General features: G+C 65.6%; 49 protein-coding genes and 1 riboswitch (1 of these 50 cut by a window edge). Of the genes, 29 read left to right on the top strand and 20 right to left on the bottom strand.

The window, feature by feature from the left end:
• The 17 genes from GTP77_RS05815 to GTP77_RS05735 all read left to right on the top strand — a co-directional run.
• Nucleotides 1-471 carry the final stretch of an ABC transporter substrate-binding protein gene (locus GTP77_RS05815; RefSeq protein WP_228892825.1) on the top strand. Its footprint begins 489 nt before the window's first position, so the window shows 471 of its 960 coding nt (coding positions 490-960); its start codon lies beyond the left edge, outside the window; its stop codon occupies nt 469-471.
• Between the two features lie 180 nt (nt 472-651).
• Nucleotides 652-1,806, top strand: coding sequence for an ABC transporter substrate-binding protein (locus tag GTP77_RS05810; RefSeq protein ID WP_161071235.1), 1,155 nt, complete (start codon nt 652-654; stop codon nt 1,804-1,806).
• A 27-nt stretch (nt 1,807-1,833) separates the two neighbouring features.
• The gene (locus tag GTP77_RS05805) at nt 1,834-6,312 is read left to right on the top strand and encodes an EAL domain-containing protein (protein ID WP_161071234.1); all 4,479 of its coding nucleotides are present in this window, start codon (nt 1,834-1,836) and stop codon (nt 6,310-6,312) included.
• 126 nt (nt 6,313-6,438) lie between these two features.
• Nucleotides 6,439-8,550: a TonB-dependent receptor plug domain-containing protein gene (locus GTP77_RS05800; protein WP_161071233.1), complete on the top strand. Its 2,112-nt coding sequence runs from the start codon at nt 6,439-6,441 to the stop codon at nt 8,548-8,550.
• Between the two features lie 215 nt (nt 8,551-8,765).
• Nucleotides 8,766-10,622 (top strand): thiamine pyrophosphate-binding protein, encoded by a 1,857-nt coding sequence (locus GTP77_RS05795; RefSeq protein WP_228892833.1) that lies wholly within the window; start codon nt 8,766-8,768, stop codon nt 10,620-10,622.
• Between the two features lie 10 nt (nt 10,623-10,632).
• Nucleotides 10,633-11,382, top strand: coding sequence for an SDR family oxidoreductase (locus tag GTP77_RS05790; RefSeq protein ID WP_161071232.1), 750 nt, complete (start codon nt 10,633-10,635; stop codon nt 11,380-11,382).
• Nucleotides 11,383-11,391: 9 nt separating this feature from the next.
• Entirely contained in the window at nt 11,392-12,249 is an 858-nt protein-coding gene (locus GTP77_RS05785; protein ID WP_161071231.1) for a citrate synthase family protein, read from the top strand.
• Nucleotides 12,246-13,085 (top strand): citrate synthase family protein, encoded by an 840-nt coding sequence (locus GTP77_RS05780; RefSeq protein WP_161071230.1) that lies wholly within the window; start codon nt 12,246-12,248, stop codon nt 13,083-13,085. The genes GTP77_RS05785 and GTP77_RS05780 overlap by 4 nt, the downstream gene beginning before the upstream one ends.
• Nucleotides 13,086-13,188: 103 nt before the next feature.
• A complete protein-coding gene (locus tag GTP77_RS05775; protein WP_229202094.1) occupies nt 13,189-15,315 on the top strand; it encodes a TonB-dependent receptor plug domain-containing protein in 2,127 nt (708 codons plus the stop codon).
• A gap of 138 nt (nt 15,316-15,453) precedes the next feature.
• Nucleotides 15,454-16,317 (top strand): STAS domain-containing protein, encoded by an 864-nt coding sequence (locus GTP77_RS05770; RefSeq protein WP_161071229.1) that lies wholly within the window; start codon nt 15,454-15,456, stop codon nt 16,315-16,317.
• Between the two features lie 7 nt (nt 16,318-16,324).
• Nucleotides 16,325-16,681, top strand: coding sequence for an STAS domain-containing protein (locus GTP77_RS05765; RefSeq protein ID WP_161071228.1), 357 nt, complete (start codon nt 16,325-16,327; stop codon nt 16,679-16,681).
• Nucleotides 16,678-17,094 carry an ATP-binding protein gene (locus tag GTP77_RS05760; RefSeq protein WP_161071227.1) on the top strand — a complete coding sequence of 139 codons (417 nt, stop codon included), beginning with the start codon at nt 16,678-16,680 and terminating at the stop codon, nt 17,092-17,094. Before GTP77_RS05765 ends, GTP77_RS05760 begins: the two co-directional genes overlap by 4 nt.
• Nucleotides 17,079-18,119, top strand: a complete 1,041-nt coding sequence (locus tag GTP77_RS05755; RefSeq protein ID WP_161071226.1) for an ATP-binding SpoIIE family protein phosphatase — start codon at nt 17,079-17,081, stop codon at nt 18,117-18,119. Before GTP77_RS05760 ends, GTP77_RS05755 begins: the two co-directional genes overlap by 16 nt.
• Nucleotides 18,116-19,921, top strand: a complete 1,806-nt coding sequence (locus tag GTP77_RS05750) for an ATP-binding protein (RefSeq protein WP_161071225.1) — start codon at nt 18,116-18,118, stop codon at nt 19,919-19,921. Before GTP77_RS05755 ends, GTP77_RS05750 begins: the two co-directional genes overlap by 4 nt.
• On the top strand, nt 19,918-21,432 hold the full coding sequence (locus tag GTP77_RS05745; protein WP_161071224.1) for an ATP-binding response regulator: 1,515 nt from the start codon (nt 19,918-19,920) through the stop codon (nt 21,430-21,432). Before GTP77_RS05750 ends, GTP77_RS05745 begins: the two co-directional genes overlap by 4 nt.
• 107 nt (nt 21,433-21,539) lie before the next feature.
• Nucleotides 21,540-21,893 (top strand): hypothetical protein, encoded by a 354-nt coding sequence (locus tag GTP77_RS05740; protein WP_161071223.1) that lies wholly within the window; start codon nt 21,540-21,542, stop codon nt 21,891-21,893.
• Nucleotides 21,894-21,913: 20 nt separating this feature from the next.
• Nucleotides 21,914-22,702: a trypsin-like serine peptidase gene (locus GTP77_RS05735; RefSeq protein ID WP_161071222.1), complete on the top strand. Its 789-nt coding sequence runs from the start codon at nt 21,914-21,916 to the stop codon at nt 22,700-22,702.
• A 163-nt stretch (nt 22,703-22,865) separates the two neighbouring features.
• On the opposite strand, the gene GTP77_RS05730 is transcribed toward GTP77_RS05735, so the two are convergent.
• From GTP77_RS05730 to cyoA, 8 genes are read right to left on the bottom strand one after another with little or no spacing between them, the layout of a single operon-like run.
• Nucleotides 22,866-24,179, bottom strand: a complete 1,314-nt coding sequence (locus tag GTP77_RS05730) for a TonB family protein (protein ID WP_161071221.1) — start codon at nt 24,177-24,179, stop codon at nt 22,866-22,868.
• A gap of 56 nt (nt 24,180-24,235) precedes the next feature.
• On the bottom strand, nt 24,236-24,778 hold the full coding sequence (locus GTP77_RS05725) for a response regulator transcription factor (RefSeq protein ID WP_161071220.1): 543 nt from the start codon (nt 24,776-24,778) through the stop codon (nt 24,236-24,238).
• Between the two features lie 4 nt (nt 24,779-24,782).
• The gene (locus GTP77_RS05720; RefSeq protein ID WP_161071219.1) at nt 24,783-26,102 is read right to left on the bottom strand and encodes an ATP-binding protein; all 1,320 of its coding nucleotides are present in this window, start codon (nt 26,100-26,102) and stop codon (nt 24,783-24,785) included.
• Between the two features lie 48 nt (nt 26,103-26,150).
• Nucleotides 26,151-26,981, bottom strand: a complete 831-nt coding sequence (locus tag GTP77_RS05715; RefSeq protein ID WP_161071218.1) for an SURF1 family protein — start codon at nt 26,979-26,981, stop codon at nt 26,151-26,153.
• A complete protein-coding gene (cyoD, locus tag GTP77_RS05710) occupies nt 26,978-27,382 on the bottom strand; it encodes a cytochrome o ubiquinol oxidase subunit IV (protein ID WP_056390311.1) in 405 nt (134 codons plus the stop codon). Before cyoD ends, GTP77_RS05715 begins: the two co-directional genes overlap by 4 nt.
• On the bottom strand, nt 27,379-27,990 hold the full coding sequence (gene cyoC, locus GTP77_RS05705) for a cytochrome o ubiquinol oxidase subunit III (protein WP_056390314.1): 612 nt from the start codon (nt 27,988-27,990) through the stop codon (nt 27,379-27,381). Before cyoC ends, cyoD begins: the two co-directional genes overlap by 4 nt.
• Entirely contained in the window at nt 27,983-29,977 is a 1,995-nt protein-coding gene (cyoB, locus tag GTP77_RS05700) for a cytochrome o ubiquinol oxidase subunit I (protein ID WP_161071217.1), read from the bottom strand. The genes cyoC and cyoB overlap by 8 nt, the downstream gene beginning before the upstream one ends.
• Nucleotides 29,961-30,962, bottom strand: coding sequence for a ubiquinol oxidase subunit II (cyoA, locus tag GTP77_RS05695; RefSeq protein ID WP_161071216.1), 1,002 nt, complete (start codon nt 30,960-30,962; stop codon nt 29,961-29,963). Before cyoA ends, cyoB begins: the two co-directional genes overlap by 17 nt.
• Nucleotides 30,963-31,090: 128 nt before the next feature.
• On the opposite strand from cyoA, the gene GTP77_RS05690 reads away from it, so the two are divergent.
• Entirely contained in the window at nt 31,091-32,440 is a 1,350-nt protein-coding gene (locus tag GTP77_RS05690; RefSeq protein ID WP_161071215.1) for an MFS transporter, read from the top strand.
• A gap of 187 nt (nt 32,441-32,627) precedes the next feature.
• On the opposite strand, the gene GTP77_RS05685 is transcribed toward GTP77_RS05690, so the two are convergent.
• The gene (locus GTP77_RS05685) at nt 32,628-32,816 is read right to left on the bottom strand and encodes a hypothetical protein (RefSeq protein ID WP_161071214.1); all 189 of its coding nucleotides are present in this window, start codon (nt 32,814-32,816) and stop codon (nt 32,628-32,630) included.
• Nucleotides 32,817-32,943: 127 nt separating this feature from the next.
• On the bottom strand, nt 32,944-33,804 hold the full coding sequence (locus GTP77_RS05680) for a type 1 glutamine amidotransferase domain-containing protein (RefSeq protein WP_161071213.1): 861 nt from the start codon (nt 33,802-33,804) through the stop codon (nt 32,944-32,946).
• Between the two features lie 103 nt (nt 33,805-33,907).
• Here GTP77_RS05680 and GTP77_RS05675 point away from each other — a divergent pair, with 103 nt between their 5' ends.
• The 4 genes from GTP77_RS05675 (at nt 33,908) to GTP77_RS05660 (ending at nt 37,546) form a co-directional block, all read left to right on the top strand.
• Nucleotides 33,908-34,843 carry a LysR family transcriptional regulator gene (locus GTP77_RS05675; protein WP_161071212.1) on the top strand — a complete coding sequence of 312 codons (936 nt, stop codon included), beginning with the start codon at nt 33,908-33,910 and terminating at the stop codon, nt 34,841-34,843.
• A gap of 72 nt (nt 34,844-34,915) precedes the next feature.
• A complete protein-coding gene (locus tag GTP77_RS05670; RefSeq protein WP_161071211.1) occupies nt 34,916-36,280 on the top strand; it encodes an amino acid permease in 1,365 nt (454 codons plus the stop codon).
• 73 nt (nt 36,281-36,353) lie between these two features.
• On the top strand, nt 36,354-36,578 hold the full coding sequence (locus GTP77_RS05665) for a hypothetical protein (protein WP_161071210.1): 225 nt from the start codon (nt 36,354-36,356) through the stop codon (nt 36,576-36,578).
• A gap of 194 nt (nt 36,579-36,772) precedes the next feature.
• Entirely contained in the window at nt 36,773-37,546 is a 774-nt protein-coding gene (locus GTP77_RS05660; protein ID WP_161071209.1) for a ferredoxin--NADP reductase, read from the top strand.
• Nucleotides 37,547-37,921: 375 nt separating this feature from the next.
• On the opposite strand, the gene GTP77_RS05655 is transcribed toward GTP77_RS05660, so the two are convergent.
• A complete protein-coding gene (locus GTP77_RS05655) occupies nt 37,922-38,701 on the bottom strand; it encodes a Crp/Fnr family transcriptional regulator (RefSeq protein ID WP_161071208.1) in 780 nt (259 codons plus the stop codon).
• Nucleotides 38,702-38,924: 223 nt separating this feature from the next.
• On the opposite strand from GTP77_RS05655, the gene GTP77_RS05650 reads away from it, so the two are divergent.
• From GTP77_RS05650 to GTP77_RS05640, 3 genes are all read left to right on the top strand, one after another.
• Nucleotides 38,925-39,137 carry a hypothetical protein gene (locus GTP77_RS05650; RefSeq protein ID WP_228892867.1) on the top strand — a complete coding sequence of 71 codons (213 nt, stop codon included), beginning with the start codon at nt 38,925-38,927 and terminating at the stop codon, nt 39,135-39,137.
• A 152-nt stretch (nt 39,138-39,289) separates the two neighbouring features.
• The gene (bcaP, locus tag GTP77_RS05645; protein ID WP_321170261.1) at nt 39,290-40,708 is read left to right on the top strand and encodes a branched-chain amino acid transporter BcaP; all 1,419 of its coding nucleotides are present in this window, start codon (nt 39,290-39,292) and stop codon (nt 40,706-40,708) included.
• 66 nt (nt 40,709-40,774) lie between these two features.
• Nucleotides 40,775-41,182: a hypothetical protein gene (locus tag GTP77_RS05640; protein ID WP_161071206.1), complete on the top strand. Its 408-nt coding sequence runs from the start codon at nt 40,775-40,777 to the stop codon at nt 41,180-41,182.
• Between the two features lie 8 nt (nt 41,183-41,190).
• On the opposite strand, the gene GTP77_RS05635 is transcribed toward GTP77_RS05640, so the two are convergent.
• The 7 genes from GTP77_RS05635 to GTP77_RS05605 all read right to left on the bottom strand — a co-directional run bounded on the left by GTP77_RS05635 (nt 41,191) and on the right by GTP77_RS05605 (nt 49,322).
• A complete protein-coding gene (locus GTP77_RS05635; protein ID WP_161071205.1) occupies nt 41,191-43,347 on the bottom strand; it encodes a xanthine dehydrogenase family protein molybdopterin-binding subunit in 2,157 nt (718 codons plus the stop codon).
• 5 nt (nt 43,348-43,352) lie between these two features.
• Nucleotides 43,353-43,814, bottom strand: a complete 462-nt coding sequence (locus GTP77_RS05630) for a (2Fe-2S)-binding protein (RefSeq protein ID WP_223149310.1) — start codon at nt 43,812-43,814, stop codon at nt 43,353-43,355.
• Between the two features lie 115 nt (nt 43,815-43,929).
• The gene (locus tag GTP77_RS05625) at nt 43,930-44,487 is read right to left on the bottom strand and encodes a DUF1003 domain-containing protein (protein ID WP_161071203.1); all 558 of its coding nucleotides are present in this window, start codon (nt 44,485-44,487) and stop codon (nt 43,930-43,932) included.
• A gap of 72 nt (nt 44,488-44,559) precedes the next feature.
• Nucleotides 44,560-45,159 carry a LysE family translocator gene (locus GTP77_RS05620; RefSeq protein ID WP_187358618.1) on the bottom strand — a complete coding sequence of 200 codons (600 nt, stop codon included), beginning with the start codon at nt 45,157-45,159 and terminating at the stop codon, nt 44,560-44,562.
• A gap of 76 nt (nt 45,160-45,235) precedes the next feature.
• Entirely contained in the window at nt 45,236-45,415 is a 180-nt protein-coding gene (locus GTP77_RS05615) for a hypothetical protein (protein WP_161071202.1), read from the bottom strand.
• Between the two features lie 658 nt (nt 45,416-46,073).
• Entirely contained in the window at nt 46,074-48,071 is a 1,998-nt protein-coding gene (locus tag GTP77_RS05610) for a TonB-dependent receptor (protein WP_161071201.1), read from the bottom strand.
• A 76-nt stretch (nt 48,072-48,147) separates the two neighbouring features.
• Nucleotides 48,148-48,365, bottom strand: a riboswitch (cobalamin riboswitch).
• Nucleotides 48,360-49,322, bottom strand: coding sequence for a hypothetical protein (locus GTP77_RS05605; RefSeq protein ID WP_161071200.1), 963 nt, complete (start codon nt 49,320-49,322; stop codon nt 48,360-48,362). (Overlaps the previous riboswitch by 6 nt.)
• An 882-nt stretch (nt 49,323-50,204) precedes the next feature.
• On the opposite strand from GTP77_RS05605, the gene GTP77_RS05600 reads away from it, so the two are divergent.
• The 3 genes from GTP77_RS05600 to GTP77_RS05590 all read left to right on the top strand — a co-directional run bounded on the left by GTP77_RS05600 (nt 50,205) and on the right by GTP77_RS05590 (nt 53,112).
• Nucleotides 50,205-50,366: a hypothetical protein gene (locus tag GTP77_RS05600; protein WP_161071199.1), complete on the top strand. Its 162-nt coding sequence runs from the start codon at nt 50,205-50,207 to the stop codon at nt 50,364-50,366.
• Between the two features lie 194 nt (nt 50,367-50,560).
• Nucleotides 50,561-52,048, top strand: coding sequence for an MFS transporter (locus GTP77_RS05595; protein ID WP_229202093.1), 1,488 nt, complete (start codon nt 50,561-50,563; stop codon nt 52,046-52,048).
• A gap of 41 nt (nt 52,049-52,089) precedes the next feature.
• Complete coding sequence (locus GTP77_RS05590; RefSeq protein ID WP_161071198.1) at nt 52,090-53,112, top strand: glycoside hydrolase family 43 protein; 1,023 nt, start codon at nt 52,090-52,092, stop codon at nt 53,110-53,112.
• Between the two features lie 137 nt (nt 53,113-53,249).
• Here GTP77_RS05590 and GTP77_RS05585 read toward each other — a convergent pair whose 3' ends face one another.
• The gene (locus tag GTP77_RS05585) at nt 53,250-54,065 is read right to left on the bottom strand and encodes a transposase (RefSeq protein ID WP_228896694.1); all 816 of its coding nucleotides are present in this window, start codon (nt 54,063-54,065) and stop codon (nt 53,250-53,252) included.
• On the opposite strand from GTP77_RS05585, the gene GTP77_RS30545 reads away from it, so the two are divergent.
• A complete protein-coding gene (locus GTP77_RS30545) occupies nt 53,946-54,269 on the top strand; it encodes a hypothetical protein (protein ID WP_229202106.1) in 324 nt (107 codons plus the stop codon). The two genes, GTP77_RS05585 and GTP77_RS30545, sit on opposite strands and share 120 nt — an antisense overlap.
• Before the next feature lie 7 nt (nt 54,270-54,276).
• On the opposite strand, the gene GTP77_RS05580 is transcribed toward GTP77_RS30545, so the two are convergent.
• On the bottom strand, nt 54,277-57,462 hold the full coding sequence (locus tag GTP77_RS05580; RefSeq protein ID WP_161071196.1) for a TonB-dependent receptor: 3,186 nt from the start codon (nt 57,460-57,462) through the stop codon (nt 54,277-54,279).
• Nucleotides 57,463-57,671 lie beyond the last annotated feature (209 nt).

Here is a 57,671-nt window from a genome sequence, read left to right as displayed (position 1 = left end):
GCCATGATCAAGCTGGCGCGCGAGGCGGCGCGCAGCCACGGCCTGGAGCTGCTGGCGCTGGAAGCGGGCGACCTGGCCATCGCCGCGCGCCGCTATGAAAGCGCCTTCGCCTCGGCCGACAGCCGCACCGACGCGGTCTGGCTGCCGTCCGACCCGGTGACGGTGGACGAATCGACCATCGTGCCGCTGGTGCTGAAGGAATCATGGAACCGCAGCGTGCCGATCTTCTCGAGCAGCATCCTGCACGTGAAAAAGGGCGCGCTGTTCGCGCTCTACCCGAACAACTTCGAGCTGGGGCGCGACCTGGCCACCCTGGCGATCGGCGTCCTGAACGGCGAGAATCCCCGCCCCGGCGTCACCCCGCTGCGCGCCGTGCGCACCGCTTTCAACTGGCGTTCGGCCAGCCACTTCGGCCTCTCCGTTGCCCTCGGACAACAGCGCACTTTTGACTCGATTTTCCCCGAGCCTTGATCCACCGGGCCTGCCAGGCAGAAATATTTTGTATTTGTTAATTATTCTTCTTGGCAATTGAATTTCTTTCCAATCCACCAAGAAATCCATGTGCTAAGTGGAATATACTACCGGCAGTAATTTGGCCGTTGCATGGCGCTAGCTGTATGAGACCGCGCCGAGGCCGCACCGGATAGAATAATGATTAAAACGACAATTAACGCCAGCCGCCGTCTGCGCGCCTGCGCCGCGCTGCTGCTGACGCTGGGGATGGGCATCGCGCCGCAGGCCGCCTATGCTGTGCTGGACGAAGGCGACGGCGCCATCGAGCTGCCCGGCCCGGGCGCCGACGCGCGCTCCACGGTGAGCGAGGTAATGGCCCGCATCCAGTCCGGCAGCGTGCCGGCGGCCGACCAGCGGCCGTTCATGCGCCCCATCACCCTGGCCCAGCTGGAAGACCAGCTGCGCCGCCCCGAAGTGCAGGCCTCCATCGGCAAAGGCACCATCGCCGTGCTCTACCCCAACGTGGAGCCGCAATTCCGGCCCGCTTTCACCAGCATCATCCAGGGCATAGAGGAACGCACCAAGCTGCGCGTGCGCAGCTACCCGGTCGACCCCAAGATGGATATCGCCGAGCTGAACGCCACGCTCAAGCAAAACGGCACCAAGGTGGTGATCGCGCTGGGCCGCCAGGGCCTGAACGCCACCGCCGGCCTGGACCGTGAAATCACCGTGCTGGTGGGCGGCGTGCTGCTGCTGTCGGATGCGGAGAACGTGGCCGGCATCAGCCTCACGCCAGACCCGGCGGTGCTGTTCGCCCGCTTGCGCGCACTGCTGCCGGACCTGCGCCGCGTGGTGGTGGTGTACGACCCGGCCAAGAGCGATTGGCTGATACGCCTGGCGCGCGACGCCGCCCGCGCCCAGGGCCTGGAACTGGTGGCCCACGTGGCCAACGACCTGGCCCGGGCCGCCCAGCTCTATCCGCAAGTGATCGGTTCGGCCGACAACCGGCGCGACGCGCTCTGGCTGCCGCACGACAGCACCACGGTGGAGGAAAGCACCATCCTGCCGCTGGTGCTGAAGGAATCGTGGAACAGCGGGGTGCCGGTGTTCTCGTCGAATATGCTGCATGTGAAGAAGGGCGCGCTGTTCGCCATGGCGCCCAACAATGTGGAGCTGGGCCGCACGCTGGCCAGCTCCGCGCTGGGCGTGATCGCCGGCGACGGCAAGCGCCGCAGCCTGACGCCGCTGCGCGAACTGCAGACGGCCATCAATCTGCGCACCGCCAGCCACATGGGCCTGAACCTGGGCCACCAGCAGCAGCGCAATTTTGATTTCGTGTTTCCGCAGCCCTGATTTATTGAAGATTTCTTCCGGTGGACTATGTTTCATAATTATTTGCGCCGTACAGGATTCCGCCGCCAGCTGACCGTCATCGTTTCGGCCGCCATTCTTGGCCTGGCCCTGTTCTCCTCGCTGATGAACTCCTGGGAAGCGCGCGGCCGCATGCGCGACCACTTCACCGAGCAAGGCCAGCGCATTGCCGACAACCTGGCCCGCCAGAGCACCCTGGCGCTGCTGTTCCATTCCGCTGAAAACGCGCGCGACGTGGTCAGCACCACGCTGGCCTTCCCCGACGTGGTGGGCGTGCAGATCGCCGACGCCAAGCACAAGCCGCTGCTGTCGCAAGGCCCGCTGAGCGCCAAGCTGGCCGCCATGAACGCGGCCCAGGCCAGCCCGGCCAGCGCCAGCATGGTGGGCGAAAACTCGGACGCCTGGCTGTTCGGCGCGCCGGTCTACGGCGGCCAGAGCGAAGCCTCGCCCTTCGACATGCAGGAGCAAAAACCGCAGCTGCTGGGCTACGTCCACGTCCAGGTGGGCAAGGACACGCTGAACCGCCTGACCTGGTCTCTGCTGGTGGGCAATATGGCGCTGACGCTGTCGTTTGCCGCCATCCTGCTGGCGCTGGTGCGCCTGCTCACGCGCCACATGATCAACCCGCTCAACGCCCTGTCCAACCTGATGCGCCGCGCCGAGGCGGGCGAGTCCGGCATGCGCGCCGCGCCGGCCGGCCCGCGCGACCTGATCGACATGGCGCAGGCCTTCAACGAAATGATGAACGTGCTGGAACAGCGCGAGGCCGAACTGAAGGAATCGCGCGACGCCGCCGTCAACATGGCGGAAATGAAGGCGCAGTTCGCCGCCACCGTCAGCCATGAAGTACGGACGCCGCTCAACGGCGTGGTCGGCATGCTGGACATGCTCAAGGAAATGCGGCTCACGCAGCGCCAGCAGGAATGCGTGGACGTGGCGTGGAACTCCTCGCGCACGCTGATAGACCTGATCAACAACGTGCTGGACTTCTCCAAGATGGACGCCGGCAAGCTGGCCCTGGAGGAAACCGACTTCGAGCTGCGCAAGCTGCTGGAAGAAGTGATTGAACTGGTGGCCCGTCCGGCGCAGCAGAAAGGCCTGGAGCTGGCTTACTTCATCGCGCCGGGCGTCCCGGAACGCATCAACGGCGACGCGCTGCGCCTGCGCCAGATCCTTATCAACCTGCTGGGCAACGCCGTCAAGTTCACCGAAAAAGGCGAAGTCACGCTGCGCGTGGCGCTGGCGCCCGCCACCGAAGCCGGCGTGCAAGCGCCCTTCGGCCTGCAGTTCGAGGTGCGCGACACCGGCATCGGCATGACGCAGGAAGTGCAGGACCACCTGTTCGAGTCCTACGTCCAGCCCGACCCGTCCACCACGCGCCGCTACGGCGGCACCGGGCTGGGCCTGGCCATCTGCCGCCAACTGGTCGGCCTGATGGGCGGCGACATCAGCGTGCAAAGCGCGCCGGGATCCGGCACCACCTTCACAGTCAGCGTGCGATGCCAGCCCGCGCAGACCCAGTTCAGCTTCGAGTCCGACCCCGCGCTGGCGAATGTGCGCGTGCTGGCGCTGGACGAAAGCAGCACCGTGCTGGACTTCCTCAAGCTGGCCCTCACGCGCCAGGGCATGACCTGCTACCTGAGCGGCTGCGGGCGCGAAGCCATGGTGGAACTGAAGGAAGCGGCCGAAGCGGGCCAGCCTTACCACGTGGTCATCATGAACGTCGGCGCGGCCGACGACCAGGGCAGCGACCTGGCCGGCCGCATTGCCGCCGCCGGCCTGGCGCCGCACCTGCTGCTGATGGACCGCCACGGCGGCACCGGCACGCCGCCCGGCGCGCAGGCCAGCAGCCACGCCGTGCTGCCCAAGCCTCTGCGCCAGGCGCGCCTGCTGGACGCGCTGCACGAACTGCTGGCCGGACGCAGCCGCGCCGAGCCGCAGCACACGCAAGCGCCCGGCGCCATGCCGGTGCGCCAGTTCCGCGTGCTGGTGGCCGAAGACAACCGCACCAACCAGATGGTGGCGGCCGGCATGCTGGCCATGAACAACTGCGTGTGCGAATTCGCCGCCAACGGCCGCGAAGCCGTGGAAGCGGCCAAGCGCAGCCGCTTCGACCTGATACTGATGGACTGCAGCATGCCGGAGATGGACGGCTACGAAGCCACCGCCCACATCCGCGTGGCGGAGGAAGCCGCCGGGCTGCGCACGCCGCTGCTGGCCATGACGGCCAACACCCAGCGCGGCGACGCCGAGAAATGCATGGCGGCCGGCATGGACGACTACCTGGCCAAGCCCATCACGCTGGTCGAACTGCGCCACAAGCTGCAGAAATGGCTGCCGCACGGCGCCGACGGCACCGCGCCCGGCGCCTCCGCAAGCGATGCGCAGGGCGAGGCCCTGTCCGGCGGCTTGCTCAGCGCGCCGCCTTCCGCGCCCATCGACATGGACGTCTTCGACAAGCTGCGCGAAATCCTCGGCTCGGCCCTGCCGCACGCCGTATCGCCCTTCCTGGAAGACTCTCCGGCCTACCTGAACGAACTGGAACAAGCCGTCCACGACGGCGACAGCGACACCGCGCGCGCCCGCGCCCACGCGCTGAAAGGCTCGTCCGGCAACCTGGGCGCCAACGCGCTGGCCCAGCTGGCGCAGCAGATCGAAGCGCTGGCCATCGAGCGCAAGCTGGCGCAGATCGGCCCGCTGCTGCCCGCGCTGCGCGCCCAATATGCCGCCGTGGCCAGCTTCCTGAGCGCCGAAATGAGCGCCGACAACCAGGACTCGCCCACGCCGCAGGAAGAGCTGGCCTCCGTGCTGGTGGTCGACGACGACCGCAGCACCCGCAGCACGCTGCGCTATACCTTGCAGCGCGACGGCTTCCAGGTGGAAGAAGCGGCCGACGGCGTGCAGGCGCTGGCCATGCTGAAGCGCTTCCATCCCGACGTGATCCTGATGGACGCCGTCATGCCGGTGATGGACGGCTTCACCGCCTGCGCGCGCCTGCAGGAGCTGCCGGGCGGCAGTTCCATCCCGGTGCTGATGATCACCGCGCTGCAGGACAACTCCTCGGTGGAGCGCGCCTTCGCCGCCGGCGCCAGCGACTACATACCGAAACCCATCCACTACGCCGTGCTGTCGCAGCGCGTGCGCCGCATTATCGAAGCCAACCGCGCCGAGAAGCGCATCCGCCACCTGGCCTATAACGACCTGCTGACCGGCCTGCCCAACCGCACCCTGTTCTTCGAGCTGCTGGCGCAAGGCATCACCCAGGCCAGCAACGACGGCAAGCTGCTCGGCGTGCTGTTCATGGACCTGGACCGCTTCAAATACGTCAACGACAACCTGGGCCACGACGTGGGCGACCGCCTGCTGGTGGCCGTGGCCCAGCGCGTGCGCCACAGCGTGCGCAACGTGGACACCGTGGCCCGCCTCGGCGGAGACGAATTCACCGTGGTGCTGAGCGACCTCGATGGCCCGGCCGCCGCCGCCACCGCCGCGCACAACATCTGCCGCGTGCTGGCCGCGCCCTTCCAGATCGACGGGCACGACATCTTCGTCACCAGCAGCGTCGGCATCGCCATGTACCCGCACGACGGGGCGGACGTCGCCACCCTGGTCAAGCACGCCGACAGCGCCATGTACCGCGCCAAGAAGACCAACACCGGCTTCCAGTTCTACGAAGCGTCCATGGAGCAGTCCATCTCCGAGCACGTACGCCTGGAAAGCGACCTGCGGCGCGCACTGGAGCAGGAGCAGCTGGAAGTGTATTACCAGCCGCAGGCCAGCCTTGAAGACGGCCAGATCATGGGCATGGAAGCGCTGGTGCGCTGGCGCCACCCCACGCGCGGCATGGTGCCGCCCAACGAGTTCATCCCGCTGGCCGAGGAAACCGGCTTGATCAATCCACTCGGCGACTGGGTGCTGCGCACCGCCTGCGCCCAGCTGCGCGCGTGGATGGAGCAAGGCCTGCCGCCGCTGCGCGTGGCGGTCAACCTGTCGGTGCGCCAGCTGCTGCAAAAGGAATTCGCCGCGACCGTGGAGGCCGTGCTGGCCGACACCGGCCTGCCGCCGCACCTGCTGGAACTGGAGATCACCGAAAGCACGCTGATGGAAAACGCGCAGGACACGCTGAAGGCGCTGCACCGCCTGCGCAGCCTGGGCGTGCGCCTGTCCATCGACGACTTCGGCACCGGCTATTCCTCGCTGTCCTACCTGAAGCGCTTCCCGGTCGACATCATCAAGATCGACCGCTCCTTCGTGCGCGACGTGCCGATGGATGCGGACGACGTGGCCATCGTCACCGCCATCATCGCGCTGGCGCACAGCCTGCGGCTGGAAGTGGTGGCCGAAGGCGTGGAGACCGAGGCTCAGCTGAACTTCCTGAAAGGCCGCAACTGCGACCTGATGCAAGGCTACCACCTGAGCCCCGCCATCCCCGCCGAGCAGTTCGCCGCGCTGATCCAGCAGCGCGAGTCCATGCCGCTCAAACACTGAACATGCACTGAAGCACATTGCAAATGCGCCAGGGATTGTAGTATTTTGACATCAAGTCCTTGGCGCAACATGGGCACTATGCGAAAATCGCAGGGGACCAATCCGGTTTCCTTACTGCTTCCTGCCATGCGGTTTCTGCCCAGCGTTTCTGCGCTCCTGCTTGCGGCGCTGCCCTTCCCTCCCGCCTTGGCCGCTGGCCCTGGAGACCTGAGCGAGGAAGAAGAACTCTCCCTGGTGTACGGCGACAAATCCTCGGTCAGCATCGCCACCGGCGCGGCCCAGGCCCTTCGCCGCGCGCCCGCCGTGGCCACCGTCATCACGGCGGAAGACATCGCCGCCATCGGCGCGAACGACCTGGACCAGGTGCTGGAGACCGTGCCCGGCCTGCATGTGGCGCGCTCGGCCATCAACTACGAACCGCTGTATATCGCGCGCGGCATCTTCAGCGTGAACAATCCGCAAATGCTGATGCTGCAAAACGGTGTACCCATGACCACGCTGCTCACCGGCAGCCGCGGCACCTTGTGGGCCGGCTATCCGGTGGAGCACATCGCCCGCATCGAAATCATCCGCGGCCCCGGTTCGGCCCTGTACGGCGCGGACGCCTACAGCGGCGTAATCAACATCATCACCAAGAGCGCGGCGGACACGCCGGGCACGCACTTCGCGGCCGGCGGCGGCTCCTTCGGCACGCGCGACGCCTGGGTGCAGCACGGCGGCAGCCTGGGACCGGTGGCGGTGGCGGCCTATCTGCGCGTGGGCGGCACCGACGGCTTCCGCTCCCTGGTGACGGCCGATGCGCAGAGCGCGCGCGACAAGACCTTCGGCACTCACGCCTCGCTGGCGCCCGGCCCGGTCAACACCGGCAGCGACGCCGTCGACGCCAACCTGGACCTGGCGCTGGAGCAGTGGCGCCTGCGCGCCGGCTACAAGCTGCGCTCCCATATCGGCACCGGCGCGGGCACGGCCTCGGCGCTGGACCCGGTGGGCCAGGGGCACAGCGAGCGCCTCCACGCCGACCTGAGCTGGGCCGCGCCCGACTTCAGCGCCAACTGGAGCCTGGGCGCCACCGCCAGCGTGCTGGAGTTCAAGCAGCGCATCACCACCGACCTGCGCCTGTCGCCGCCCGGCACCCGCTTCCCGACCGGCCTGTTCCCGGACGGCTTTATCGGCCACCCGGACACCTCCGAGCGGCAGATCCGGCTGTCGGCCTTCGCGCAATACCACGGCTTCAGCGGCCACAAGCTGCGCTTCGGCGCCGGCCACGACGACCTGGACATGTACCACACGGCCACCTTCAAGAACTACATCTTCAACCCGGCCGGCGTGCCCGTGCCCACCGGCCCGGTGATCGACTACTCGCGGATCCAGCCCTTCCTGCTGCCGCAGCGGCGCCAGGTCAGCTACTTCAACGTGCAGGACGAATGGCAGTTCGCGCGCGACTGGGCGCTGACCGCCGGCGTGCGCCGCGACCGCTACTCGGACTTCGGCGCCACCACCAATCCGCGCGTGGCCGTGGTGTGGGACGCGGCGCTGGACCTGACCGCCAAGCTGCTCTACGGCCGCGCCTTCCGCGCGCCCTCCTTCAACGAGCAGTACGGCATCAACAATCCCGTCCAGCGCGGCAACCCGGACTTGCAGCCGGAACGCATCGCCACGCTGGAAGCGGCGCTGGGCTGGCAGGCCAGCCAGCATCTGCAGCTGAACCTGAATCTGTTCCGCAATGAGTTGCAGGACATTATCCGGGGCGTGCCCAATCCGCAGGCGGGCACCGGCGCCACCTTCCACAACACCGGCAACCAGCGCAGCAAGGGGCTGGAGCTGGAGGCCGTGTGGCAGGCGTCGCGCTCGCTGCAGCTGGCGGGCAACTACGCCTACCAGCGCTCCATCGACTCCGCCACCGGCCTGGACGCGGGCTATGCGCCGCGCCACCACCTCAACGGCCGGCTGGACCTGCAGGTCCCGGGCATGGGCGTGTTCAGCCCGCAGCTCAACCGCGTGGCGGACCGCCACCGCGCGCCGGGCGACACGCGGCCGCCGATACCGAACTACACCACCCTGGACCTGGCCTTCAGCAGCGGCCGCCTGCTGCGCAACTGGGAGATCTCGGTCGCGCTGCGCAACCTCTTCAACGCCGACGTGCGCGAGCCCAGCCTGGCTCCCGGCGTCATCCCCAACGACTTGCCGATGGCGCCGCGTTCGATCTACGTGCGCGCCGTGTTCTTGAACCGGCAATAAACATGGATGGCCGTCCCGGCCATCCACTCGAAGCCACGTTCTTAAATCGGCAATAGAATTTTTTAACTAATTCTCTCCAAATCTCACACATTGCCTGAAATTTAAGCTATTATCTCGCGCTGCAACATTTATTGCATTTAGGAATACATTGTTGCTTTAACGCTAGTAAATATCGGCTTATCGGAAAGCCGATTCGCCCATATTGAGGAGCTTATATGTTTGACAATGTCGAATTCAATCGACAGGAGAAGTCACGTCCTGCCGCCGCCCAACGCACCATGGACATGGCCGACCTGCTGGTCGCCTACCTGGAACAAATGGGCGTGGATTACGTGTTCGGCGTGCCCGGCGGCGCCATCGAGCCGCTGTACGACGCCATCGCCCGCAACCTGCGCAAAGGCGGCAATCTGAGCCATATCGTGGCCCGCCACGAGGCTGGCGCGGCCTTCATGGCCGACGGCTACGCCCGCGAAACCGGCAAGATCGGCGTCTGCGTGGCCACCTCCGGCCCCGGCGCCACCAATATGCTCACCGCCGTCGCCACCGCCTACGGCAACGGCGTGCCCATGCTGGTCATTTCCGGCCAGCCGGCCCTGCCTTCCTTCGGCAAACACACGCTGCAAGAGTCCTCCTGCACCGGCATCGACGTGCTGGGCATGTTCCGCCACTGCACGCGCTACAACTCGCTGATTTCACATCCTATGCAGCTGGAATGGAAGCTGATTACTGCATTGCAGCATGCAACCCGCTCGCCCGCCGGACCGGTGCACCTGAGCGTGCCGGTGGACGTGTTCCGCGCGCCGAGCAATGTGCGCGCCCCCAGCTACGACATGAACAGCCTGCTCCAGCCCGCCGCGCTGATCGACGACGCCGGCATCGAGCGCCTGCGCGCCCTGCTGGCCCGCGCCCGCAACGTGGTGGTGCTGGTCGGCTCCGGCTGCGGCGAGTCCATCCATTCCATCTTGCAGTTCGCCACGCTGAAAGGCGCCACCTTCGTCACCACGCCGGACGCCAAGGGCCTGGTCAGCCCGCAGCATCCGCTGTACCGGGGCGTATTCGGCTTCGGCGGCCATGCCACGGCCGAGGCGGCGCTGCGCGATCCGTCCGTGGACCTGATCGTTGCGGCCGGCACCAGCATGGGCGAATGGAACACCGGCGGCTGGTGCGACAGCCTGCTCAACAACCGCCTCGTGCATATCGATGAATCCGAAGAGCACCTGGCGCGCACGCCGATGGCGCGCTTGCACCTGCGCGGCAGCCTGGGCCTGGTGTTCGACCGCCTGGTGAGCCATATCCAGCGCGAAAACCCGCAGGACGACCAGGCTACCGCGCACCGCCGCGCCATGCGCGAACTGTCCTTCAAGGCCTGGCGCACCTCGGACATGCTGGAAGCGCCGCACGCCTATTTCAGCGACGCCGCCCCCATCAAGCCGCAGCGCCTGATGAAGGAACTGGGCGACCTGTTCCCGCCCACCACCCGCTTCCTGGCAGACGCAGGCAACAGCATCGCCTGGGCCGCGCACTACCTGCAGCCGCAGGACCGCCGCATGGGCGAGCGCCGCAACGCCGACGGCGAGCGCGCGCGCGACCTGGGCAAGCGCCGCAGCACCGGCGGCTGGCTGCGCCTGACCAGCCACTTCGCGCCGATGGGCTGGGCCATCGGCGCGGCCATCGGCACGGCGGCGGGCAACCCGGACGTGCCCGTGGTCTGCATCACCGGCGACGGCAGCATGCTGATGAGCGGCCAGGAACTGTCGGTGGCCGTGGCCGAGCAGCAGTGCGTGATTTTCGTCATCCTGAACGACCGCGCGCTGGGCATGGTCAAGCACGGCCAACGCCTGGGCGGCGCCGAGCAGATCGGCTACGAACTGCCCGCCACCGACTTCGCCGCCCTGTCGCGCGCGCTCGGCGGCCGCGGCCACACCATCCGCTCGGCCAAGGACATGCAGGCGCTGGACATCAAGGGCATCTGCAACTACCCGGGTCCTACCCTGCTGGACGTCTACATCGATCCGGAGGAAGTGCCGCCCATGGGCAGCCGCCTGCGCGTGCTGATGGACGACGGACAATAAGAGGACGGCCATGCTCAAACTACAGGACAAGGTTGTACTCATTACCGGCGGCAGCAGCGGCATCGGCCTGGCCAGCGCGCAGCTGTTCCAGGCGCAGGGCGCGCAGCTCGCCATCACCGGCCGCGATCCGCACAAGCTGGAACAGGCCGGCGCCGCGCTGGGCGGCAAGGCGCTGCTGATACGCAGCGACGCGGGCGGCCTGGCCGCCATCGACAGCGTGATGGCGCAGGTGCGCGAGCGCTACGGGCGCCTGGACGTGCTGTTCATCAATGCCGGCGTGGCCAAACCTGCGCCCATCGAGCAGACCACCGAGGCGGCGTTCGACGAGCAGCTGAACGTCAACCTCAAGGGCGTGTTCTTCACCGTGCAGAAAGCCTTGCCGCTGTTTGGCGCGGGCGGCAGCATTATCGTCACCACCTCCATCGCCAACCAGATGGGCTCGCCAATGTTCAGCGTGTACGGCGCCGCCAAGGCGGGCCTGCGCTCGCTGGTCAAGTCGCTGGGACTGGAACTGGTAGGGCGCGGCATCCGCGTCAACGCCATCAGCCCCGGCCCCATCGCCACGCCCATGTTCGACCGCCTGGGCCTGCCTGCCGAGGTGGCCAGCGCCAAGAAGCTGGCCATTGCCGAGAAATCGCCCAGCCGCCGCTTCGGCTCGCCCGACGAAGTCGCGAAGGCCGCGCTCTTCCTCGCCTGCGACGACTCGTCCTATATGGTGGGCGACGAAATCGTGGTCGATGGCGGCATGAGCCTGCTGTAAGGAGAAAACATGAAGAACAACGCAACCCCCTCATCCAAAGACCTGATCCACACCGCCATCTGGCAGGAAACGCCGGAAGCGGACAATCCCTTCGCCACGCGCGCCGCCTACTGCCGTGGCTACGACGTGTACGGCGCCATGGCCGGCAATGCGCGCTGGATGGAAATGCTCTGGCTGCTGCTGCGCGCCGAGCTGCCCGCCGGCCCCGAGCTGGACATCCTGGAAGCGCTGGCCGTGGCGCTGGCCAATCCCGGCCCGCGCGACGCGTCCGTGCACGCCGCCATGTGCGGCGGCGTGGGCGGTTCGACCGCCGCCTCCTCGCTGATGGCCGCGCTGGCCGTGGGCGCCGGCCGCTCCGGCGGCGCGCGCGAAGTGCACGACGCCATGACCATGTGGAAGCGCTGCGGCGCGGACCTGGCCGCCTGGCGCGCCTTCCACGCCGCCAGCGCACACGACCCGGTCGACGTCTGGCCCGAACAAAGCCACTTGCCGGGCTTCGATCCGCACGGCGCCGCCACCCCGCTGCCGGTGCGCCAGCTGCTCGCCACGCTGGACCGCATGGGCGCCGGCCCCGGCACGGCCTGGCTGCACGCCGGCCTGGAAGATGCGCGCGCCGCCGCCGGCTTGCCGCTCGCCATGTGCGGCGTGGCCGCCTGCGTGCTGCACGACCTGGGCTTCAGCCCGGACGAAGGCGAAATGCTGTACCTGCTGCTGCGCCTGCCCGGCGCCGCCGCCCACGCGCTGGAACAGAAGGCCGTCGGCTTCAAGCGCTTCCCCTTCTACAAGCTGGAGCTCGACCCGGCCGCCACGCCGCCGGTGCCCGTATCGGTTCCGGCATCGGCCGCCATTGAAAAGGAAGCAGCATGAGCGCTCACCTGAAAGAAGTCCTGCAAGGCCCGGCCTTGCTGCAGCACCACGCAGGCCGCCTGCACACCAAGGTGGGCGCCGCCTTCCCGGGCAGCCACGCCGTATTCCGCGGCCACGACCTGCATCGCGACCTGTGCAGCCTGGAATGGGTGCAGCTCTACGCCTACGGCATCACCGGCCGCCACCTGAGCGCCGAACAGGCCGAGCTGGTGCAAGCCATGTGGACCCATACCTCCTATCCGGACGCCCGCCTGTGGAACAACCGCGTGGCGGCGCTGGCCGGCAATGCGCGCAGCAGCGCCTCGCTGGCCATGGTGGCCGGCATGGCCGTGTCGGAAGCGACCACCTACGGCGGCCAAGCCACCATGCTGTGCATGACTTTTTTGCAGACCGCGCTGCGCCGCGTGCAGGCCGGCGAGGCGCTGGCCGACGTGGTGTGGGAGGAAACCGCGCGCAGCAAGATCTACGGTTTTGGCCGCCCCATCAACTCGCACGACGAGCGCATTCCCTTCATTATGGAACTGGCCGAGCGCCTGGGCCTGCATAACGGCCCGCACCTGGCGCTGGCCTGGCAGGTCGAGCAGGTGCTGCTGAGCCGCTACGCCCAGCTGCAAATGAACTACTCGGGCCTGCATGCGGCCATCATTGCCGACATGGGCATGTCGGTGCGCGAACTGCAGCTGCTGCGCATGCCTATCTTTATAGCAGGCATGGCTCCCTGCGTGGTGGAGGCAGCGGAAAAGCCCGAGCGCGTGCTGTTCGCCACGCCCTGCAGCGCCGTCGAGTACAGCGGTCCCGCGCCAAGGGAATGGCGAACGGCTGCCTCGCCTAATTAAGTAACTTGCAAGCTGCACGCTAGCAACAGTGCGTGCTTTTTTGTCCCATGAGCAAATCGTGCCACGCTACAATGGGAAAAATATCACACTCTGGAGATAGCTCTTGAAGTCTTCCCGCGCATCACGTATCTGGCTGGCAGTGGCTTTCGCCCTGCCTGCCCTGATCGCACAAACCCAGGCCCAGGCTCAAACGCAAGGCGGCCCCAGCAGCGAAGAAGACGAACTGACCATGGTCTATGGCGACGCCGACAGCGTCAGCATCGCCACCGGCAATCTGCAGACGCTGCGCCGCGCGCCGGCCGTGGCCTCCGTGGTGACGGCGGCCGACATCGCCGCCATGGGCGCCACCGACCTCGACCATGTGCTGGAAACCGTGGCCGGTCTGCATATTTCCCGCAGCCCCAACAGCTACACGCCGCTGTACATCATGCGCGGCGTGTTCAGCCAGTATGCGCCGCAGGTGCTGGTGCTGCAGAACGGCGTGCCCGTCACCACGCTCTACATCGGCAACAAAGGCAATGTCTGGGGTACTTTCCCGGTTGAGCAGATTTCGCGCATCGAGGTGATACGCGGCCCCGGCTCGGCGCTGTACGGCTCGGACGCCTTCTCCGGCGTAATCAACATCATCACCAAGGGTCCGGCCGAAGCGGCGGGAACCGAAGTCGGCCTGCGCCTCGGCTCCTTCCAGGCGCGCGACGCCTGGGTGCAGCACGGCGGCAAGCTCGGCCCCATCGAGATCGCCGCCTACCTGCGCACCGGCACCACCGACGGCCAGCACCGCACGCTGGAAGCGGACGCGCAGACCCGCAACGACACCCTGCTCGGCACCCACGCCAGCCTGGCCCCGGGCGGCGTGAACACCGGCGGCGACGCGGTGGACCTGAACCTGGAAGCCGGCTATGGCCAGTGGCGCGCGCGCTTCGGCTACAAGCTGCGCGACCGCCAGGGCAGCGGCGCCGGCATCGCCTCCGCGCTGGACCCGGTGGGCGTGGGCCGCAGCGAACGCATCAACACCAGCCTGGGCTGGGCGGACGCGCAGTTCAGCCGCAACTGGGGCCTGGGGGCCAGCATCAGCACCCAGTCCTACGCGCAGGAGCTGGACGGCTACATCCTGCTGCCGCCGGGCACCCGCTTCCCGACCGGGCTGTTCCCGAACGGCATGATAGGCATCCCGGAAACCTGGGAGCGCTCGACCCGGCTCACCGCCTATGCCGACTACAGCGGCTTCGCGGACCACCACGTGCGCGTGGGCATAGGCCACGACGACCTGGACCTGTACCGCACGCGCGAGCGCCGCAATTTCACCTACACGGCCAACGGCACCCCCGTGCCGCTGCCGGGCCTGGCGGACTTCAGCGACAGCAATCCCTTTATGCGGCCGCACAAGCGCCGCATCGACTACCTGTACGCGCAGGACGAATGGCGCCTGGCCACCGACTGGACCCTGACCGCCGGCGTGCGCCACGACCGCTATTCCGACTTTGGCGGCACCACCAACCCGCGCTTCGCGCTGGTGTGGGACGCCACCTTCGACCTGACCGCCAAGCTGCTGTACGGCCGCGCCTTCCGCGCGCCGTCCTTCAACGAGGCCTACAGCCTGGCCAACCCTGTGGCGCGCGGCAACGCCAACCTGAAGCCGGAAACCGACCGCACGCTGGAAGCGGCCTTCTCCTGGCAAGCCCAGGCGGACGCGCAAATCAACCTGACGCTGTACCGCTACGAGATGAGCAACATCATCCGCCTGGTGCCGAACATGATGGCCGGCACCGGCTCCACCTTTGCCAACCAGGGCGACCAGACCGGCCACGGCATGGAGCTGGAAGGCAACTGGAACGTCAACCGCGAGCTGCGCCTGGTGGGCAATTACGCTTGGCAGCGCTCGGTGGACGAGGCCACGCAGAAGGACGCCGGCTACGCGCCGCGCCACCATCTGTTCGGCCGCGCCGACTGGCAGTTCGGCGGCAACTACACGCTGTCGCCGCAGCTGAACTGGGTGGCCGGCCGCCAGCGCGCCACCGGCGACCTGCGCAAGCCCATCGCCGACTACCGCACCTTCGACCTGACGCTGTCGACCCGGCGCGGCAAGAACCAGTGGAACTTCTCGGCCGCCGTGCGCAACATCTTCGACGCCGACGCGCGCGAGCCGACGCTGGCGCCGGGCCTGGCGCTGCCCTTCGACCTGCCCCTGGCCGGGCGCTCGTTCTCGGTCCAGGCCAGCTACAAGCTGTAATTCCCCCCTCCCTTCCCCCTCCCTGTCCCGCCTGCCCGGCCGCTGTATGCGGCTGGACAGGCTACATTTCAATTTAACCAAGCTTTTAAATTTTTCCTGTTAGACTGTTTTTTCTTAATCCATTTTTGTGGGGTACGCATGAGCAAGCAGAGCACCGGAAATCTCGCCAACATCCTGAGCAAAAACCAGGAAGCACTGCTGGAGGGCTGGCTGAGCGGCATGCTGTCGCGCACGGTGCGCCGCGACAAGGGGGCCGAGGCCGAAATGCGGCAACAGGCCATGCGCCTGCTGCCGCTGCTGGTCAAGGCCACCGAAGCCGGCGCCAGCTATGAAATCGACGGCCCGGCCTGGGGCGAGGTGCGCCAGCTGCTCAGTGATATTTCCGCCAACCGCGTGCGTCAAGGCTACACCCCGACCGAGACGGCCACCTTCGTGTTCTCGCTCAAGGAGCCGCTGTTCGCCGGCCTGCGTGCCGAACTGGCGCACGACAGCGCCGCGCTGGGCGAGGAACTCGCCGAGACCGGCAACCTGTTCGACCGCCTCGGCCTGTACACCGTCGAGGAATACCAGCGCAACCGCGAAGGCGTGATCCTGCGCCAGCAGCAGGAGCTGCTGGAACTGTCCACCCCGGTGGTGCAGCTGTGGCGCGACGTACTGGCCCTGCCCCTGATCGGCACCCTCGACAGCGCGCGCACCCAGGTGGTGATGGAGAACCTGCTGCAGAAGATTATCGACACCAGCGCCTCCATCGCCATTATCGACATCACCGGCGTGCCCACCGTGGACACGCTGGTGGCCCAGCATTTGCTCAAGACCGTGGCCGCCGCGCGCCTGATGGGCGCCGACTGCATCATCAGCGGCATCCGCCCGCAGATCGCGCAAACCATCGTCCACCTGGGCGTGAACCTGGAGGACGTGACCACCAAGGCCACGCTGGCGGACGCCTTCCAGACCGCCATGAAACGGCTGGGCGCCTCGGTCACCTACCACCAGGCAGTGTGAGGCCCGCATGGAACGCATCCCGATACTCAAGATGGGCCAGCTGCTGCTGGTGACCATACAGGTCGACATGCACGACAGGCTGGCGATGACCCTGCAGGACGACCTGACCGCGCGCATCGTGCAGGACCGCGCGCGCGGCGTGCTGATCGACATTTCCACGCTGGACATCGTGGACTCCTTTATCGGCCGCATGATCAGCAACACCGCCGCCATGGCGCGCGTGCTGGACGCGCACACCGTGCTGGTGGGCATGCAGCCGGCCGTGGCCATCACGCTGGTGGAGCTGGGCCTCAAGCTGGAAGGCGTACAGACGGCGCTGAACGTCGAAAAAGGCGTACAGCTGCTTCAGCGCCAGATCGCATGAACGCGCCTCCTCCCGGCGCCGTGGTGCTGCCGCTGCGGCTCGACGAGGACGTGGTGCGGCTGCGCCAGCAGGTGCGCGAGCAGCTGGTGGCGCAGCGCTTCAGCCTGGTCGACCAGACCAAGATGGTGACGGCGGCCAGCGAGCTGGCGCGCAACACGCTGCGCTACGGCGGCGGCGGCGAGGCGCACCTGCTCCACGTCAACAACGGCATGCGGCGCGGGCTGCAGCTGGTGTTCACCGACGATGGTCCCGGCATCGACGATATTCCCCGCGCCCTCACCGATGGCTACACCAGCGGCGGCGGCATGGGCCTGGGACTGTCCGGCGCCAAGCGGCTGGCGGACGAGTTCGACATTATTTCGGCGCCCGGCGCCGGCACCACCGTCAGCATCACCAAATGGAAACCTTTCTAAATCCGCCGCAGCAGTGCTGCCCGGTATCCGACGCCACCCACGTGGCCGCCGCGCGCCGCGCCGCCGCCGAACTGGGCGCGCAAGCCGGGCTGGACCCGGTGCGCGCCGGCGAGCTGGCCATCGTGGTGACCGAAGCGGCAAGCAACATCCTGAAACACGCCGGCCACGGCGAGATCCTGCTGCGCGCGCTGCACGCCGGCGGCCGGGCCGGTGTGGAAGTGCTGGCGCTGGACAACGGTCCCGGCATGGCCAGCCTGGCCACCAGCCTGCAGGACGGGCGCACCACGGCGGGCAGCTACGGCGTGGGCCTGGGCGCGATGCAGCGCCTGTCGAGCAGTTTCGACGCCTACAGCGCGCCCGGCCAGGGCACGGTGGTCTGGCTGACGCTATGGCCGCAGCCGAACCAGGCCGACGCGGCCGCGCCGCCGCTGGCGCTGGACGTGGGCGTGGTCTGCCTGCCCATGCACGGCGAAACCGCCTGCGGCGACGGCTGGGCGCTGGCCTGCGGCCCCACCAGCGCCACGGTGCTGGTGGCCGACGGCCTGGGCCACGGCCCGCTGGCGGCCGACGCCTCGCGCCTGGCCGCGCAAACCGTGCTGGCCAATCCGGCCCAGCCCGCTTCCGTGCTGCTGCAGGACGTGCACGATGCGCTGCGCGCCACGCGCGGCGCGGCGGCCGCCGTGGTGCGCATCGACATGCTGGCAGGGCAGCTGCAACTGGCCGGGGTGGGCAATATTGCCTGCCACGCCTGGAGCGACGGCGCGCGGCGCCAGCTGGTGTCGCACAACGGCATCGTCGGCAGCAATATGCGCAAGGTGCAGGAATTCCCCGCGCCCTGGGACCATGACGGCATGCTGATACTGCATAGCGACGGCCTGGGCTCGCGCTGGAACCTGGACGACTACCCCGGCCTGGCCCGGCGCCATCCGGCCGTGATCGCCGCCGTGCTGTACCGCGATTTCTCGCGCCGCCGCGACGACGTCAGCGTGCTGGTGCTGCGCGACCACCAGGGAGGCCAGCCATGAGCCTGCGCATCCTCAGCATGGCCATCGTGGCCGAGGTGGACGTGGTGGCCTCGCGCCAGCGCGCGCGCCAGATCGCCGCGCTGTGCGGCTTCGGCGGCCAGGACCAGACCCGCATTGCCACCGCCGTGTCCGAACTGGCGCGCAACGTCTACAACTACGCCAGCAGCGGCCGCATCGAGTTCAGCGTGGAAGGCGGCACCGCGCCGCAGCTGCTGGTGATACGCATCGAGGACCAGGGGCCGGGCATCGCCAACCTCCAGCTGGTGCTGTCGGGGCGCTACCAGTCCCCCACCGGCATGGGCATGGGCCTGCTGGGCGCGCGCCGCCTGATGGACCAGTGCGACATCAATACCGAGCCCGGCAAGGGCACCTTGATCCTGCTGAAGAAGCTGCTGCCGGCCGAGGCGCCGCTGCTGACGGCGGCGGCGGTGGGCGCGCTCGGCGCCCAGCTGCACGCCCTGCCGCCGGACGCTGCGCTGTCGGAAATGCAGCAGCAGAACAAGGAACTGCTGGCCACGCTGGCCGAACTGAACGCGCGCCAGGAAGAGCTGCTGCAGCTCACGCGCGAGCTGGAGGACACCAACCGCGGCGTGGTGGCGCTGTACGCCGAGCTGGACCAGCAAGCCGAGCATCTGCGCGGCGCCGACGAGATGAAGACGCGCTTCCTGTCGAATATGAGCCACGAGTTCCGCACCCCGCTCAATTCCATACGCGCGCTGTCCAAGCTGCTGCTGGACCGCATTGACGGCGACCTGGGCAGCGAGCAGGAAAAACAGGTCGGCTACATCCTGAAAAGCGCCGAGTCGCTGGCCGAGCTGGTGGACGACCTGCTGGACCTGGCCAAGATCGAAGCGGGCAAGATCGACATCCACAGCGCCGACTTCGACGTCGGCGAGATGTTCAGCGCGCTGCGCGGCATGCTGCGCCCGCTGCTGGTGAGCGCCAAGGTGGACCTGGTGTTCGACATGCCGGAGCCGGAGCTGCATATGTTCAGCGACGAGGCCAAGCTGTCGCAGATCCTGCGCAACTTCATTTCGAACGCCCTCAAGTTCACCGAGGCGGGCCAGGTGCGCGTGTCGGCCGAGCTGCTGCCGGACGGCGCCGGCGTGCGCTTTGCCGTGCAGGACAGCGGCATCGGCATCGCGCCCGAAGACCAGCAGATGGTGTTTGAAGAATTCAGCCAGGTGGCGGGCCACCTGCAGCGCAGCGCCAAGGGCACCGGCCTGGGCCTGCCGCTGTGCCGCAAGCTGGCCGGGCTGCTGGGCGGCAGGGTCGGCCTGACCAGCACGCCTGGCGTGGGCTCGACCTTCTTCGCCACCCTGCCGCGCATGCTGCGCGAATCCGCTCCGCCGCTGCACGATGGACTGGCCGCCGGCCCTGCGCCCGGCGGCGCCGACGGCGGCATCCCGGTGCTGGTGGTCGAGGACGACCGCACCGCCATGCTGCTGTACCGCAGCTTCTTCCGCAACACCCCCTACCGCGCCGTGTGGGCGCGCAGCCTGTGGGAGGCCGAGCAGGTCTGGAACACCACGCCGCCGGCCGCCGTCATCCTCGACCTGTACCTGAACGGCACCGACACCTGGCGCTGGCTGACGCAGACCAAGAACGACGAGCGGCGCCGCCATGTGCCGGTGATTATCGCGTCCGAAGTGGCGGACCGCCAGAAAGCCTATGCGCTGGGGGCGGACGCCTATTTCGTCAAGCCGGTGCCGCGCGCCGAACTGCTGGCCCAGCTCAATGCCCTTTACCTGGCGGCGTCCGGCGCCGGCGCGCCGCCACCCAACCAGCACGAGGCACCATGATGTCGCACGACCTGATCCTCAATGTGGACGATACCGAAGCGGCGCGCTACGCCAAGTCGCGCATCCTGCAGCGCGCCGGATTCCAGGTCATCGAAGCGGCCAGCGGCGGCGAGGCCCTGGCCAAGACGGCCAGCGAAAACCCGGCCCTGGTGCTGCTCGACACCAAGCTGCCCGACCTGAGCGGCTTTGAAGTGTGCCGCCGCCTGAAACAGAACCCGCACACCGCCATGGTGCTGGTGCTGCAGACTTCGGCGTCCTACGTGGCCTCGCCGGACCGCGTGCGGGCGCTCGACAGCGGCGCCGACAACTACCTGATCGAGCCGATCGAACCGGAAGAGCTGGTGGCCAATGTGCGCGCCCTGCTGCGGCTGGCCAAGGCGGAGCGCGAGCTGCGCGAGGCGAACCGCCTGAAAGACGAGTTCCTGGCCATCCTGGCGCACGAGCTGCGCAATCCGCTGGGGCCGATCCGCAACGCGGTGGAGGTGCTGCGCAATCTCGACCCGTACGCGCCGCAGCCGCAGGAGAGCGCGCGCCAGATGATCATCCGGCAGACCGACCACATGGTGCGCCTGGTGGACGATTTGCTGGACGTGTCGCGCATTTCGCAGGGCAAGATCACGCTGCGGGTGGCGCCGGTGGAGCTGGGCGAGATGCTGCGTTCGGTGCTCGACACCGCGCGCGAGGCGTGCGAGCGGCGGCGCCACGCCCTGTCCGTCGAGCTGCCCGACGAGCCGCTGTGGGTGGCCGGCGACGGCGTGCGCCTGGCGCAGATCGCCGGCAACCTGCTCAACAACGCCTGCAAGTTCACGCCGCTGGGCGGCGTCGTCACCGCCAGCCTGACGCGCGAGGGCGACACGGCGCTGATACGCATCCGCGACAACGGCATCGGCATTCCGGCCGCGCAGATCGGCAACATCTTCAAACTGTTCGCGCAGGCCGGGCATGCGTCGGACCGCGTGCAGGACGGCCTGGGCATCGGCCTGTCGCTGGTACGCACGCTGGTGGACCTGCACGGCGGCAGCGTGGCCGCTGAAAGCCCCGGCGAAGGCCAGGGCAGCACGTTCGAGATCCGCCTGCCGCTGTGCGCCGCGCCGGAGGGCGTGGCGAGCACCGCCGCCGCCGAAGACAGCCCGGCAGCCGGGCCGAGCAGGCGTGTGCTGGTCGTGGACGACAACGTCGACTCGGCCGACATGGTGGCCTCGCTGCTCAGCTTTTGCGGCCACGAGGTGGTCACCGCCCACACCGGCACGGACGCCATCCGCCTGGCGCTGGCGTTCCGGCCGCACTTGGTGTTCCTCGACATCGGCCTGCCGGACATGCCCGGCACGGAAGCGGCCAGCGCCATGCGCAAGCTGCCCGAGCTGGCCGGCGTGCGCCTGGTGGCGCTCAGCGGCTACGGCCAGGAGCGCGACCGCGAAAACGCCCTGGCCGCAGGCTTCGACCGCCACCTGACCAAGCCGGCCACATTCGAGGCGCTGGAAGCGGCGGTGCGCGATCTGCACTTGCCATGACCTGCGTCAAGGCAGTCCCCACAAAACATTGCATATCCACCGGGCCGGCATAGGCTGAACTTTAGCAAGCGGGGCAGGCCTGTCCGCTTCACCTAAAGGAGGCGACTATGTTGATCAACTCACCATCCCACGCTGCGCTGGCCGCCCTGTTCATGGCGGGCTCGGCTTTTGCAGCGCCGCAGGACACCACCACCAGCATCAAGCGCGACGCCGACCCGCAGCGCGCCGCGGCCGAGCCGTCCTACCAGACGCGCGAGGAGCGGCTCAGCGCCAAGCCGCTGGACTGGAACGTGACCAAGGGCAAGCCCAAACGCCAGTCGCAGACGGCGGCCGAGAAGAAGGCGCTGGCCGGCGCCAAGCCCGAGCTGTCCGAAGGCGGCGCGCCCGATCCCAAGGCGGACGAGGAGGCGCGCCGCCTGCATCCGGACGACTGGAAGGCAGCGGACCAAAAGCAACGCTAACCACGGCAGGGAGATCTGAAATGGACAAGCACACAGGCAAGAAGGCGCTGGCGGGCTCGGCGGCATGGGCGGCGCTGGCTGCATTGGCAGGGCTCGGTTTCGCCGGCCCGGCCGGCGCCACGGTCGACATCTTCACGCAATACCAGGAAACGAACAACGCCAATACGCCGCGCGCGATCGGCAAGCTGTTCACCAGCGCGGGCACCTGCTCGGCGTCCGTCATCAGCGGCAACAACATCATCGTGACGGCGGCGCACTGCTGCTACGACCGCTCGCGCAACAACTGGATAGGCGGCTGGTCCTTCGCGCCGGCCTACAACAGCGGCAATGCGCCCTTCGGCATGTTCACCTGGTCGCAGGCGCGCATACTGACCAGCTGGATCAATAATGGGGATGTGGCTTCCGACGTCTGCCTGATCGCGCTGCAGAACGACTCGGCCGGGCGCGGCGTGACCTTCTACACGGGATGGCTGGGGCGGTCGTGGAATTACGGAAGCGTGCTCAGCCAGCATGCGCTGGGCTATCCGGGCAATCTGGGCGGCGGGAATACGCTGCAGGCCTGCGCGTCCGAGAGCTTCAGTCCCAGTGGGAGCTGCGGCGGCACCTCGGTGCTCAACACCGGCTGCTCGATGACCTTCGGCTCCAGCGGCGGACCGTGGCTGCGCGACTACCGGGGCGGCAACCATGTGGACTCGGTGGTGCACGGCTACGACAGCGCCAGCTGCACCGGCACCTTCGGCCAGACCTTCAACGGCGCGCGCTTCACCAGCGGGAATATCGCCACGCTGTGCACGGCGCAGGGGTGCTGAGCGGCGGCTCAGGCATGGCGGGTTACGTCGGCTGTCGCCGCCTAACCCGCCCTACGCCCAGCGCAATCCCGCCGCAATTCCGCCGCAATTCCGCCGCCAATTCTGCGGGCTCGTAGGGCGGGTTAGCGGCGCAGCCGCGTAACCCGCCAGCGCCGCCGCCCCGCTATTTCTTGCCGCTCAATCCGCTCAACTGCGCGCGCCACTGCGCTGCCGCAGCCACATCCACCGGACGGCCCAGTTCGCCGCGCTCCGCCACTTTCAGCATGCGCTGCACCGCCGGCAGATACCCGCGCTGCGCGGCCAGCTCATACAAGCGCAGCGCCTCCGCCTCGTCCTTGCGCGCGCCGCTGCCCTGCTCCATCATGCCGCCCAGCGCGAACTGCGCCACCGGGTAGCTCTGCGCAGCAGCCTTTCGGTACCATTCGGCAGCCACGGCCGTATCAGCCTCCGTGCCCTTGCCTTCTGCATAGGCATTCCCCAGCAAGTACTGCACAACCGGCGAACCCTTCGCCGCAGCCTTCTCCAGCAAGGGCAAGGCTTCCGCCTGGTCGCGTGGCGACTGCGAGCGCAGCAGCTCCATGCCCAGCCCCTGCAGCGCGGTCTGCTCGCCCAGTTCCGCCCCCCGGCGCAGCATGCGCTGCGCTTCGTCCGGGTCGCGCGCCACGCCCACGCCGCCGAAGTACATGGAAGCCAGGCCGGTGTACGCAATCGGCAAACCCGCATCGGCCGCCTTGCGCACCCAGGCATAGCCCTGCGCAGGATCCCGCTCGACGCCCTTGCCCGTCATATATTGCCCGCCCACCGCCATCATCGCCATCGCATGGCCCTGCTCGGCGGCTTTCATCAGCAAGGGATGCGCCAGCGCGACGTCCGCTTCGCTGCCCTTGCCGGCCAGGTAGTAGCTGCCCAGCATGAACTGCGCCTCGGCATAGCCGGTTTCCGCCGCCCTCTTCAGCCACGCCATCGCCTGCGCATCGTCGTGCTTCACACCCTTGCCGGTACGGATCAGTTCCGCCACCTTGTATTGCGCCTGCGGGTCGCCGCCCTCGGCCGCCGCCAGCGCCTCGGCGAACGCCGCCTGCAAGGCGGGATCTTTCTCGGGCAGGTCCAGTACCCACTTGTATTGCATCTGCATCCATGTGGTCGTGGGCTGGCCGCCTACCGTTCCGGGCTTGAACTTGCACTTGGCCAGGCCGAAGCGCGCGGCCTCGTCCAGCAGCGGATAGCCGCTGGATTTGTTCACCTTGGACTCGACCACCGTGCCGTCCTCGCCGATCTTGAACGCCATCGTGACGGTGCCCTGCTGCTCGCGCCGCAGCGCTTCCTGCGGCCAGACCGGTTTGTCGCACTTGCTGAAATCGGCCACGGCGCGGGTCGCCTTGGCGGGCGCGGCGGGCGTTTCGGCGCGGGCCGGGCCATGCAGGGTGGAGATGGCCACGGCCAGCGCCGCAGCTTGCTTCAAACGTGCCGTATCCATGGTGCCACCCTGCCGGTTAGTAAAAAAACCATCTTACCGGCTTGATATGCCCCTGTCTACTTCACGCGCTGCTTTTCCAGCTTGCGCGCCAGCGTGCGGCGGTGCATGCCGAGGCGGCGGGCGGCCTCGGAGATGTTGAAGTCGGTCTCGGCCAGCACTTCGTGGATGCGCTCCCACTCCAGCGTCTTGATGGATGTGGAGCGGTTGGTCATTTCCACCTCGGCGCTGCCGGCCACGTGGGCAAAGGCGGCTTCGATGTCGTCGGTGTTGGACGGCTTGGCCAGGTACTGGCAGGCGCCCAGCTTGATCGCTTCCACCGCCGTGTTGATGCTGGCGAAGCCGGTCAGCACCACGATCAGCATCTCCGGGTCGTGCGCGTGCAGCATCTGCACGCACAGCAGGCCGGAGGTGTTGTTCTTCAGTTTCAGGTCCACCACGGCGTAGCCCGGCGTATGCTCTTCGAGCAGCGCCTCGGCCTCCTCCAGGCTGGCCGCCAGCAGCACCTGGTAGCCGCGCCGCTCGAAGGAACGGCCCAGCGTGCGCGCAAAGGCGGCGTCGTCCTCGATGATGATGAGCTGGCGTACTTCTTCTTCGGTCATTCCTCTATTCCTCTTCCACTGCAATGGCCGTCAGCGGCAAGCTCAGCAAGACGGCGGCGCCGCCCTCCGGCCGGTTGCCAGCCTCCACCGTGCCGCCCAGGGTGCGCGCCACGTTCACCGTCAGGAACAGGCCCAGCCCACGGCCCGGCTTGCCCTTGCTTGAATTGTAGGGCTTGCCGAACTGCTCCAGGATGTCGGGCGCGAAGCCCGGGCCGCTGTCGCTGACCAGCAGCTTGATGGCGCCGTCCTCGCAGCGCGCCTCCAGCCGCACCCACTCGGGCGATGCTTCCAGTGCATTATCCAGCACATTGCAGATCATCTGCTTGAAGGCCGTGTCGAACACGACCGGCATGTCCTCGATGGTGTTGCGGTAATCGAAGGACGCCACCGGCCGGCTGGCGCACCATTCCTGCACCAGCTCGTCGAGGAAGGTGTTGATGGTGGTACGCGCCGACGATTCGCCGCGCGCCTCGCCCGCCGACAGCAGGATGCCGCTGACGATGGATTTGCAGCGCGCCAGCTGGGCCTGCATCTCGCCGATTTCCTCCAGCAGTTCCGGATTCTTGCTGAACTCCGGCATGCGGCGCCAGTCGCCCAGTATCACCGACAGCGTGGCCAGCGGCGTGCCCAGCTCGTGCGCCGCGCCCGAGGCGAGCAGGCCCATGCGGACGATATGCTCCTCCTCTGCGGCGCGCTGGCGCATGCTGGCCAGCATGGCGTCGCCGGCGCGCAAATTGCTCATGATGCGGGTGATGAACACCACCAGCAGCGCGGCGTTCAGCGCGAAGCAGATCAGCATTCCCTGGATATACAGGCTGAAGTAGCCACGCTCGTGGAACAGCGGCAGCGCGATGGGCTTGGACCACACGGACAATCCGGCCAGGCAGGCGCTGGCGATGGCGACGATGGTCCAGGTGGACCAGGCCTCCAGCAGCACCGCGCTGAGGATGACCTGCAGCAGGTAGAGGTAGACAAAGGGATTCGAGGTGCCGCCGCTCAGGTAGAGCTGGGCCGTGAGGCTGGCCACGTCCACCAGGATGGCGAGAAACAGTTCGCCGTTCGACACGGCCCATTTCTCATGCCAGCGCAGCTGGCTGGCGACGTTGAAGGCGATCAGGCAGGCCAGCACTTCCAGCATGTAGACCAGCGGCAGCTTGATGCCTATGCCCCAGGCCACCACGAGGATGGTGGTGATCTGCCCGGCCACGGCGATCCAGCGCAGCTGTATCAGCTGCTGCATGTTCTGATGCCCTGCCGCCTGGCCGGCGCGGGCCGCCGCCAGGAAGGACGGCAATTTTGCTATTGAAAGTAGTTGGCCCGACATTCATCCTCGCCTGAGTTATGCGGCCTGCGTGCAGGCCTGCGTGCCCCGCTACTTGCCGGCGCGGCGGCGCTCGTCGCGTATCACCCACGCCAGCGCGGCCGCCATCATAGCAGCCAGCGCGTACCAGGTGAGAGCATAAACCAAGTGATTGTTCGGGAAAGAAATAACCGTCATGCCGCCATAGGGGCGCAGCGGTTCCGCAAGATCGGCCACGTACTGGCCGGCATCGGCGTCGACAAAGTATGGCGCCACGCGCGCCGGCTGCAGGCCGCGCGCGGTGGCGATGGCGTGCACGTCGCGCGCATACCAGCGGTTCTGCGCCGGGTCGTTGGCGCGCAGGCCCATCGGCCCCTTGCCCACTTCGCTGATGCGCAGCAAGCCGTTCAGTCGCACCGGGGCGCGGCCGGCCAGCGCGGCGGCGGCGCAGGCGTCGGTGCCGGCAGGGACCACGGCGTTCAGGCTGCCTTCCAGCCCGGCAGCCGCCTCCAGCGGAATGAAACCGCGGTTGACAATGACGGTGCCGCCGTCGGCCTGGCACAGCGGCGTGAGCAGCCAATAGCCTGGGCCGCGCTCGGTGGTGGCCTGCGCCTTGGTGGAGTATTCGGGGAGCAATCTGCCCGTCAGGAAGACGTGCTTGTATTCATCGGTGTCTGCGGACACCCTGGCCCAGTCCTGCGGACCGGGCGCGGGAACCGGCTCCGCGTGCACGCGTGCGTCGACGCGTTCGATCAGAGCCAGTTTCCATTGCAGGCGCTGGACTTGCCACGTGCCCAGCGCGAGCAGTACTACGATGACAAGCACCGCGCAAGCCGCCAGCGTGTAGCGCAGGCCTGCGGAACGCAGGCGCGGCGCGGCGGCAGTGCGCGGTGCGGACATCATGGCATGTTGCGCATTTGGTGCGCGTCCATGCCCGGCATCATGTTGGCGTTCATGTGGTACATGACCCAGATCGAGCCCGACAGCACGATAACCACCAGGATCAGCGTGAACATCATGGCCAGCATGGACCAGCCGCCCTCCACTTTCGCGTTCATGTGCAGGAAGTAGACCATGTGGACCACGATCTGCACGGCCGCGAAGCCGAGGATGGTGAAGGCCGTGGTGGCCGGATTGGCGAACACATTGCCCATCACCAGCCAGAACGGAATCGCGGTCAGGATCACCGACAGGATGAAGCCTATGGTGTAGGACTTCAGGCTGCCGTGGTTGTGGTCGTCATGGCCGTGGTGGCCGTGGCCGTGATCGTCATGGCCATGGTGCTCGTGGTTGTGATCGCTCATGGCAGAACTCCCATCAGGTAAACAAAGGTGAACACGCCGATCCAGACCACGTCCAGGAAGTGCCAGAACATCGACAAACAGGTCAGGCGGCGCATGTTTTCATGCGTCAGGCCATGCTTCTTCAGCTGGAACAGCAGCGTGATCAGCCACACGATACCGAAGGTCACGTGCAGGCCGTGGGTGGCCACCAGCGACCAGAACGAGGTCAGGAAGGCGCTGCGCTGCGGACCGGCGTTTTCATGCAGCAGGTGCACGAACTCGTACAGTTCCAGCGAGATGAAGGCCGCGCCGAACAGGCCGGTGACGATCAGCCAGCCCATGGTGGCGCCCAGGCGCTTGCGGCCCGCTTCCAGCATGGCGAAGCCGTAGGTGATCGACGACAGCAGCAGCATCGAGGTGTTCAATGCCACCAGCTTCAGGTCGAACAGCTCGGCGCCGGTCGGGCCGCCCGCGTAGTTGCGGCCCAGCACGGCGTAGGTTGCGAACAGGACGGCGAAGATCAGGCAATCGCTCATCAGGTAGATCCAGAAACCGAGCAAGGTGCCGTTTTCCGGATGGTGCTCGCGCACGAAGTAGCGCGAGCTTGGGTTCAAAGTAGCGTCAGACATGGGCATTCAGCAGTTGAGTGCGAGCATCTTCGGTACGGACAACTTCGTCCGCAGGAATGTAGTAGTCGCGTTTGTAGTTAAACGTATGCGTAATGATGGCAGCCATCATGGCCACGAAGGACACGCCGGCCAGGATCCACATCTGCCAGATCAGCGCGAAGCCGATCAGGCCGCTGATCGCGGCGATCACGAAGCCCGCCCAGGTGTTCTTCGGCATGTGGATCGCGACGTAGTCCTTCAGCGGACGCTGGTAGCCGTTCTTCTTCATGTCGGCCCAGGTGTCGTTGTCGTGCACGCGCGGGGTGAACGCGAAGTTGTAGTCCGGCGGTGGCGACGAGGTCGACCATTCCAGCGTGCGGCCGTTCCATGGGTCGCCGGTGACGTCCATGTTCTGCTTGCGGTCGCGGAACGAAACCCAGAATTGCAGCAGCATGGCGCCGATACCGCCGGCGATCATGACCGCGCCCAGGGCGGCGATCTGGAACCAGATCTGCAGCGAAGGATCGTCGAAATGGCTCATGCGGCGGGTTACGCCCATCAGGCCCAGCACGTACAGCGGCATGAAGGCGAAGTAGAAGCCCACGAACCACAGCCAGAACGACCACTTGCCCCAGTAGCTGTTCAGCTTGTAGCCGAAGGCTTTCGGGAACCAGTAGTTGATGGCCGCGAACACGCCGAACACCACGCCGCCGATGATGACGTTGTGGAAGTGGGCGATCAGGAACAGCGAGTTGTGCAGCACGAAGTCGGCCGGAGGCACCGCCAGCAGAACACCGGTCATGCCACCGATCACGAAGGTGATGATGAAGCCGATGGTCCACAGCATAGGCACTTCAAAGCGGATGCGGCCACGGTACATGGTGAACAGCCAGTTGAAGATCTTGGCGCCGGTCGGGATCGAGATGATCATCGTCGTAATGCCGAAGAAGGAGTTCACCGATGCGCCGGAGCCCATGGTGAAGAAGTGGTGCAGCCATACCAGGTAGGACAGGATGGTGATCACGACGGTTGCGTACACCATGGAGGTGTAGCCGAACAGGCGCTTGCCGCAGTAGGTCGACACGATTTCCGAGAACACGCCGAACACCGGCAGCACCAGGATGTACACCTCGGGGTGGCCCCAGATCCAGATCAGGTTCACGTACAGCATGGGGTTGCCGCCCAGCTCGTTGGTGAAGAAGTTGGTGCCGAAGGTACGGTCCAGCGACAGCATGGCCAGCACGGCGGTCAGCACGGGGAACACGGCCACGATCAGCGCGTTGGTGCACAGGGCGGTCCAGGTGAACACCGGCATCTTCATCATGTCCATGCCAGGCGCGCGCATTTTCACGATGGTGACGACCAGGTTGACGCCGGACAGCAATGTCCCGACCCCGGCCACCTGTAATGACCATATGTAGTAATCCACCCCGACGTCGGGCGACGCGAGGATGCCGGACAGCGGCGGGTAGGCCAGCCAGCCGGTGCGGGCGAATTCGCCCACGAACAGCGACGCCATCACCAGGACGGCGCCGAAGGCGGTCATCCAGAAGGAGAAGTTGTTCAGGAATGGGAAAGCCACGTCGCGCGCGCCGATCTGCAGCGGCACCACGTAGTTCATCAGGCCCGTCACGAACGGCATCGCCACGAAGAAGATCATGATCACGCCGTGGGCGGTGAAGACCTGGTCGTAGTGGTGCGGCGGCAGGAAGCCGGCCGAATCGCCGAAGGAGAAGGCTTGCTGGGCGCGCATCATCAGCGCGTCGGCAAAGCCGCGCAGCAGCATGATCAAACCGAGGATCATGTACATGATGCCGATTTTCTTATGGTCGATACTGGTGATCCAGTTCGTCCACAGATTGCCCCACAGGCGGAAGTAGGAAATGGCGCCAAGCAGGCCTATGCCGCCCAGCACGACGCCGGCGAAGGTCGCCAGCAGGATAGGCTCGTGGAAGGGAATCGCTTCCCAGCTCAGCCGTCCGAAGATGAGATCAGTATCGTGTTGCATTGTTGCTCTTCATGGAAAGATTAGGCACGGGAGTCGGCGTATTGCACAGCTCGGCCGCGGTTTTCGCGCGAACGATGTCATCCGCCATCATCTTGTTGATGCAGGTGGCGCCGTCGCCGACGCAGCGGTTCAGGATGGCGTCGTACAGGTCGGCCGACACGGCGTTGTAGTAGCGCACCGGCTCTTTTTCGCTCGGCTTTTCCAGGACCTGGTAGCTGGCGCGGTCCAGCGCAACGCTGCCGGTGGAACCGGAGGCCTTGACCTTGGCAACCCAGGCGTCGAAGTCGGCATTGCTCACGCCGTGGAACTTGAAGCGCATGTGCGAGAAGCCAGCGCCGCTGTAGTTGGCCGAGAAGCCGTCGTACACGCCGGGCTTGTTGATGACCGCGTTCAGCTGCGTCTCCATGCTCGGCATGGCGTAAATCATGCCGGCCAGGGCTGGCACGTAGAAGGCATTCATCACGTTCGAGGCGGTGATTTTGTAACGTACAGGCACGTCGACCGGGGTCACCAGCTCATTCACGGTGGCGATGCCCTGCTCCGGATAGATGAACAGCCATTTCCAGTCCAGCGCCACGACCTGCACTTCCAGCGGCTTGACGCCGGCGGCCAGCGGACGCTTCTCGTCGATACGGTCCAGCGGACGATAAGGGTCGAGCTTGTGGGTGCTGATCCAGGTCAGCAGGCCCAGCACGATAATGATCAGCAGCGGAGCGCCCCAGATCACCAGTTCGAGCTTGGTGGAATGATCCCAATCGGGTTCATATTTGGCTTTAGTGTTGCTTTGGCGATACTTCCACGCAAAGAACAGGGTCAGTGCGATGACTGGGACGACTATCAGCAGCATCAGCAAAGTGGACACCACCACAAGGCGGGCCTGCTGCGCGGCGATATCGCCGGACGGGTTCATTACCACGGTGTTGCAGCCTGCAAGCAACAACAGTGGCAAAAGAGCCAATCCACGATGGTTCAAGGGAGATTTCATGCGGTAATGTACGTTACATAAAATGAATAACATGGTACTGTAACCACAACGGCTCCTCTTGGACATTGGACACTTTGTCCTACCCCTGGGGGCGGACCGTTGTACAACTATTAAGCGAGACAAGGAATATGGCCACGACGACAACATTCAACGGCGATCTTCCCGCCGAACATCCATCGCGTCAAACCAGTCAAGGGGCGCGGAATATCAATGCCAGGGATGGGCACATCGAACCCGGAGAAATAGCGATCGGGGTTGTGATAGGCCGAGCATCCGAATACTTCGACTTCTTCGTCTACGCCATCGCCTCGGTGCTGGTCTTCCCGCAGGTCTTCTTCCCCTTCGAAAGCCGCCTCGACGGCACACTTTACTCCTTTGTCATCTTCTCGTTTGCATTTATCGCCCGCCCCATCGGCTCGGTGTTGTTTATGGCGCTACAACGCCATTTCGGGCGCGAAGCCAAGCTGACGGGGGCCTTGTTCCTGCTCGGCACATCCACCGCCGGTATCGCCTTCCTGCCCGAATATGCGGACTGGGGCATGACCGCCGTGATCATGCTGTCGCTGCTGCGCGTCGGCCAGGGCTTCGCCCAAGGCGGCTCGTGGGACGGACTGCCCTCGCTGCTGGCGCTGAGCGCGCCGCAGAACAAGCGCGGCTGGTACGCCATGCTGGGCCAGCTGGGCGCCCCGGTCGGCTTCATCCTGGCCGCCGGCCTGTTCTCCTTCCTGCTGTCGGCACTGACCACGCTGGAATTCCTCGACTGGGGCTGGCGCTATCCCTTCTACGTGGCCTTCGCCATCAACGTGGTGGCGCTGTTCGCCCGCCTGCGCCTGGTGTCCACCACGGAATACACCAAGCTGCTGGACGACCACGAGCTGGACGCCACGCCGGTGATGGAACTGGCCCGTTCGCAAGGCCGCAACGTGCTGATCGGCGCGCTGGCCGCGCTGGCCAGCTACGCGCTGTTCCACCTGGTGACGGTGTTCCCGCTGTCCTGGATTAATCTGTATTCGACGCGTTCGATCAGTGACTTCCTGGGCCTGCAGATGGTGGGCGCCGTGCTGGCGGCGGGCGGCATTATCGCCTCCGGCCTGCTGGCGGACCGCTTCGGCCGCCGCACCACGCTGGGCACGCTGGCCGCGCTGATCGCCGTCTTCAGCGGCTTCGTGCCGATGCTCATGGACGGCGGCGAAGCCGGGCAGAACATCTTCCTGATGGTGGGCTTCACGCTGCTGGGCCTGTCCTACGGCCAGGCCGCCGGCGCCGTGACCGCCAACTTCCAGACCAAATACCGCTACACCGGCGCGGCGCTGACGTCCGACCTGGCGTGGCTGGTGGGCGCGGGCTTTGCGCCGCTGGTGGCGCTGGGCCTGTCGGCCAACTTCGGCCTGGCCTATGTCAGCCTTTACCTGCTGTCCGGCGCAGTCGGCTCCCTGGCCGCCCTGAGCCTGAACCGCGCACTGGAAATCCGCGACTAAGCACCGCCGCATGAATCAGAGCCCTGCATTCACACTGCAGGGCTTTTTTACATTTCACAGTCCGCAAGCACGGCGGGTTACGTGCGGCTGCGCCGCCCTAACCCGCCCTACGGTACCGAAACGCCCGTGATCTTATCTCGTAGGGCGGGTTAGCAGCGAAGCTGCGTAACCCGCCAGCGCCGCCGCATCAGCCCACCCGCAAGCCCTCCTCGCGGCGCACGGCGGCGCCGGACAGGACGCGGAGTATGGTGTGGGGATCGACTGAATGGGCCAGCAAATAGGCCCAGGCGTTGGCCGCGCCTTTCGCCGCGTCGATGCGGCGGCCCTCTTCGATGATTTGGGCAAGCTCGTGATCGCTTCTCTTGCAACAGCACATGGCACTGACTCCCTCGGACTGCCTACGGAGCTGGGTAGGCATGTGCTACTTTGGCACGGAGGATGCGCGGTCGTTTGGGCGCCTGAAAATAGTAGCACGCCCCCACCCGGGTGTCAGTACGCGATTGCTATTTAGTGTTGCTGAGTGCGGTTGCGGGCAGGCGCGCCAGCAGCAAGTCCGCCACGGCGACGGCCGAGGCCGGATTCTGCCCGGTAATCAGCTCGCGGTCCGCCACGGTATGCGCCGCCCAGTTCGGGCCGCTGCTGTACTTGCCGCCCGCCCGCTCCAGCGCGGTCTGCGGGGTGAGCTTCATCACGCCGCCGTTCAAATAGCCCTTGCCCGCCTCTTCCTCGGCATTGCTGATCACCGTCATGCGGTAGCCGGCGTAGATCCAGCCCTTGGCCGGCGTAGCGCCGCCCGCCTCCAGTTTGGCCACGAACGCCTCCGGCTGGTCCAGCGTGGCCACCAGCGCGGCCGGGCCGTGGCAGACCAGCGCGGTCGGCTTGGCTGCGTTGTGGAAGTAGCTTAGCAAGCGGCCCACGGCCGGGCTGCGTATCAAATCCTGCATGGGCGCGTGGCCGCCGGGGATATAGACCGCGTCAAACTGCGCGTAGCCGCCCTGTTCCACGCGCGCCAGGCTCACGACCGGCGATGCGGACACCGAAGTCAGCTTCAGCTTGTCCAGCAGGGCGATGTGCTCCTTCATGGCCGCTTCGCCGCCGAACAGCGAGGCGTCCAGCGAGTTGCGGTCCACCGACGGCGCCTTGCCCAGCGGCGTGGCGAAGGTGATGGTGTGGCCCGCGTCCAGCAGCTTTTTCACAGGCTGCATCAGCTCGTTGGCGTAGAAGCCGGTGTCGTAGCTGCGCTGATCGCGCAGCTCCAGCCTGGATGCGTCGGACAGCACGACCAGCACATTGGCGGCCTGGGCGCCTGCGGCGCTCAGAGCCAGAACGGCGGCAGCGGCGGCGGTGCGGATGAATGGTTTCATTGCGGAACTCCTTGTAGGGTTGGTGGATAGCCGCTACTCTATTCATGCCCCATGAAACAATAAACCACCTAAACATCAAATCATTTGTTCTCAAGAGAGTGTAATGCCGCGCCAATTTGATTACCTGGGCGATGTGGAGGCCTTCCTCGCCATCGCCGACAAAGGCACGATCAGCGCCGCCGCCGTGTCGCTGGGCACTACCGCGTCCGTGCTGAGCCGCGCCGTAGCGCGCCTGGAAGCCCGCCTGGGCGTGCAGCTGATGCGCCGCACCACCCGCCGCCTGAGCCTGACCGACGCGGGCAAGTCCTATCTGGAACAGTCGCGCAGCGCCTTCGCGCTGATGGCGGACGCCGAGCGCTCCATGCGCGACCAGGGCGGCGAGCTGTCCGGCACGGTGCGCATCAGCGCGCCCACCACCTACGGCCACTACCGTCTGCCGCCCTTGCTGCAAGTATTCATGGAGCTGCATCCCAAGGTGCTGATCGAGCTGAGCATCGCCAACCGCAATGTCGACCTGGTGCAGGAGGGCTACGACATGGCCATCCGCCAGGGCGCGCTGCCGGACAGCGGCCTGATCGCCCGGCCGCTGGAGGACGCCCAGCTCTGTCTGGTCGCCGCGCCCGCCTACCTGGCCCGCGCCGGCGTGCCCGCCGACATCGCCAGCCTGGAGCGGCACGCCTGCCTGTCCTTCACCATGCCCAGCACCGGCAAGCCGGCCGCCTGGCATCTGCGCGACAAGGGCGCGGACGTGGACTGGCAGCCGCTCCCGCGCATGCATATCGCCGACGACGTGCTGGGCGTGGTGACCATGGCGCAGCAAGGCCTGGGCATCTGCCAGACCTACCGCTTCGTGGCCGACGAGCGCCTGCGCAGCGGCCAACTGGTGGCGGTGCTGCCCCAGCACTGGGGCCGCAGCAGGCCGTTTTCGCTGATCTACCCGCCGCACCGCAGCCTTTCCGCCGCCTCCCGCGCGCTGATCGCAACACTGACGGACAAGGCAGGCATGTTGGCTTCCCACGCCGCGCTCCCTATGCTTTAGAATCACTGACTTCAGCGTGTTGCATGATTATCCACATTGACGCGCTTTTCAAAAAATCAGGGACCAAGAGACATGATTGAAGACGGGAAGAACGAACTGAAGCGCGGCCTCCAGAGCCGGCATATCCAGCTGATCGCGCTGGGCGGCGCCATCGGCACCGGCCTGTTCCTGGGCATTGCGCAGACCATACAAATGGCCGGCCCCTCGGTGCTGCTGGGTTATGCCGTGGCGGGCTTTATTGCCTTCCTGATCATGCGCCAGCTGGGCGAGATGGTGGTCGATGAGCCGGTGGCCGGCTCCTTCGCCTATTTCGCCGACAAATACTGCGGCAACATGGCCGGCTTCGTGGCCGGCTGGAACTACTGGGTGCTGTACGTGCTGGTGAGCATGGCCGAGCTGACGGCGGTGGGCATCTACGTCCAGTACTGGTGGCCCGCCATTCCGACCTGGGTGTCGGCGCTGGCTTTCTTCCTCATCATTAACTCCATCAGCCTGTCCAACGTGAAGGCCTTCGGCGAGATGGAGTTCTGGTTCGCCATTATCAAAGTGGTGGCCATCGTCGCCATGATCGGCTTCGGCATCTACCTGCTGGTGTCCGGCAACGCTGGCCCGGAAGCCACCGTGGCCAATCTGTGGCAGCACGGCGGCTTCTTCCCGAACGGCATTTCGGGACTGGTGATGGCCATGGCCGTCATCATGTTCTCCTTCGGCGGCCTGGAGCTGGTGGGCATCACCGCCGCCGAGGCCAGCAACCCGTCGGAAACCATCCCCAAGGCCACCAACCAGGCCATCTACCGGATTTTGATCTTCTACATCGGCGCGCTGGGCGTGCTGCTGTCGCTGTATCCGTGGACCAAGGTCGTGACCAGCGGCAGCCCCTTCGTGCTGATCTTCCACGCGCTCAACAGCAATGCCGTGGCCAACGCGCTCAATATCGTGGTGCTGACGGCCGCGCTGTCGGTGTACAACAGCGGCGTGTACTGCAATAGCCGCATGCTGTTCGGCCTGGCCAAGCAAGGCAACGCGCCGCGTTCGCTACTGAAAGTCAACAAGCGCGGCGTGCCGCTGGCGGCCCTGGGCGTGTCCGCGCTGGCCACCGGCATCTGCGTGGCGGTGAACTACTTCCTGCCGGGCCAGGCCTTCGGCATGCTGATGGGCCTGGTGGTTTCCGCGCTCATCATCAACTGGGGCATGATCAGCTGGATACACCTGCGCTTCCGCGCGCAGAAGCAGCAGCAAGGCCAGTCCACCGCCTTCCGCAGCCTGGGCTACCCGTTCACCAACTATCTGTGCCTGGGCTTCCTGGCCGCCATCCTGGTGGTGATGTATCTGACGCCGGACCTGCGCCTGTCGGTCTACCTGATCCCGGTATGGCTGCTGGCGCTGGGCCTGGGCTACTGGAGCAAGCAGCGTAAATCGCAGCCGGCCAGCGCGTAAGGCTAAAAGGCTGGCATCGCAAGTGACTGCAAGTTACAATTTGAGCGCAACCACCCACCAAAGGAAAACTCGCATGAAAAGTATTTGCATCATGATTGCCGCCTCGGCCCTGCTCGGCGCCTGCTCCATCAACCCGCCGGCCGACGCCAACGAAGGCTTCGACAACGACGCCTACACGCCGACCGGCAGCCTGATTCCGCGCAAGGGACCGGACAAGGCCGCCAAGCAGACGGTCTTGTCCGGCGATGCCGCGCGCGACGCGATGGATCGCATTCCCGCCGCCATCCCCAGCCGCTAACACCGGGTTCCGGACATAAGCATATAAGTATGAAGTCGGAGCGCCCCCGAGACAGGATGGGGCGCGATCCGTTACAATGCCGCCTACGCCACTAATTTCTACGGCGCCTTCCCCTGCTCAGCCGATTGCCAAGCAAACGCCCATGTGCGCGGGGGCCTGGTGCTTTCACTATTAAGTCAATCGGGATTCAGACAATGAGCAACATGAACGAGGAGAAGGTTTTAAGCGTGCACCACTGGACGGACACCCTGTTCTCCTTCACCACCACGCGTGACCCGGCTCTGCGCTTTTCGAACGGCCACTTCACCATGATCGGCCTGCGCGTCGACGGCAAGCCGCTGCTGCGCGCTTACAGCATCGCCAGCGCCAACTACGAAGACCATCTGGAATTTTTCAGCATCAAAGTGCCGGGCGGTCCGCTGACCTCCCGCCTGCAGCACCTGCAAGTGGGCGACAGCGTGATCGTCGGCCGCAAGCCGACCGGCACCCTGGTGTCCGACTACCTGCTGCCAGGCAAGCGCCTGTATATGCTGTCGACCGGCACCGGCCTGGCGCCTTTCCTGAGCATCGTGCGCGACCCGGAAATCTACGAGAAATTCGACCAGCTGATCCTGGTGCACGGCGTGCGCCAGGTCGATGAGCTGGCCTACCACGACCTGCTGGTGGAGCACTTGCCCAACCACGAGTTCCTGGGCGAGCTGGTGACCAGCAAGCTGCGCTACTACCCGACCGTCACCCGTGAAGAGTACAAAAACATGGGCCGCGTCACCGCGCTGATCGAGAGCGGCAAGCTGTTCGAAGACCTGGGCGTACCGGAGCTGAACCCGAACGAAGACCGCGTCATGATCTGCGGCAGCGCCGACATGCTGCGCGACCTGAAGGAAATGCTGGAAGCGCGCGGCTTCAACGAAGGCAACACGTCCACCCCGGGCGACTTCGTCATCGAGCGCGCCTTCGCCGAAAAATAATCGCACCGCAAATCGCACCGTAGGCGGGTTCGCGCATCACGCGCAACCCGCCACGCGCGTCAGGCCGCAAACGGCGGCCAGTCCTCAAGATGTTCGATATTCCTCCAGGCCAGCACGCAAGCGTTCGTTGCGTCCATGCCCTAGAAGATGGCGGCCTCGGCCCAGCGCCAGCGCAGCAGCCGCCGGGCAGCGCGCCGTTGTCGTCGTAGGGATGGGCGTAAAAGCCCTCGATGCGTTTCACCACCGCCGTTGCGGCCAGCGGCACGTCCCCTTCCCAGGGTCCGTTATATGCAGCGCCCATGTCAGCCTCCGTTTTTTTCCTTGTCCAGGTAAGACAGCAAAAACCCGGAAAGGTTCCAGACGGAGGCTGCTCAATTACATGATGTCAGCCAGGCGCGGAGTGAAGTAGCAGCCGCCCGCATTGCATTCCAGGATGGCGCGGTCCAGCACGTCGATCACGCCGCGGCGGCACTGGATGGCGCCCTCGGCTTGCAGCTTGGCGGCGCTGGCGGTAATGCTCTCGCGGCGCACGCCCAGCAGGTTGGCGATATTTTCCTGCGTGGCTTTCAGTTCGGTGCCCAGCGAACGGTCCAGGCGTTCCAGCAGCCAGCGGCACAGCTTCTGGTCTATGCTGGCGTGGCGGCTGCTGACCACGTTCTGCGCCAGCTGCGCGAACATGCTGCTGGTGTAGCGCATCAGCTGGTTCGCCAGCATGCCGCCCTCGGCGAACATGCCGCGCAGGGCCTCGGCGCGCAGGCGGTAGCCGTAGCCGGCGCCGGTCACCATGGCGGTATTGCTGGCGCGTTCGCCACGGTACATGGCCACGCCGGCCACGCCCTCGCGGCCAACAACGGCGATCTCGGTGGTGGAGCCTTCTTCGCTGATGTATTGCAGGGAAATGATGGCGTTGGTGGGGAAGTAGCTGTATTCCAGCTGGTCGCCGAAGTCGTACAGGCGCTGGCCTGCTTTCAGCGGCACCAGCTCCATGTGCGCGAACAGGCGTTCCAGGTCCGCGTCCGGCAGAGCCTGCAGCAGCGCGTTCTGGCGGGCGCCGGTCAGCGACATGGCAGGCGCGGCGGTGCGGCGCGCGGCCGGGGCAGGAATGGCCAGGGGAGCGGAGGCTGCGCTGGAGACGGTATTGTAGGCTTGGAACATGGGGCACCTGTGTTGTTGTTATTCAGGCTCCACTTTAGAAGTTAGTGCTGCTCAGCAGTATCGGAGGAGGAGATGGCCGCGTGTAGTACATAAGCAGGCGAAAATGTCGTCTTATTCCTACGTAGTGCGAGGTAACGCACATTCAGCCGCCCGGGCCTCGCGGATAATTCACTTCATGGCAGCCCAACGCCCAACACACCGAGCCTCAAAGATGGACATCTCCGTGGACAACTACTCTCAAGCCCTGCGCGCCCTGAAACGTCAGAAACTCGCCGTCGAGCGCACGCTGGGCGCCCGCTCCAACGAGGAGTGCGTGGTGGCCTCGCGCTGGGTCGGCGCCTGGCAGAAGCTGGTCCAGGCTCGGCTGGACCGCAATCTGGCCGCGCAAGCCGCGCCCAGCCGCTATGGGGACCGGGCCGGCCGCCTGCTGCACTGATACGCTTAACAACAGGCTATCCAACTCTCTTTTCTTGTCATGGTGCCAGCACGGCGCCGTATGCTAGTATGCGGCAGCGTCCGGCCATGATCTGGCACGGCCGCCATACTTACAAAAATCTCAAGACAGAGACCCATTGGAGAACCAAGATAGTGAGCATCTTTAGAACCAAGAATCTAGACGACATGGTCGCCGCCAGCCGCAAGCCGGGTGGCCTGGCCAAAGTACTCGGCCCCCTCGACCTTATTCTGATGGGCATAGGCGCCATCGTCGGCACCGGCATTTTCGTCCTGACCGGTACCGGCGCGCTGACCGCCGGCCCGGCCCTGACCATCTCCTTTGTGGTCGCCGCCATCGCCTGCGGCTTTGCCGCCCTCTGTTACGCTGAATTCGCCTCCACCGTGCCGGTGGCCGGCTCCATCTACACCTACAGCTACGCCACCATGGGCGAGCTGGTGGCCTGGATGATAGGCTGGGACCTGCTGCTGGAATACGGCCTTGCCACGTCCGCCGTGTCCGTGGGCTGGTCCGGCTACCTGCAATCGCTGCTCGCCAGCGTAGGCTACAAGCTGCCCACCGTGCTGACCGCCGCCCCCGGCGCGGTGCCCGGCGTGACCACCTGGTTCAACCTGCCCGCGCTGCTCATCATGCTGGCGCTGACCACCATGCTGGCGCTGGGTGTGCGCGAATCGGCCCGCCTCAACAACGTGATGGTGGCCATCAAGATCGGCGTGGTGCTGCTGTTTATCGCCGTAGGCGCCGGCCACGTGGAGCCGAGCAACTGGCGTCCTTACGCGCCGTTCGGCGCCAGCGGCATCATGAGCGCTGCCGCGCTGGTGTTCTTCGCCTTTATCGGCTTCGACGCCGTGACCTCGGCCGCTGAAGAAGTGAAACGCCCCGAACGCGACCTGCCGATCGGCATTATCGGTTCGCTGGGCGCCTGCGCCGTGCTGTACGTGATCGTGTCGGCCATCATGACCGGCATCGTGCCTTACCAGAAATTCCTGGGCGTGGACCATCCGGTCACGCTGGCCCTGCAATACGCCGGTGAAAACTGGGTGGCCCGCTTTGTGGACATGGGCGCCATCCTGGGCATGACCACCGTGATCCTGGTGATGGCCTTCGGCCAGACCCGCATCATCTTCGCCATGTCGCGCGACGGCCTGCTGCCGAAGAAGCTGTCGGAAGTGCACCCGAAACACCACACGCCTTTCTTCGCCACCTGGATGGTGGGTCTGGTGTTCGGCGGCATCGCCGCGCTGGTGCCGCTGAACGTGCTGACCGAGCTGATCAACATCGGCACGCTGGCCGCCTTCTGCCTGGTGTCCATCGCCGTGGTGGTGCTGCGCAAGAAGCGTCCCGAACTGCCGCGCGCCTTCCGCTGCCCCGGCGTGCCGGTGGTCCCGGCGATCGCCGTGGTGCTGTGCCTGGCGCTGATGAGCTTCCTGGCCTGGTTCACCTGGGTGGCCTTCGGCATCTGGCTGATCATCGGCCTGGCCGTGTACTTCGGCTATGCGCGCCACAACTCGGTGCTCAACCAGACCGTGCCCGCCGGCGTCCCTGCCAAATAGCAGAGCGCCGCAAATCCGGCGATGGCTTATGATGGCGGTTCAGTCAACATTAAGCCGGAGCCGGATATGATCGAAGGAAAAACCCTGCGCAGCGACCTGCAACACCTGTCGCGCGCCCTCAGGACGCTGCACAAAGCATTGCTGGATGTGGAAACCCAGTATTTCGGCAATGTGGGCAGCGCCCTGGAGCACCTGCAGCTCGTCACCAGCCATCCGCACTTCGCCTGGCTGCAAAAGCTGTCCGGCGTGATCAGCACACTGGACGAATGCCTGGACGACGAGGAAGCGCTGGTGGTCGACCTGGAACGCCGCTTCCGCACCGAAGTCGAAGGCCTGGTCGGCCCCCTGCCCGCCTCCGACGACGATTTCCGCCAGCGCTACAACGCCATGCTGCACGACTCGCCCGAGGTCGCCATGGCCCACGGCGCGCTGCGCAAGGTGCTGGCGCAACTGCCGGCAGCCCCGCGCGACTAAGCTCCCCTTTACGCCTGTTTCAGCTGTTCCGCCTCCACCGGCAGGCGGCGCAGGCGTTTTCCCGTGGCCGCGAACACCGCGTTCACCAGCGCCGGCGCCACCATGGCGCAGCCGATCTCGCCCACGCCGCCGGGCGCCTCCCCGCTTTTCACCAGGTGCGCCTCGATGGGCGGCACCTCGTTCATGCGCAGCACCGGGTAGTCGTGGAAATTGCTTTGGGCGACGCGGCCGTTCTCCAGCGTCAGCTTGCCGTACAGCGCCGCCGTCAGCCCGTACACGCTGCCGCTCTCGATCTGCGCAATCACGCCGTCCGTATGCACGGCCTGGCCGCAGTCTATCGCCGCCACCACGCGCTTCAGGCTGACCTGGCCGGCCGGGTCCACCGCCACCTCGATCACGCAGGCCGCGTAGCTGCCCCAGGCCACCGCCAACGCCATGCCCATGCCGCTGCCCGGCGCCATGGTCTTGCCCCAGCCCGCCTTCTGCGCTGCCAGCTCCAGCACCGCCAGCGCGCGCGGCTCCTTGCTCAGCACCGCGCGCCGGTAGGCCAGTGGATCGGCCTTGGCGGCGACGGCCAGCTCATCCATGAAGCCTTCGATGACGAAGGTATTGTGCGTCGGCCCCACGCCGCGCCAGAAGCCGGTCGGCACGGCCGTTTCCACCGGATGGAACTCCACCACCTTGTGGGCGAAGTCGTAGGGACTGGCGGCGGCGTCGATGGCGTCGGTGTCGATGCCGTCCTTCATCCACATCGGCGCATAGCGCGCTTCGATGGCTGAGCCGGCGAAGCGGTGGCGGAAGCCTACCGGCTTACCCTGCGCATCCAGCGCCATGGCCAGCTCGTCCCGGTACAGCGGACGGTAAAGATCGTGCTGCATGTCCTCCTCGCGGCTCCAGATCACCTTGACCGGATATGCTACCTGGCGCGCAATCAGCGCCGCCTGCACGATGTAGTCCACCTCCAGCCGGCGGCCGAAACCGCCGCCCAGCAGGAAGTTGTTGATGCGCACCGTCGCCGGGTCCACATTGAGCGCCTTGGCCACGAAAGCCTGCGCGCGGCCCGCCGCCTGGGTGCCGGTCCAGACGTCGACGCCGTCCTTGCGTACCTGCACAGTGCAATTCATGGGCTCCATGGTGGCATGCGCCAGGAAGGGCATTACATACGTGGCCTCAACCTGGCGCGCGCCGCCTTCCACCAGCTTGGCGTAGGCCCCCTCGTTCAGCGCCATCTGCCCCTTGCCCTTCATGGCCGCTTCCAGCTGGCGTTCCCATTCCGCGCCGGAGAACTTGGCGTTCGGACCCTCGTCCCACGTAATGGCCAGCGCGGCCAGGCCCTTGCGCGCCGCGCCGGTATGGTCGGCGATGACGGCCACCGCGTTGTCCAGCTTGACGACCTGGCGCACGCCTTTGACCGCGCGCGCCTTGCTGTCGTCCACCGAGGCCAGCTTGCCGCCGAACACGGGGCAGGCCGCCACCGCCGCCACTTTCATGCCTGGCACTTGCGCGTCGATGCCGAACTTGGCCGTGCCGTTGGTCTTGGACGGCACATCCAGCCGCTTGGCCGCCGTGCCAACCAGACGGAAGCTGGCGGCCGGCTTGAGCGGCACGTCCTTGGGCACCGGCATGCCCGCAGCCTTGGCCGCCAACTCGCCGTAGGACAGCTTGCGGCCGCTGGCCTGGTGCGTCACCACGCCCTGCGCCGCCGCGCAGCTGGACGGCTCCACGCCCCAGGTGGACGCGGCGGCCGACACCAGCATGATGCGCGCCGCCGCGCCGGCCTTGCGCATGGGCTCCCACGCGCCGCGCACGCTGGCCGAGGCGCCGGTCAGCTGCGCGCCGAACAGGGGGTGGCCGTACAGTTTCTCGTCGGCGGGGGCATGCTCCACGCGCACCTTGGCCAGATCGACTTCCAGTTCTTCGGCCAGCAGCATGGGAATGGCGGTGTAAGCGCCCTGCCCCATTTCCACGAAGGGGCACACCACGGTCACAGCGCCGCCGGCGGCGATGCGCAGATAAGCGTTGGGCGCAAAGACGGCGGCCGGCGCCATCTTCTCCGCAGCCCCGGCGGATGGGAGATAGAAGGACAGCACGAGGCCGCCCGCCGTGCCCAGGCTGGTTTTCAGGAAGGCGCGCCGGCCGGTGCTTTGCCGAGTTTGGGTATCCATGGCGTTCACCCTTTCTGCGCAGCGGTTTTGATGGCGGCACGGATGCGGCCATAAGTACCGCAACGGCACACATTGCCGGACATGGCCTGTTCGATATCGCTGTCGCTGGGCTTGGGATTGGCGGCCAGCAGCGCCGTGGCCGACATGATCTGGCCGGACTGGCAGTAGCCGCACTGCGGCACGTCGTGCGCCACCCAGGCGGCCTGGATGCGCTTGCCCGCCGGCGTGGCGCCTATGGTCTCTATCGTGACCACCTTGCCCTTGCCCACGCTGCTCACGGGCGTAACGCAGGAGCGCACCGCCTGCCCGTTCAGGTGCACGGTGCAGGCGCCGCATAAGGCCATACCGCAGCCGAACTTGGTGCCCGTCATTTGCCACACGTCGCGCAGCACCCACAGCAACGGCGTGTCGGCATCCACGTCGGCGGTCCGGTTTTTGCCGTTCACATTGATTACATAGCTCATCATCATCCCCCAGGGTTCGCATTATTGTCCACATGCAAACACATTATTGGACGATGCCCGGCGGGATCAAAAGGCCATTTTGCGCCATCTCTGCCTTTTGACAGAGGCGGGCCGCGCGCTAGCGTCCGGCGGAGCGCTGCTCGGTCATCTTGCTCAGCATATCGATCTGCTGTTGCTGCATGGCCAGCAGCTCGCGCCATTGCACCTCGCGCAGATGATCTATCTTTTCATGCAGCAGCAGGATCTCCACTTCCGCCTTCAGGTTCACCTCGTAGTCGTGCTCCACGCTCAGTCTGTCCTTTTGCGCCTGGCGGTTCTGCGACATCAGGATGATGGGCGCCTGCACCGAGGCCAGCATGGACAGGAACAGGTTGAGCAGGATGTAGGGGTAGGGATCGAAAGGCGTACCGTGCCGCACCAGGATGACCGAGTTCAGCACGACCCAGGCCACCAGCGTGGCGGCAAACAGGCAGATAAAGGTCCACGAACCGCCGAAAGCGGCCACCGCATCGGCCGCCTTCTGGCCGCGCGTGGCGCTATCGTCGCTCTCGCGCGCCAGGTTGCGGGAAACATGCTGGCGCGCCGCCAAGTGCCGCGCCACCCGCTTGCATGCGGCGTCCAGCTCCGCGTGGGACGGCTCGTGGCCGGAAGAAGGGGCTTGCACGGAATGGTTCATGGCGTCCTTTGAAGTGGGAATGGATATGCAGGTTAATCCAATCCCCCATCGCAGGCAATCACGCAGACTGCGCTAGAGCCAGATCGCCAGCGCGGAATACGCCGTCAGCAAGATCATTACGGCGGTAAATACCTTCTGCCAGAAAAGACGGGACAGAAAGCGGCGCAGCAAGGCGCCCGCGCCGGCCCAGACCGAGATGCACGGTAGATTCACCGCGCAGAACACCAGGCAATACACCGCAATCGCCAGCGATACTGGCGCCATCTGCGGCAGGAAGGCCGAGCCGCCGGTGATGGCCATGATCCAGGCCTTCGGATTGGCGAACTGGAAGATGGCCGCCGCCATAAAGCCCATGGGATGGTGTGCCTGCTCCGCCTCGCGGTCGAAGTTCATGGCGCGCATCTGCCAGGCCAGGTAGAGCAGATAGGCCGAGCCCGCCACCTTGAGCATGGTCTGCATGGCCGGCACCGCCATCACCAGCGTGCCTATGCCCACCGCGCAGATCGCCAGCAGCACGCCGAAGCCGATGGTGATGCCCAGCATATGCGGGATGGAGCGGCGAAAACCAAACCAGATGCCGGACGAGGCCAGCATGATGTTGTTGGGTCCGGGCGTGATGGAGGAAACGAAAGCAAACGTCATCAGCGGGGCCAGCGGCAGCAGCAAGTCCATGGAACTCTCCTTATCAAGAAGCCCATGCTAGCCCAGCCATCCAATACAGTACCGGTACACTTTCCCAGAAAGCCTGCTAAACCGTACTGGCCTCCCGGCCAATACAAGCCTCGGCCGGCGCCTCGTTTGCCGCGATCAATCCCCAGCCAAGCTGGCGCCGGATTTCCGGCATCGACGGCGGCGGACACTGCTGTGCCTGCCGCGCTTCCATATATTGCCGAATCTGTTCCTTGCTCGGCTGTTGCTGCTGTGCCATCACTGTCTCCCGTCCACATAAGCTGCGGATTTCATCTTAGGAGCCCAGCGTATGTCTTACCAATTCCTATTTTCTTATAAGCTATATCAAAATGGATATGCCTCAAAACGCGACCAGTAGCGACGGCCGCATGCTCCGCTAGAAATTGCACGTCTAAGTAGCATGCTTAGGACTGCTTCAGGGTTACCGACGTCTCGTTCCACCCAAGGCAGAAGCACCAGTGTGACTAAAGCTCCGTGTTTGGCGGAAAAACCCGAAGCTACTGCCCAGTCTTTTTCAGTCGGTATGCAATGACAGCATACAAAAAGGCAACTCCGGCCATTCCGCCTGCAGCACCATATCGGTGACCCAGGCAGAGACTAGCGCTACTTAAGCCAAACATGCCTGCAGCGAATGCAAAACCTTTTGATTTCTTCATTTACTTAAAATTTTTGGGGTAAAAAATCACGTGCCCGCTTTTGGCTGCTCCCAGCCTGCGGCATTCAGCATAGCAGCTTTCTCATCTGCAAAATTCTCGAATTCTCTACAGCGACGTGAACCTTTCGATTCATCCTCCCGGTCATGTGCTTCGCCAGCCTGCACGCGCTGCTCCATTCCGCCGCTGGCGTCTACCTGGGCTGGCACAGCATGATCGGCCAGCGCTTGTGGGCGTGAAGCATCAGAACGTCGTGCGCAGCGTGAGACGGTAGGAGCGCGGCTCGGCGGGGTGGTAGTGGATGTCGCCTACGCCTTCCGCCGGCTCGCCGGGCAGGCGCGAATCGTAGTAGTAGTCGATGTCGTTGATCTTGCGGCCGAACAGGTTGAACACGTCCAGCGACAGTTGCCAGCGGCGGCCGATGCGGTAGCTGGTGCGCAGGTAGGCGATGGCGCTGGAGGCGGAACGCTTGCTGTTGTCCTCGATCAGCGGGCGCGGGCCGAAGTAGCGCATCTGGAAGGCGCCGGACCACGGGCCCAGCTCGGTGATTGTGGCGCCGAACGAGGCCACCTTGCCCACCGCGCCGGGGATGTAGTCGCCGGCCTCGTCTCGCTCGGTGTAGCGGGCGCGCGAATAGGCCAGGTCCAGGTCGAACAGCAGCCAGTTGCTGGCGATGTAATGATTGTTCAGCTCCACACCCGAACGCTTGCTGCCCCGGCTGGCGCTGGTGTCGCCCGCGTCGCCCGAGAACACCAGTTCGGAGGCCGAGCGCAAACGCCACAAGGCGAGCGAGCTTTGCAGGCCGGGCACCAGCTCGGTGCGCAGGCCCACTTCCGAGCCGCGCGTGCGCACCAGCGGCGTGACCGGCTCGGCAGGTTCGCGCTCCTTGGGCGTCAGGTGCACGGTGGTGCCGCGCGCGTCGTTGCTGTGGAAGCCGGAGCCGGCGTTCAGGAAGAACTCGGTCTGCTTCCATGGGCCGAGCACCACGGCCAGCTTGGGCGAGGCGATGTGCGCATTGACCTTGCCGGAGTTCTCGGCGATGTCGCTGGCCACGTCGAAACGGTAGCTGTCGTAGCGCGCGCCGGCCACGGTGCGCAGCCAGGGCGTCCATTGCACGGTGTTGTCCAACCACAGTCCGGCGCTGCCCTCCTTCACCGCCGATTCGGTGATGGTGCGCAGGATCTGCTGGCGCACGGTGCTGTACAGCGCCAGCGGTGCGATACCGTCGTGGCGCACCTGCAGGCCGATGCGGTTGCTCATGTCCCGCTCGCCCAGCTTGCCGAACCAGGTTTGCGACACGTCGAAGCCCAGCATCTTGCGGCGCTCGGTCTGGCGCGATTGGTCGCCGTTGACCGGGTCGTCGAGGAAGTAGGTGAAATTGTTGTACAGCGTGAGGGCGGAACGGACTGCGTAGGCGCTGGCCTGGAACTGGCTGTCGGCGCTGTGTTTGTTCATGCCGAAGGACAGGCTGTAGCGGGAAGTGACGCCGCCGTCTGTAGGATCCAGCGTGCCGTAAGGATCGAGATCGCCACTGTCAACCGCGCGTTGCGGGATCTGGCTGCTGGCGTACCATGCGCCCTTGTAGGCCATGGCGGTAACGCTGTACTGGTCGTCCTTGGGGCCTGCACTGTAGCGCAGCACGCCGGCCTGCTTGCGGAACGATTCGGGCACTTGCCACGGGCCGTTGTTGTGCGCCAGTTCCAGCGCGTACAGCAGGTTGCCGCCTGCCAGCGGCGTGGAGTTGGCCACCAGGCCGCGCAGGTACTGGCCCTCGCCTGCGGTCAGCGTTGCGGTGCCGTCTTTCAGCTTGTTGGCCAGGGCCATGCGGGCCGCGCCGGCAGAAGCGAAGTCGCCTTCATCGGCATAGTAAGCGCCCTTCTTGTAGCTGATGCGGTCCACCAGTTCTGGGATCAGGAAATTCAGGTCGGTGTAGCCCTGGCCGTGCGCGTGGGTGCGCATGTTGATGGGCATGCCGTCCACATAGGTGGCGAAGTCGGTGCCGTGGTCGAGGTTGAAGCCGCGCAGGAAGTACTGGTTGGCCTTGCCGTCGCCGCTGTGCTGGGTGACGATCACGCCGGGCACGAATTCGAGCAGCTCGCCGGGGCGCAGTGCGGGCCGGTTGGCGATCAGCGCGGCGGTGACGACGCCCTGGCTGGCGGCGTCCGAGGTGCCGACGCTGTTGTCGTAATGCGCTTGCACCTGCACGGTCGCAACCGGGCCTTCGATTGGTAAATCTAACATGGAATGATCCTACGGAGCGGCAATCCTCCCCACTTCCCCGTAGGCGCGATTGCGTAAGAAAGCGCCGCCTGCGCGGACGCTTCCACCTGCCCTGGCCGGTATCCGGGCTCGCAAGCGTGACTGTCTTACCTTCCCATGCCGAAGCACAGTGGTGTAGAGAGACAGCCTGCCGTCAAGAGACGGCGCTTGCTAACCGTTGCGGGGGCAGCACACCCGGCCGCTTGCGCAGCCTGTGTTTCCCGTTTAACTGCGGGCGAGATTTCGCGCGCGGGCACCAGAGCGGGCGCATTATACGGTTGGCAAGCTGCGCGAGTCCAGTGCGGTGCAGCGGCTGCGGGGCGTGGCGTAGGAGGCGCTGGCCGCATTGCGCCGGAACAGCCTCACCTTGCCGTCAGGCGTGGCATAGACCGGCGTGTAGCTTGCCGTGGCGCGCAGCACTTCCGCCTGCAAGGGCGCCGGCGCCGACGCCAGCGCGCCCCATTGCAGCACGTAATCCACCGCCTGGCCGCTGGCCTGCTCGTATCCCGCAATATCGATGCGCGTCAAGTCCGTGGCTTCCTGCTGCGGGCGCCAATGGAACAGCAGCGCCTGCGTGTCCTGCCCCGGCACGAAGTGCACCGGATAGACTTGCAGCCGCGCCAGATAGTTGAACAGCGCCACGCGGTCGCCGCGCAACTCCAGCCGGCTGGCGGCCTGGAAGAACGGGCGATACTTGGGCGGCAAGGACATGCCCGTGGCCCAGGCGCCTCCGTCGTCCAGCACCAGCGGCAGCACCGTGCAATGCGGCGGCACCAGCTGTTCCACCTCCGCCAACGGCGCCAGCTGCTGCTTGATGCGGTATTGGCGCCAGGTGCCGCCCGCCATCAGCGCCAGCGACACCACGACGGCCAGCGCCGCCATTGCGCGCCTTGCGCTGGCCGGCAAGGGCAAACAGGCCATGCACAGCAGGCCTGCAAAATAGGGAAACATCTGCATGCGGCGGTAATGGGTCCAGCCACCGCCCATGGTATCCGGGAAGGCCAAGGCCAGGGCGAGCAAGGATGCAAACAGCAGCAGCGCGGCCCAACTGCGGGTATCGGCGCGCCGGCTGCCGAGCGCCATCGCGCAACGGAGGGCGAGCAGCAGGACGCTGGCGAGAATGGCGGCCGCCAGTGCCGGGGCCAGGTAGCGGTCCATCGGCGTGTGCTGCAGGTTCAGCGGCGACAGGATGACGAAACTCTTCAGCCTCTCCTCCAGCGGCGCACCGAACACGACCGCTGCGCCACGCGCTCCGCCCAAGGACAGAACGACCAGAGGCAGCGGCGACAGCAGTACCCCCGCGTGCCGGGCATGCGCCCGCAAAGCCTGCACCGCCCCCCCCCGTGCGCCAGGCGGCCGCGCAAGACACCATCGTCAGCACGCCCAGCGCCAGCATGGCGGCCAGGAAGCCGGACGCGTGGGAAAAATAGGTGAAGTACAACGCCGCCACCGGCGCTGCCGCGCGCCAGGCTCCGGCCCGCTTCTGCATCCACAGCAGCGCAGCCATGCTCAACAGGAACCCGGTCACCGACAGGCAATAGTTGTACAACCCAAGGAAGAACAGCTGATGCAAGCCCAGCGGAAAGGCAAACAGCGCCACCCAGACCTGGCGCCGCCGGAACTGCTGGAGCAGCGCCGCCATGCCGGCCACCGGCCCCAGCAGGCAAGCAAGCTGCACCACCGCCTCCGCCACGTCCGGCGCGACGGCTTTCAGCAACAGCACAATCAGCCCGTACACGGCGAGATTGGGATGCAGGGCGCCATTGCGCTGATAATGCTGCGCCTGCAATCCCCCGGCATCGGGCGTCCCGCCGAGCATATGGCCGAAGCTCATATGCACCGGTCCGTCATTGGTGGCGAAGGGCAAAACGTAGAGCACCGCGGCCGCGTACAGCACGCCCAGCATCAGCATAGCCCAGCGCCAGGAATTCCCTTGCCTCGCCCGCATGGCCGCCTCCACGCTTTAGTTTTTATACAATGTGACCAATTTAGCATAATGGCGGTTTGAATATCACATTCACACTGAGAATATCAGCCATCGAAAAATGCAATTGGATTTATATGTTGCAGCGCAGTATTCTGGACACATCGAAATCCAACAGCAGGAGAAACAGCATGAATTTCTCGTCCTACAGCCCATATGGCGTGACCCAAGCAACCAACAGCCCGTCGCCTTCGGACGTGCGCCGCTGGACGCGCATCCTGAAAGCCAAGCTGCGCAAGATCGTCGAGCACATCGGCTCGCCGTTCGTCGAAGGCCGCTACCCTCCGTTCTAAGCGGCAAACCGCCCGCTTCAGTAGCAACTCAGCACCATCGGCCGCGCGCGTTCTGCGCGCGGCAGCCCCCTTCTTCGCAAATGTGCAATTCTCATCGCCGGCATAGTTGACGCCCGGTGCTAAATCAGTCACCATCGCAAAATGGTTGCGCTATTCATTTCGAATTACGCACTGATAACGATAAATGAGACGACATGACAAGCACCGCAGACAGCTCCGCCGCCAAGCTGGGGACGATGGAGAAAATCGGCTATAGCCTCGGCGACCTCGCCGCCAACCTGATCTTCCAGACCCTGCTGACCTTCATCGCCTTCTTCTACACGGACGTGGCGAAGATAGCGCCCAACGCCGCCGCCACCATTATCTTCGTCGGCGGCCTGGTCGGCGCCTGCTTCAACCCCATCATGGGCCTGATCGCCGACCGCACCGTGACCCGCTGGGGCAAGTTCCGCCCCTGGATACTGTGGACCTCGGTGCCCTTCGGCCTGGTCGCCATCCTCGCCTTCAGCGTCCCCGATCTCGGCCCGCAAGGCAAGTTCATCTACGCCACGCTGACCTATGTGCTGCTGATGCTGATCTACTCGGCCAACAACCTGCCCTACTCCGCCCTGAGCGGCGTGCTCACCGGCAGCATGGAACAGCGCAACAGCCTGTCGGCCTACCGCTTCGTGGCCGTGATGGTGGCGCAGTTCATCATCCAGGTGCTGCTGCTGCCGCTGGTGCTCATCCTCGGCGGCGGCGACAAGGTGCAAGGCTTCCAGAACACCATGATCATCTTCGCCGTGGCCGGCACCATCTGCTTCCTGGTCACCTTCTTCACCACCACCGAGCGCATCGTGCCCACCGCCGAACAGCGCTCCAGCATCAAGCAGGACATCGCCGACCTGCTGGGCAACCGCCCGTGGGTGGTCATGCTGGTGCTCACCATCCTGGTCTTCATCACGCTGGCCCTCAAGGGCGGCATGTACATCTTCTACTTCAAGACCTACCTGAACGAAGCCTCGCTGGCCGCTTTCCTGCAAGACGTGGGCTTCAACAGCTTCATCCACGGCCTCAATTCCGTGCTCACCAGCGTCGGCCTGACCAAGTTCCAATGGCCGGAAGACGCCGCCACCTCCGGCTTCAGCCTGTTCAACGCCGCCGGCATCCTGATGATGATCATCGGCATCGGCTTCTCCAAGCCGCTGGCCGACCGCTACGGCAAGCGCGACGTGTTCGGCGCGGCGCTGCTGGTGTCCACGCTGTTCATGCTGGCCTTCTACTGCTACGCGCCCAGCTCCATCGGCCTGGTGTTCATGTCCCAGACCCTGCACGGCTTCTTCTACGGCATCACCATCCCGCTGCTGTGGGCGATGATCGCCGACGTGGCCGACTACTCCGAATGGAAAAACAACCGCCGCGCCACCGCGCTGCTGTTCTCGGCCATGATCTTCGGCCTGAAAGCCGGCCTGAGCATAGGCGGCGCGCTGGTCGCGGCCCTACTGTCCATGATCGGCTACGACGCCCTGCAAGCGGTGCAAAACGAGAGCGTGGCCCACGGCATCAAGCTGTCGGTCAGCATCTACGCCTCCATCCCCTTCCTGGTGGGCGTGGCCAGCCTGGCGTTCTACGACATCCGCAAGGCGACCGAGCGCACCATCGAACAGGAACTGGGCCTGCGCCGCGCCGCCGCGCAGCGCTAATGCAAGCAAAAATATCAACTTAGAACCGGGTAACAAGCACCATGCCAGAACAAGAACTGACGCAGGACGACCTGCAGCAAATGAAAGCGCGCGCCATCTCGCAGCCGCTGGTCAGCCACATCTACACGGCCGACCCGTCGGCCCACGTCTTCAACGGCCGCATCTACATCTACCCCTCGCACGACATTGAAGCGGGCATCGCCTTCAACGACAACGGCGACCACTTCGCCATGGAAGACTACCGCGTGCTGTCGATGGACGCGCCGGGCGCCGAGACGGTGGACCACGGCGTGGCCCTGCACGTGAACGATGTGCCCTGGGCGGAGCGCCAGATGTGGGCGCCGGACGCCGCCTTCAAGGACGGCAAATACTACCTCTACTTCCCGGCCAAGAAAGCGGACGGCATCTTCCAGATCGGCGTGGCGGTGGGCGACGATCCGGCCGGCCCCTTCGTACCGGAAGCGGCGCCTATCGAAGGCAGCTACTCGATCGACCCGGCCGTGTTTGAAGACGGCGGCGAGCACTATATGTACTTCGGCGGCATCTGGGGCGGGCAGCTGCAGAAATACCGCGACAACGTGTATGGCGCCGGAAACGAAGAACCCGCCGACGATGAGCCCGCGCTGCAAGCGCGCGTAGCCCGCCTGGGCGGCGACATGAAGCAGTTCGCCGAAGCGCCGCGCGCCGTCGTCATCCTCGACGAAAACGGCAAAGAGCTGCTGGCGGGCGACCACGGCCGCCGCTACTTCGAAGGCCCGTGGATGCACAAATACCAGGGCAAATACTACTTCTCCTACTCCACCGGCGACACGCACTACCTGTGCTACGCCACCGGCGACAGCCCCTACGGTCCGTTCACTTATAAAGGCCGCATTCTCAGCCCGGTGATCGGCTGGACCACCCACCACTCGATCTGCGAAGTCGAAGGCCGCTGGTATTTGTTCTACCACGACAGCAGCCTGTCGGACGGCGTGACCCATTTGCGTTCGGTCAAGATGACTGAGCTGCACTACGACGCCAACGGCAACATCCTCCCCATCTCTCCCTACGGCGACGCCGCATAAACGCGGCCCAACGTGGTTTCAGCCCAGCCGGCCCGCGCCCGCTGGGTTTTTTTTCACCCTGGGTCAGGTCCGGCATCGGTCACTGCCGGGGTCAGTTCTATCATCACGTCATTTCATACATGGGGTCAGTTCTCGCATCACGTCATATTGTCCCTGCGCTCGAAATGTTGTACTGCCCGGCTTACCGTGCTCAAGGAGACGTTGAAGAACGCAGCAATTTGCGCCATCGTAAAGACAGTGGAGAAATAGGCCCTAGCCATCGCCTCGTCGCGGTCCGGGTATTTTTGCTGGTACTCGGCCAAGGTGAGCGCAGCAGTCCGCCGCTGGGCCTTGCACACGTCGCGCAGGGGGAGCTCGCCAGCCACGGCGCGATGCCGCTCCACAAATTCAGCATCGCCCAGTATCAATTGATGGCTCACATGTAGAAGCGGACTGCTCAGGCCGATGCCCTGCATCACGAATCGGATGTAGGCCTGCACGGCCTTGGCGCGCGTCGAGCTGAACTGCGAGAGCATCCAGTCCGTCTCCAGCCATTCAGGCGCTTCGTTAATCCCCAACATATAGCAGTAGCTGCTCCAAGCCCACTCGCCTGGCGCCCGGATCATGCCCGCGCGTAGCGGATTCAATACCTGGTAGCGCGCAACTTCAAGCAAATAGTTCTCCTTCTGCACCAGGATGGCGTGATAGCGGCCTTGGAAGAGATGCCCCACCAGTTGGTGCCGGCGATTGAAGTGCTGAGCGTAAAGCCCATTCACCTGCCGCATTCCCTGTGACAAGTTCGCTTCGACGGTTTCCACCAGCAAGTGGTAGTGGTTACCCATCTGGCAAAAGGCATGAACGACGAAGTTGAAGCGATTGCACACACGCGCCATGATATCGAGCCAGGCAAGGCGGTCCTGGTCATCAAGGAAGACGAGATCGCTGCGGTCACCACGTGCTGTGACGTGATACAGCGCGCCGGGAAATTCAAGTCGAAGTGGGCGTGTCATGCGCCTACGTTACAGCAGCGCAACGATCACATCTTGATCTGCCTCAGCTACGGTTCAGCTCGTGACGCGATGGTGGATCTGACCCCGGACGTGAAATGGCGTGATGCGAGAACTGACCCCGCAATGGGAAAAACCCGGCAGGGTGAGCTGCCGGGCTGGGGGGACTAGCTTGCGCTTAGAACGAGGTGCGCAGGGACACGGTGTAGCTCGCGCCCGGCTTGTACTCGTCGAAGATGGCGTTGCTGAACTGGGTGTAGGTCTGGCTGATCGCCTTGTTGGCGTTCCAGACGCTGAACGTCAGGTCGGTGTTGTAGCGGAAGTTGAACATCTGCTTCAGGTTCACGCCGGCCGAGGCGTCCACTTGGGCGCGTTCGGTGGTGTAGGCGTAGGCGCCGCCCGGCACGTTCAGGCCCGTGCTGGTGTTGACCACGTGGCTGGCCGTGTACTGGCGCGAGACACGGAAGTTCAGGCCGCCACGCTCGTAGTAGAAGGTCAGGTTGTTGGTGCGCGGCGGCACGCCGGCCACCGGCGGCGCGTTCAGCGCGGAGTCGGTCTGCTTGGCGTACGTAAAGTTGGCCGTCAGCCCAAAACCTTTCACCGGCAGCATGTCCAGCGGCTGTTGCCAGGTCAGCTCGACGCCGCGCACTTTCAGCTTGGTGTCGATGTTGTATGGCTCGGTGATTTCGACCAGGTGCTTGTCGCGGCCGCCGCTGGCGGTCACCGACTGCTGCTGGGCGTCCGTCAGGCCGATGGTGCCGAACATCTGGTCCAGCTGCGCCAGCGAGTAGGTGGTGATGCGCTGGCCCGGACGGCTGATGATGTCCTTGGCGAAGCCGCTGGCAGAAATATAGGATTCGCGGGTCATGTAGTACTCGAGACCGATGTCCAGGTTCTGCGCTTCAAACGGTTTCAGCTTCGGATTGGTTACGCTGCCCTGGCGCGCGCCCTGGTCGCCCAGCGTGAGCTGGGTCTGGCGCAGGTCGGCCGGGTTGGCGCGCGTCAGCGACTTGGAGCCGGAGGCGCGCAAGATCAGCTTGGGCGTGATGTTGTAGGCCAGCGTGGCCGACGGCAGCGCGTTGCCGTACTTGGTGGACTCGTAGGCCCACACGCCGATGTTGTCGTACAGGCCGCCGTTCTGCAGGGTGGCGTTGCGCGGGTCGGCGCCGACCGTCAGCGCGCCGATGGTCTGCTTGGTTTCGGCATAGCGCACGCCGGCGTTGTAGCGCAGCAAGCCGCCAAACAGCTCGGTGCGGCCGGTCGATTCCACATAGGCTGCGTTCACGACTTCGCGGATGTAGCCGCCGCTGCCGTTCTGGAAGCCTTTGTAGATGTTGTCGCGGAAGTACTGGTAGTCCGTCGCGGCGGCGAATTTCGGCCAGTCCACCGTGATGAAGCCGTTGCCCGATGGCTTGGCGTAGCTGGTGACGGCGGAATTCGGCACCACCGAGCCCAGGTAGGTCAGCGGCGCGGCGCCCACGGTGGAGCCGGTGCCGTAGCCTGGATAGGCGGTCTTCACGTCGGCCACGGCGCCCGGCGTGCTGCGGCCGTCGCAGCCCGGGGTGCGGATCTGCGTGTTGGGCTGGAAGAAGCGGTAGCTCATGTTGTTGCCGCAAGCGACATTCATCCACGCGTCGGCCACCGAGTAGCTGCGGTAGCGGCGCTCGATGTCGTCCCAGGAACCGCCGACCTTGACGCTGAAGGCGGTGTCGCCCCAGTTGACGTTCAGGCGCGAGCCCTTGGTCTTGTTGTTGCGCTCGTACAGGTCCATGCGCAGGCCGGACAGGCCCTGGCCTGCCTGGTTCCAGCCGAAGTTTTTCGGATCGTTGATGTCCAGGTTGCCGGTGTAGATAGGCGCGCGGCCCGGCACCGTGTTGTCGTAGTTGATGACCGAGTTCGGCGACGTGGTGGCCAGCAGCACCGTCGGCATGTCGCGCGAGAAGGTGCTGTTGGTGGAGTTGAAGTGCGCGTCTATGGTCCATTTGTCCGACGGACGGAATTCGAAGCCGGGGTTGAAGCTGCGGAAGTTGGTCTTCTCTTCCATCGGCCGGAATTCCAGCGACCAGAAGGTGTTGGCGAAGGTGGCTTTGGTGATGGTGCAGCCTATGGTGCAGTCGGTGTGGTCGAACTCCATGCCGACCGGGATCACGGTGTTGGCGCGGGTGCCGGCGTTCATCGCCTCGTAGACCATGCTGTTCTTTTTCTGGGCCAGCACGGTGTCCAGGTAGACGTCCCACATGTCGTTCGGCTGCCATTGCAGGCTGATGACTTCGCCGGCGCGCTTGCGCTCGCCTTCGTAGACCAGGTGGCGGCCCAGGCGGCCGAACAGGCCGTTGTCGATCTGCTGGATGGTGGCGCCGGGATTGAGCGCCAGCAGCATGGCGCGGTCGATCGGCTTGCCTGCCACCAGGACGGAACTGGCGTAGGACGGCAAAGAGCCGTACGCCAGGCCGGACGGCACATTGTCCGGCGTGGACTGGTTGCCGCCGCCGGTGCTGTTAGGCTTGTCGGCTGCGGTGGCCTGGTTGGCTTTCAGCTGGAAGTTGCGCATGTCCACGGTCTGGAAGCCGTCGGTCTTGTATTTGGTGTCGCCCCAGGCCACACCGACCAGCGCGCCGATCTTGCCGAAGGTGCTGTCGTTCCAGGTGTTGCTGATCAGCGCGGAGCCGGTGCTGCCGGTCTTGCTGTTCTGTTCGCGGTAGTTGCCGCTCAGGGTGAAGGCGCTGCGGAAGCCGGACTTGTCGAACGGGCGCACGCTGCGCATGTTGACGGTGCCGGCAATGCCGCCTTCGATCAGGCTGGCCTGCTGGCTCTTGTAGACGCTGGCGCTGCGGAACAGTTCGGACGGCAGGAAGTCCATGTCCACTTCGCGGTTGGCGCTGATGGAGCCGCCCCAGCTGCCGGCCGAGGCCGACGCCATCGGCGCGCCGTTCAGCAGCACGCGCGTGAAGGCCGCGCCCATGCCGCGGATGGAGATGTTCAGGCCTTCGCCGTCGATCTCGGCGCGGCGCACGGTCACGCCCGGCACACGGGCCAGCGCGTCGGCGATGTTAGGGTCGGGGAATTTGCCCATGTCCTCGGAGAACACGGTGTCGCTCAGGCCGATGGCGTCGCGTTTTTCCATCGCGGACAGGCCGAGCGAACTGCGGAAGCCGCTCACTGTGACCACGGCCTTGTCGGCGGGCGATTTGGCGACGGCGGCGGTGTCCTTGCTGTCGGCCGCCGCGGTGGCCGCTGCCGGCGGCGCCACCGGCTCGGTTTGCTGCGCGTAGGCGGTGGAAATCAAGCCCGCGAGCATGGTCATGACAAAGACCTCTCCTCCCGAGCCCAGACGCCGGACGGCGCCCCCCAGATGCTTGTTCATACTGTCTCCTCTATTTATGGCCTCTAGTGCCTTGGTTGTCTGCGCCGCAAAGCGCATCAATCTTCTTATGTCAGGAAAAGCAAATTGTTGGTTGCGCAAACCATGCTTGCGCTGTGAGTTGTTTTTACCCTCCCCGGTTAGAATCAGATGGTAGCGACATTGAAATGAATAGCGCTACCATTTCATTGTGACCTTTTAAGCAATGCTGA

The organism is Pseudoduganella aquatica (genome assembly GCF_009857595.1).
Taxonomy (GTDB): Bacteria; Pseudomonadota; Gammaproteobacteria; order Burkholderiales; family Burkholderiaceae_D; genus Rugamonas; species Rugamonas aquatica_A.
This window is presented reverse-complemented; position numbering and strand designations above follow the sequence as displayed.

Bases quoted from the DNA above. Each gene is read 5' to 3' on its own strand.
- GTP77_RS05810 (WP_161071235.1), top strand. From the start codon at position 652: ATGATTAAAACGACAATTAACGCCAGCCGCCGTCTGCGCGCCTGCGCC.
- GTP77_RS05805 (WP_161071234.1), top strand. From the start codon at position 1,834: ATGTTTCATAATTATTTGCGCCGTACAGGATTCCGCCGCCAGCTGACC.
- GTP77_RS05800 (WP_161071233.1), top strand. From the start codon at position 6,439: ATGCGGTTTCTGCCCAGCGTTTCTGCGCTCCTGCTTGCGGCGCTGCCC.
- GTP77_RS05795 (WP_228892833.1), top strand. From the start codon at position 8,766: ATGTTTGACAATGTCGAATTCAATCGACAGGAGAAGTCACGTCCTGCC.
- GTP77_RS05790 (WP_161071232.1), top strand. From the start codon at position 10,633: ATGCTCAAACTACAGGACAAGGTTGTACTCATTACCGGCGGCAGCAGC.
- GTP77_RS05785 (WP_161071231.1), top strand. From the start codon at position 11,392: ATGAAGAACAACGCAACCCCCTCATCCAAAGACCTGATCCACACCGCC.
- GTP77_RS05780 (WP_161071230.1), top strand. From the start codon at position 12,246: ATGAGCGCTCACCTGAAAGAAGTCCTGCAAGGCCCGGCCTTGCTGCAG.
- GTP77_RS05770 (WP_161071229.1), top strand. From the start codon at position 15,454: ATGAGCAAGCAGAGCACCGGAAATCTCGCCAACATCCTGAGCAAAAAC.
- GTP77_RS05765 (WP_161071228.1), top strand. From the start codon at position 16,325: ATGGAACGCATCCCGATACTCAAGATGGGCCAGCTGCTGCTGGTGACC.
- GTP77_RS05760 (WP_161071227.1), top strand. From the start codon at position 16,678: ATGAACGCGCCTCCTCCCGGCGCCGTGGTGCTGCCGCTGCGGCTCGAC.
- GTP77_RS05755 (WP_161071226.1), top strand. From the start codon at position 17,079: ATGGAAACCTTTCTAAATCCGCCGCAGCAGTGCTGCCCGGTATCCGAC.
- GTP77_RS05750 (WP_161071225.1), top strand. From the start codon at position 18,116: ATGAGCCTGCGCATCCTCAGCATGGCCATCGTGGCCGAGGTGGACGTG.
- GTP77_RS05745 (WP_161071224.1), top strand. From the start codon at position 19,918: ATGATGTCGCACGACCTGATCCTCAATGTGGACGATACCGAAGCGGCG.
- GTP77_RS05740 (WP_161071223.1), top strand. From the start codon at position 21,540: ATGTTGATCAACTCACCATCCCACGCTGCGCTGGCCGCCCTGTTCATG.
- GTP77_RS05735 (WP_161071222.1), top strand. From the start codon at position 21,914: ATGGACAAGCACACAGGCAAGAAGGCGCTGGCGGGCTCGGCGGCATGG.
- GTP77_RS05730 (WP_161071221.1), bottom strand. From the start codon at position 24,179: ATGGATACGGCACGTTTGAAGCAAGCTGCGGCGCTGGCCGTGGCCATC.
- GTP77_RS05725 (WP_161071220.1), bottom strand. From the start codon at position 24,778: ATGACCGAAGAAGAAGTACGCCAGCTCATCATCATCGAGGACGACGCC.
- GTP77_RS05720 (WP_161071219.1), bottom strand. From the start codon at position 26,102: ATGTCGGGCCAACTACTTTCAATAGCAAAATTGCCGTCCTTCCTGGCG.
- GTP77_RS05715 (WP_161071218.1), bottom strand. From the start codon at position 26,981: ATGATGTCCGCACCGCGCACTGCCGCCGCGCCGCGCCTGCGTTCCGCA.
- cyoD (WP_056390311.1), bottom strand. From the start codon at position 27,382: ATGAGCGATCACAACCACGAGCACCATGGCCATGACGATCACGGCCAC.
- cyoC (WP_056390314.1), bottom strand. From the start codon at position 27,990: ATGTCTGACGCTACTTTGAACCCAAGCTCGCGCTACTTCGTGCGCGAG.
- cyoB (WP_161071217.1), bottom strand. From the start codon at position 29,977: ATGCAACACGATACTGATCTCATCTTCGGACGGCTGAGCTGGGAAGCG.
- cyoA (WP_161071216.1), bottom strand. From the start codon at position 30,962: ATGAAATCTCCCTTGAACCATCGTGGATTGGCTCTTTTGCCACTGTTG.
- GTP77_RS05690 (WP_161071215.1), top strand. From the start codon at position 31,091: ATGGCCACGACGACAACATTCAACGGCGATCTTCCCGCCGAACATCCA.
- GTP77_RS05685 (WP_161071214.1), bottom strand. From the start codon at position 32,816: ATGTGCTGTTGCAAGAGAAGCGATCACGAGCTTGCCCAAATCATCGAA.
- GTP77_RS05680 (WP_161071213.1), bottom strand. From the start codon at position 33,804: ATGAAACCATTCATCCGCACCGCCGCCGCTGCCGCCGTTCTGGCTCTG.
- GTP77_RS05675 (WP_161071212.1), top strand. From the start codon at position 33,908: ATGCCGCGCCAATTTGATTACCTGGGCGATGTGGAGGCCTTCCTCGCC.
- GTP77_RS05670 (WP_161071211.1), top strand. From the start codon at position 34,916: ATGATTGAAGACGGGAAGAACGAACTGAAGCGCGGCCTCCAGAGCCGG.
- GTP77_RS05665 (WP_161071210.1), top strand. From the start codon at position 36,354: ATGAAAAGTATTTGCATCATGATTGCCGCCTCGGCCCTGCTCGGCGCC.
- GTP77_RS05660 (WP_161071209.1), top strand. From the start codon at position 36,773: ATGAGCAACATGAACGAGGAGAAGGTTTTAAGCGTGCACCACTGGACG.
- GTP77_RS05655 (WP_161071208.1), bottom strand. From the start codon at position 38,701: ATGTTCCAAGCCTACAATACCGTCTCCAGCGCAGCCTCCGCTCCCCTG.
- GTP77_RS05640 (WP_161071206.1), top strand. From the start codon at position 40,775: ATGATCGAAGGAAAAACCCTGCGCAGCGACCTGCAACACCTGTCGCGC.
- GTP77_RS05635 (WP_161071205.1), bottom strand. From the start codon at position 43,347: ATGGATACCCAAACTCGGCAAAGCACCGGCCGGCGCGCCTTCCTGAAA.
- GTP77_RS05630 (WP_223149310.1), bottom strand. From the start codon at position 43,814: ATGATGAGCTATGTAATCAATGTGAACGGCAAAAACCGGACCGCCGAC.
- GTP77_RS05625 (WP_161071203.1), bottom strand. From the start codon at position 44,487: ATGAACCATTCCGTGCAAGCCCCTTCTTCCGGCCACGAGCCGTCCCAC.
- GTP77_RS05620 (WP_187358618.1), bottom strand. From the start codon at position 45,159: ATGGACTTGCTGCTGCCGCTGGCCCCGCTGATGACGTTTGCTTTCGTT.
- GTP77_RS05615 (WP_161071202.1), bottom strand. From the start codon at position 45,415: ATGGCACAGCAGCAACAGCCGAGCAAGGAACAGATTCGGCAATATATG.
- GTP77_RS05610 (WP_161071201.1), bottom strand. From the start codon at position 48,071: ATGTTAGATTTACCAATCGAAGGCCCGGTTGCGACCGTGCAGGTGCAA.
- GTP77_RS05600 (WP_161071199.1), top strand. From the start codon at position 50,205: ATGAATTTCTCGTCCTACAGCCCATATGGCGTGACCCAAGCAACCAAC.
- GTP77_RS05595 (WP_229202093.1), top strand. From the start codon at position 50,561: ATGACAAGCACCGCAGACAGCTCCGCCGCCAAGCTGGGGACGATGGAG.
- GTP77_RS05590 (WP_161071198.1), top strand. From the start codon at position 52,090: ATGCCAGAACAAGAACTGACGCAGGACGACCTGCAGCAAATGAAAGCG.
- GTP77_RS30545 (WP_229202106.1), top strand. From the start codon at position 53,946: ATGAACGACGAAGTTGAAGCGATTGCACACACGCGCCATGATATCGAG.
- GTP77_RS05580 (WP_161071196.1), bottom strand. From the start codon at position 57,462: ATGAACAAGCATCTGGGGGGCGCCGTCCGGCGTCTGGGCTCGGGAGGA.